Origin of the sequence: Kitasatospora sp. NPDC004614, from assembly GCF_042873675.1 — a bacterium.
Classification (GTDB): Bacteria; Actinomycetota; Actinomycetes; order Streptomycetales; family Streptomycetaceae; genus Kitasatospora.
In genome coordinates, this window is record NZ_JBIALR010000017.1 from 110,897 (window position 1) to 166,009 (window position 55,113).

At 71.6% G+C, this 55,113-nt stretch carries 55 protein-coding genes and 4 pseudogenes (1 of these 59 running past the window's edge); 36 read left to right on the forward strand and 23 right to left on the reverse strand.

Features of this window, described 5'->3' with window-relative positions; genetic code table 11:
* On the forward strand, nucleotides 1-79 hold the end of the coding sequence (locus tag ACFYST_RS28560; RefSeq protein WP_387866463.1) for an aminoglycoside phosphotransferase family protein. The gene continues 830 nt to the left of window position 1, outside the view; 79 of the gene's 909 nt are visible here — the last part of the coding sequence; the start codon falls outside the window, past its left edge; its stop codon occupies nucleotides 77-79.
* A gap of 15 nt (nucleotides 80-94) precedes the next feature.
* Here the strand turns inward: ACFYST_RS28560 and ACFYST_RS28565 are convergent, their stop codons facing one another.
* Entirely contained in the window at nucleotides 95-988 is an 894-nt protein-coding gene (locus ACFYST_RS28565; protein WP_387866465.1) for a class I SAM-dependent methyltransferase, read from the reverse strand.
* A gap of 127 nt (nucleotides 989-1,115) precedes the next feature.
* Here ACFYST_RS28565 and ACFYST_RS28570 point away from each other — a divergent pair, with 127 nt between their 5' ends.
* Nucleotides 1,116-1,871 (forward strand): maleylpyruvate isomerase N-terminal domain-containing protein, encoded by a 756-nt coding sequence (locus tag ACFYST_RS28570; protein ID WP_387866467.1) that lies wholly within the window; start codon nucleotides 1,116-1,118, stop codon nucleotides 1,869-1,871.
* A 236-nt stretch (nucleotides 1,872-2,107) separates the two neighbouring features.
* Here ACFYST_RS28570 and ACFYST_RS28575 read toward each other — a convergent pair whose 3' ends face one another.
* The 6 genes and pseudogenes from ACFYST_RS28575 to ACFYST_RS28600 all read right to left on the reverse strand — a co-directional run bounded on the left by ACFYST_RS28575 (nucleotide 2,108) and on the right by ACFYST_RS28600 (nucleotide 6,212).
* A complete protein-coding gene (locus ACFYST_RS28575; RefSeq protein ID WP_387866470.1) occupies nucleotides 2,108-2,905 on the reverse strand; it encodes an ABC transporter permease in 798 nt (265 codons plus the stop codon).
* A 27-nt stretch (nucleotides 2,906-2,932) separates the two neighbouring features.
* Nucleotides 2,933-3,889: pseudogene (locus tag ACFYST_RS28580) on the reverse strand (ABC transporter ATP-binding protein); the annotation flags it as partial.
* A gap of 84 nt (nucleotides 3,890-3,973) precedes the next feature.
* Nucleotides 3,974-4,525 (reverse strand): hypothetical protein, encoded by a 552-nt coding sequence (locus ACFYST_RS28585; protein WP_387866473.1) that lies wholly within the window; start codon nucleotides 4,523-4,525, stop codon nucleotides 3,974-3,976.
* On the reverse strand, nucleotides 4,522-5,064 hold the full coding sequence (locus ACFYST_RS28590; protein ID WP_387641003.1) for an RNA polymerase sigma factor: 543 nt from the start codon (nucleotides 5,062-5,064) through the stop codon (nucleotides 4,522-4,524). The genes ACFYST_RS28585 and ACFYST_RS28590 overlap by 4 nt, the downstream gene beginning before the upstream one ends.
* A 61-nt stretch (nucleotides 5,065-5,125) precedes the next feature.
* A pseudogene (locus ACFYST_RS28595) lies at nucleotides 5,126-5,290 on the reverse strand (Tn3 family transposase); the annotation flags it as partial.
* 340 nt (nucleotides 5,291-5,630) lie between these two features.
* Entirely contained in the window at nucleotides 5,631-6,212 is a 582-nt protein-coding gene (locus ACFYST_RS28600) for a hypothetical protein (RefSeq protein ID WP_387866475.1), read from the reverse strand.
* An 88-nt stretch (nucleotides 6,213-6,300) separates the two neighbouring features.
* On the opposite strand from ACFYST_RS28600, the gene ACFYST_RS28605 reads away from it, so the two are divergent.
* Nucleotides 6,301-6,684, forward strand: a complete 384-nt coding sequence (locus ACFYST_RS28605; RefSeq protein ID WP_387640999.1) for a VOC family protein — start codon at nucleotides 6,301-6,303, stop codon at nucleotides 6,682-6,684.
* Nucleotides 6,685-6,689: 5 nt separating this feature from the next.
* Here ACFYST_RS28605 and ACFYST_RS28610 read toward each other — a convergent pair whose 3' ends face one another.
* Nucleotides 6,690-7,280, reverse strand: a complete 591-nt coding sequence (locus ACFYST_RS28610; RefSeq protein ID WP_387640996.1) for a GrpB family protein — start codon at nucleotides 7,278-7,280, stop codon at nucleotides 6,690-6,692.
* 201 nt (nucleotides 7,281-7,481) lie between these two features.
* Between ACFYST_RS28610 and ACFYST_RS28615 the strand changes: the two genes are divergently transcribed.
* From ACFYST_RS28615 to ACFYST_RS28650, 8 genes are all read left to right on the forward strand, one after another.
* Nucleotides 7,482-9,890 carry a penicillin acylase family protein gene (locus ACFYST_RS28615; protein WP_387866566.1) on the forward strand — a complete coding sequence of 803 codons (2,409 nt, stop codon included), beginning with the start codon at nucleotides 7,482-7,484 and terminating at the stop codon, nucleotides 9,888-9,890.
* Nucleotides 9,891-10,036: 146 nt separating this feature from the next.
* Nucleotides 10,037-11,821, forward strand: coding sequence for an acyl-CoA dehydrogenase (locus tag ACFYST_RS28620; RefSeq protein ID WP_387866569.1), 1,785 nt, complete (start codon nucleotides 10,037-10,039; stop codon nucleotides 11,819-11,821).
* 68 nt (nucleotides 11,822-11,889) lie between these two features.
* Nucleotides 11,890-12,078 (forward strand): CopG family transcriptional regulator, encoded by a 189-nt coding sequence (locus ACFYST_RS28625; protein ID WP_387640990.1) that lies wholly within the window; start codon nucleotides 11,890-11,892, stop codon nucleotides 12,076-12,078.
* A gap of 1 nt (nucleotide 12,079) precedes the next feature.
* Nucleotides 12,080-12,424 carry a VOC family protein gene (locus tag ACFYST_RS28630; protein WP_387640988.1) on the forward strand — a complete coding sequence of 115 codons (345 nt, stop codon included), beginning with the start codon at nucleotides 12,080-12,082 and terminating at the stop codon, nucleotides 12,422-12,424.
* A 91-nt stretch (nucleotides 12,425-12,515) separates the two neighbouring features.
* The gene (locus tag ACFYST_RS28635) at nucleotides 12,516-14,129 is read left to right on the forward strand and encodes a DHA2 family efflux MFS transporter permease subunit (RefSeq protein WP_387866477.1); all 1,614 of its coding nucleotides are present in this window, start codon (nucleotides 12,516-12,518) and stop codon (nucleotides 14,127-14,129) included.
* Nucleotides 14,130-14,294: 165 nt separating this feature from the next.
* Nucleotides 14,295-18,149: a hypothetical protein gene (locus ACFYST_RS28640; protein ID WP_387866479.1), complete on the forward strand. Its 3,855-nt coding sequence runs from the start codon at nucleotides 14,295-14,297 to the stop codon at nucleotides 18,147-18,149.
* A gap of 62 nt (nucleotides 18,150-18,211) precedes the next feature.
* A complete protein-coding gene (locus ACFYST_RS28645; RefSeq protein ID WP_387866481.1) occupies nucleotides 18,212-18,700 on the forward strand; it encodes an RrF2 family transcriptional regulator in 489 nt (162 codons plus the stop codon).
* Nucleotides 18,701-18,789: 89 nt separating this feature from the next.
* Entirely contained in the window at nucleotides 18,790-19,998 is a 1,209-nt protein-coding gene (locus ACFYST_RS28650; protein WP_387866483.1) for an MFS transporter, read from the forward strand.
* Here ACFYST_RS28650 and ACFYST_RS28655 read toward each other — a convergent pair.
* The 4 genes from ACFYST_RS28655 to ACFYST_RS28670 form a co-directional block, all read right to left on the reverse strand.
* A complete protein-coding gene (locus ACFYST_RS28655; protein ID WP_387866485.1) occupies nucleotides 19,985-20,722 on the reverse strand; it encodes a hypothetical protein in 738 nt (245 codons plus the stop codon). The genes ACFYST_RS28650 and ACFYST_RS28655 overlap by 14 nt on opposite strands.
* A gap of 156 nt (nucleotides 20,723-20,878) precedes the next feature.
* Nucleotides 20,879-21,139, reverse strand: coding sequence for a hypothetical protein (locus ACFYST_RS28660; protein WP_387866486.1), 261 nt, complete (start codon nucleotides 21,137-21,139; stop codon nucleotides 20,879-20,881).
* Between the two features lie 156 nt (nucleotides 21,140-21,295).
* A complete protein-coding gene (locus ACFYST_RS28665) occupies nucleotides 21,296-21,556 on the reverse strand; it encodes a hypothetical protein (protein WP_387640970.1) in 261 nt (86 codons plus the stop codon).
* Nucleotides 21,553-21,816 (reverse strand): hypothetical protein, encoded by a 264-nt coding sequence (locus ACFYST_RS28670; RefSeq protein ID WP_387640969.1) that lies wholly within the window; start codon nucleotides 21,814-21,816, stop codon nucleotides 21,553-21,555. Before ACFYST_RS28670 ends, ACFYST_RS28665 begins: the two co-directional genes overlap by 4 nt.
* Nucleotides 21,817-22,019: 203 nt before the next feature.
* On the opposite strand from ACFYST_RS28670, the gene ACFYST_RS28675 reads away from it, so the two are divergent.
* From ACFYST_RS28675 to bioD, 6 genes are all read left to right on the forward strand, one after another.
* Nucleotides 22,020-22,841 (forward strand): SAM-dependent methyltransferase, encoded by an 822-nt coding sequence (locus ACFYST_RS28675; RefSeq protein ID WP_387866488.1) that lies wholly within the window; start codon nucleotides 22,020-22,022, stop codon nucleotides 22,839-22,841.
* Nucleotides 22,842-22,910: 69 nt separating this feature from the next.
* Nucleotides 22,911-23,708 (forward strand): DUF1963 domain-containing protein, encoded by a 798-nt coding sequence (locus ACFYST_RS28680; protein ID WP_387866490.1) that lies wholly within the window; start codon nucleotides 22,911-22,913, stop codon nucleotides 23,706-23,708.
* Nucleotides 23,709-23,809: 101 nt separating this feature from the next.
* Entirely contained in the window at nucleotides 23,810-24,415 is a 606-nt protein-coding gene (locus ACFYST_RS28685; RefSeq protein WP_387866493.1) for a DUF4328 domain-containing protein, read from the forward strand.
* A 156-nt stretch (nucleotides 24,416-24,571) separates the two neighbouring features.
* Nucleotides 24,572-25,795: a biotin synthase BioB gene (bioB, locus tag ACFYST_RS28690; protein ID WP_387866495.1), complete on the forward strand. Its 1,224-nt coding sequence runs from the start codon at nucleotides 24,572-24,574 to the stop codon at nucleotides 25,793-25,795.
* Between the two features lie 59 nt (nucleotides 25,796-25,854).
* Nucleotides 25,855-27,105 (forward strand): adenosylmethionine--8-amino-7-oxononanoate transaminase, encoded by a 1,251-nt coding sequence (locus ACFYST_RS28695; protein ID WP_387866571.1) that lies wholly within the window; start codon nucleotides 25,855-25,857, stop codon nucleotides 27,103-27,105.
* Between the two features lie 22 nt (nucleotides 27,106-27,127).
* Nucleotides 27,128-27,862 (forward strand): dethiobiotin synthase, encoded by a 735-nt coding sequence (gene bioD, locus ACFYST_RS28700; protein WP_387866498.1) that lies wholly within the window; start codon nucleotides 27,128-27,130, stop codon nucleotides 27,860-27,862.
* A 59-nt stretch (nucleotides 27,863-27,921) separates the two neighbouring features.
* On the opposite strand, the gene ACFYST_RS28705 is transcribed toward bioD, so the two are convergent.
* Together ACFYST_RS28705 and ACFYST_RS28710 are read right to left on the reverse strand one after the other, a co-directional pair.
* Nucleotides 27,922-30,402, reverse strand: a complete 2,481-nt coding sequence (locus tag ACFYST_RS28705; protein WP_387866500.1) for an RICIN domain-containing protein — start codon at nucleotides 30,400-30,402, stop codon at nucleotides 27,922-27,924.
* 458 nt (nucleotides 30,403-30,860) lie between these two features.
* The gene (locus ACFYST_RS28710) at nucleotides 30,861-31,445 is read right to left on the reverse strand and encodes a TetR/AcrR family transcriptional regulator (RefSeq protein WP_387866502.1); all 585 of its coding nucleotides are present in this window, start codon (nucleotides 31,443-31,445) and stop codon (nucleotides 30,861-30,863) included.
* Between the two features lie 93 nt (nucleotides 31,446-31,538).
* Between ACFYST_RS28710 and ACFYST_RS28715 the strand changes: the two genes are divergently transcribed.
* The 8 genes from ACFYST_RS28715 to ACFYST_RS28750 all read left to right on the forward strand — a co-directional run bounded on the left by ACFYST_RS28715 (nucleotide 31,539) and on the right by ACFYST_RS28750 (nucleotide 36,433).
* Nucleotides 31,539-32,117, forward strand: coding sequence for a dihydrofolate reductase family protein (locus ACFYST_RS28715; protein WP_387866505.1), 579 nt, complete (start codon nucleotides 31,539-31,541; stop codon nucleotides 32,115-32,117).
* A gap of 157 nt (nucleotides 32,118-32,274) precedes the next feature.
* Entirely contained in the window at nucleotides 32,275-33,036 is a 762-nt protein-coding gene (locus ACFYST_RS28720) for a dienelactone hydrolase family protein (protein WP_387866508.1), read from the forward strand.
* A 158-nt stretch (nucleotides 33,037-33,194) separates the two neighbouring features.
* Nucleotides 33,195-33,488 (forward strand): DUF1330 domain-containing protein, encoded by a 294-nt coding sequence (locus ACFYST_RS28725; RefSeq protein ID WP_387640942.1) that lies wholly within the window; start codon nucleotides 33,195-33,197, stop codon nucleotides 33,486-33,488.
* Between the two features lie 131 nt (nucleotides 33,489-33,619).
* Nucleotides 33,620-34,252, forward strand: a complete 633-nt coding sequence (locus ACFYST_RS28730) for a M15 family metallopeptidase (RefSeq protein ID WP_387866510.1) — start codon at nucleotides 33,620-33,622, stop codon at nucleotides 34,250-34,252.
* Nucleotides 34,253-34,331: 79 nt separating this feature from the next.
* On the forward strand, nucleotides 34,332-34,529 hold the full coding sequence (locus ACFYST_RS28735; protein WP_387866513.1) for a hypothetical protein: 198 nt from the start codon (nucleotides 34,332-34,334) through the stop codon (nucleotides 34,527-34,529).
* Entirely contained in the window at nucleotides 34,526-35,044 is a 519-nt protein-coding gene (locus tag ACFYST_RS28740) for a LysR substrate-binding domain-containing protein (protein ID WP_387866515.1), read from the forward strand. Before ACFYST_RS28735 ends, ACFYST_RS28740 begins: the two co-directional genes overlap by 4 nt.
* A gap of 116 nt (nucleotides 35,045-35,160) precedes the next feature.
* Nucleotides 35,161-35,340 carry a hypothetical protein gene (locus ACFYST_RS28745; protein ID WP_387866518.1) on the forward strand — a complete coding sequence of 60 codons (180 nt, stop codon included), beginning with the start codon at nucleotides 35,161-35,163 and terminating at the stop codon, nucleotides 35,338-35,340.
* 142 nt (nucleotides 35,341-35,482) lie between these two features.
* On the forward strand, nucleotides 35,483-36,433 hold the full coding sequence (locus ACFYST_RS28750; protein ID WP_387866520.1) for a GDSL-type esterase/lipase family protein: 951 nt from the start codon (nucleotides 35,483-35,485) through the stop codon (nucleotides 36,431-36,433).
* A 40-nt stretch (nucleotides 36,434-36,473) separates the two neighbouring features.
* On the opposite strand, the gene ACFYST_RS28755 is transcribed toward ACFYST_RS28750, so the two are convergent.
* Nucleotides 36,474-36,851, reverse strand: a complete 378-nt coding sequence (locus ACFYST_RS28755; protein ID WP_387640928.1) for a nuclear transport factor 2 family protein — start codon at nucleotides 36,849-36,851, stop codon at nucleotides 36,474-36,476.
* A 157-nt stretch (nucleotides 36,852-37,008) separates the two neighbouring features.
* Between ACFYST_RS28755 and ACFYST_RS28760 the strand changes: the two genes are divergently transcribed.
* Nucleotides 37,009-37,593 (forward strand): TetR/AcrR family transcriptional regulator, encoded by a 585-nt coding sequence (locus ACFYST_RS28760; protein ID WP_387866522.1) that lies wholly within the window; start codon nucleotides 37,009-37,011, stop codon nucleotides 37,591-37,593.
* A gap of 115 nt (nucleotides 37,594-37,708) precedes the next feature.
* Nucleotides 37,709-38,494 (forward strand): SDR family oxidoreductase, encoded by a 786-nt coding sequence (locus ACFYST_RS28765; RefSeq protein ID WP_387866525.1) that lies wholly within the window; start codon nucleotides 37,709-37,711, stop codon nucleotides 38,492-38,494.
* A gap of 22 nt (nucleotides 38,495-38,516) precedes the next feature.
* Here ACFYST_RS28765 and ACFYST_RS28770 read toward each other — a convergent pair whose 3' ends face one another.
* Nucleotides 38,517-38,939, reverse strand: coding sequence for a GNAT family N-acetyltransferase (locus ACFYST_RS28770; RefSeq protein ID WP_387866527.1), 423 nt, complete (start codon nucleotides 38,937-38,939; stop codon nucleotides 38,517-38,519).
* A 143-nt stretch (nucleotides 38,940-39,082) separates the two neighbouring features.
* On the opposite strand from ACFYST_RS28770, the gene ACFYST_RS28775 reads away from it, so the two are divergent.
* The gene (locus tag ACFYST_RS28775) at nucleotides 39,083-39,730 is read left to right on the forward strand and encodes a hypothetical protein (RefSeq protein ID WP_387866528.1); all 648 of its coding nucleotides are present in this window, start codon (nucleotides 39,083-39,085) and stop codon (nucleotides 39,728-39,730) included.
* 172 nt (nucleotides 39,731-39,902) lie between these two features.
* Here ACFYST_RS28775 and ACFYST_RS28780 read toward each other — a convergent pair whose 3' ends face one another.
* Nucleotides 39,903-40,598, reverse strand: a complete 696-nt coding sequence (locus ACFYST_RS28780) for a class I SAM-dependent methyltransferase (protein ID WP_387866530.1) — start codon at nucleotides 40,596-40,598, stop codon at nucleotides 39,903-39,905.
* A 355-nt stretch (nucleotides 40,599-40,953) separates the two neighbouring features.
* On the opposite strand from ACFYST_RS28780, the gene ACFYST_RS28785 reads away from it, so the two are divergent.
* Nucleotides 40,954-42,105, forward strand: a complete 1,152-nt coding sequence (locus ACFYST_RS28785) for an ROK family protein (RefSeq protein ID WP_387866533.1) — start codon at nucleotides 40,954-40,956, stop codon at nucleotides 42,103-42,105.
* 167 nt (nucleotides 42,106-42,272) lie between these two features.
* Here ACFYST_RS28785 and ACFYST_RS28790 read toward each other — a convergent pair whose 3' ends face one another.
* The gene (locus ACFYST_RS28790) at nucleotides 42,273-43,049 is read right to left on the reverse strand and encodes a GntR family transcriptional regulator (RefSeq protein ID WP_387640914.1); all 777 of its coding nucleotides are present in this window, start codon (nucleotides 43,047-43,049) and stop codon (nucleotides 42,273-42,275) included.
* A 210-nt stretch (nucleotides 43,050-43,259) separates the two neighbouring features.
* On the opposite strand from ACFYST_RS28790, the gene ACFYST_RS28795 reads away from it, so the two are divergent.
* Both ACFYST_RS28795 and ACFYST_RS28800 read left to right on the forward strand, forming a co-directional pair.
* A complete protein-coding gene (locus tag ACFYST_RS28795; protein ID WP_387866536.1) occupies nucleotides 43,260-44,063 on the forward strand; it encodes an exodeoxyribonuclease III in 804 nt (267 codons plus the stop codon).
* 637 nt (nucleotides 44,064-44,700) lie between these two features.
* A complete protein-coding gene (locus ACFYST_RS28800; RefSeq protein WP_387866539.1) occupies nucleotides 44,701-44,844 on the forward strand; it encodes a hypothetical protein in 144 nt (47 codons plus the stop codon).
* Nucleotides 44,845-45,722: 878 nt separating this feature from the next.
* Here the strand turns inward: ACFYST_RS28800 and ACFYST_RS28805 are convergent.
* Nucleotides 45,723-46,688, reverse strand: coding sequence for a hypothetical protein (locus ACFYST_RS28805; protein ID WP_387866542.1), 966 nt, complete (start codon nucleotides 46,686-46,688; stop codon nucleotides 45,723-45,725).
* Between the two features lie 37 nt (nucleotides 46,689-46,725).
* Here ACFYST_RS28805 and ACFYST_RS28810 point away from each other — a divergent pair, with 37 nt between their 5' ends.
* Nucleotides 46,726-47,109 carry a DddA-like double-stranded DNA deaminase toxin gene (locus tag ACFYST_RS28810; RefSeq protein ID WP_387866574.1) on the forward strand — a complete coding sequence of 128 codons (384 nt, stop codon included), beginning with the start codon at nucleotides 46,726-46,728 and terminating at the stop codon, nucleotides 47,107-47,109.
* A 282-nt stretch (nucleotides 47,110-47,391) separates the two neighbouring features.
* Here ACFYST_RS28810 and ACFYST_RS28815 read toward each other — a convergent pair whose 3' ends face one another.
* Nucleotides 47,392-48,354 (reverse strand): HEAT repeat domain-containing protein, encoded by a 963-nt coding sequence (locus ACFYST_RS28815; RefSeq protein ID WP_387866545.1) that lies wholly within the window; start codon nucleotides 48,352-48,354, stop codon nucleotides 47,392-47,394.
* 310 nt (nucleotides 48,355-48,664) lie between these two features.
* Between ACFYST_RS28815 and ACFYST_RS28820 the strand changes: the two are divergent.
* Both ACFYST_RS28820 and ACFYST_RS28825 read left to right on the forward strand, forming a co-directional pair.
* Nucleotides 48,665-48,998, forward strand: a pseudogene (locus ACFYST_RS28820) (transposase); the annotation flags it as partial.
* Nucleotides 48,999-49,143: 145 nt separating this feature from the next.
* The gene (locus ACFYST_RS28825) at nucleotides 49,144-49,992 is read left to right on the forward strand and encodes an IS5 family transposase (protein WP_387866547.1); all 849 of its coding nucleotides are present in this window, start codon (nucleotides 49,144-49,146) and stop codon (nucleotides 49,990-49,992) included.
* Nucleotides 49,993-50,383: 391 nt separating this feature from the next.
* Here the strand turns inward: ACFYST_RS28825 and ACFYST_RS28830 are convergent, their stop codons facing one another.
* Together ACFYST_RS28830 and ACFYST_RS28835 are read right to left on the reverse strand one after the other, a co-directional pair.
* On the reverse strand, nucleotides 50,384-51,745 hold the full coding sequence (locus ACFYST_RS28830) for a hypothetical protein (RefSeq protein ID WP_387866550.1): 1,362 nt from the start codon (nucleotides 51,743-51,745) through the stop codon (nucleotides 50,384-50,386).
* A 364-nt stretch (nucleotides 51,746-52,109) separates the two neighbouring features.
* Nucleotides 52,110-52,529 carry a hypothetical protein gene (locus ACFYST_RS28835; protein WP_387866552.1) on the reverse strand — a complete coding sequence of 140 codons (420 nt, stop codon included), beginning with the start codon at nucleotides 52,527-52,529 and terminating at the stop codon, nucleotides 52,110-52,112.
* 121 nt (nucleotides 52,530-52,650) lie between these two features.
* Here ACFYST_RS28835 and ACFYST_RS28840 point away from each other — a divergent pair, with 121 nt between their 5' ends.
* Nucleotides 52,651-53,958, forward strand: a complete 1,308-nt coding sequence (locus tag ACFYST_RS28840) for a hypothetical protein (protein ID WP_387866554.1) — start codon at nucleotides 52,651-52,653, stop codon at nucleotides 53,956-53,958.
* A 9-nt stretch (nucleotides 53,959-53,967) separates the two neighbouring features.
* Here ACFYST_RS28840 and ACFYST_RS28845 read toward each other — a convergent pair whose 3' ends face one another.
* Complete coding sequence (locus tag ACFYST_RS28845) at nucleotides 53,968-54,765, reverse strand: GNAT family N-acetyltransferase (protein WP_387866556.1); 798 nt, start codon at nucleotides 54,763-54,765, stop codon at nucleotides 53,968-53,970.
* A 131-nt stretch (nucleotides 54,766-54,896) separates the two neighbouring features.
* On the opposite strand from ACFYST_RS28845, the pseudogene ACFYST_RS28850 reads away from it, so the two are divergent.
* A pseudogene (locus ACFYST_RS28850) lies at nucleotides 54,897-55,010 on the forward strand (exodeoxyribonuclease III); the annotation flags it as partial.
* Nucleotides 55,011-55,113 lie beyond the last annotated feature (103 nt).

Sequence of the window (55,113 nt, forward strand, 5' to 3'; positions counted from 1 at the left end):
CTGGACGAGCAACCCGGCCTTCGTCGCCGAGTGCGTCGCCCGCCTGCGCGCCGTCCTGGACGACCCGGCCGGGCTCTGACCGCCCCGCCGACGGTCAGCGCTCCGGCACCACCGCATGGGCCAGCACGGAGAGTTCGAACGGGCGCAGTGCGTCGGTCCGCTTCTCCCACACTTGGGCGTCCACGGTGTCGCGCTGCCGCAGGTGGGCGAGCGGACGCAGGCCGTGGGCGCCCAGCAGGGCGTCCATTTCCTCGACGGTGAGGAACGTTCGCCACGGCTCGCCGCCCTCGGCGGCCGCGGCCTGCACCTGCTCGGCGTAGGTCTGCCCGGCCGGGTCGCGGTGTTCGGCGGGGAGCAGGTATTCGGCGATCAGTTCGGTGCCAGGCGCGAACTCACCGATGGTGGACAGTACTTGGCCGATCGCCTCGACACTCAGGTACATGGTGACGCCCAGCCAGCTCACCACGGCCGGCCGCTGCGGGTCGAAGCCGGCGGCCGTCAGCGCGGCGGTCAGGGCGCAGGCGCCGCCCTGTTCGAGGTCGAGCGGGACGAAGGACACCGCCGGCGGGACGGTGATCCCGGAGACGGCCAGGCGGTTCCGCTTCCATTCCTGGGTGTGGGGGTGGTCCACCTCGAACACCCGGATGTCGCGGGCGAGTTCACTGCGGCAGGCGAAGGAGTCCAGGCCGGCGCCGAGCAGGACGTACTGGTCGATGCCGCGCCGGGCCACGGCCTCGGCGAGGCGGTCCTCGGCGCAGCGGCTGCGGGTGACGGCGGTGGTGCGGGCGCCGGCCAGGATCGGGTGGGTGCCGAACTGGCGGTGGTAGCCGATCAGTTGCTCGGCGCTCTCGCCGAGGAGGGTGACCGCGAGGGTGTCGGCGAAGATCGGCGGCTGCTGGTCGACGAGCAGGTGGGCGGCTCGGGCGGCGGCCGACATCAGGGCGGTCCGGCTGGGCTGGTGGGCGTTCGGCTGTGCATGGCTTTCCATGCCCGGAAACACTAATAGCACTTTCTGACAGCATATCATATTCAACCATTTTTCGATAGTGCCATTCAGTGTGCTTTCCGCAACAATTCCCGCGCGGGGCGCCGGTCTTGCGTGATAGGCAGGTGCAATGGCTTTCACTCCCGCCTTTCCGGCGCTGCTGAACCAGATCGACGAACACTCCGCGATGCTCCGCCACACCATCGCCACCGCGCCCGACCCGCACGCCACCGTCCCCAGCTGCCCGGACTGGCAGCTGCCCGACCTGCTCGCGCACCTCACCGTCGTCCAACGCTTCTGGACGGCCGCCGTCACCGCCGGCCCCGGCTTCGTCCCGATCAGGATCAGGCCGGACACCGACCTCTCCCCCGAACAGGCGCTGGCCGCCTCGGCAGAGGCAACTTCCGCCCTCCTCAAGGCACTTCGCGAAGCAGGGCCGCAACGGCCCTGCTGGACGTGGTGGCAGGAAGCCGACGCCCCGCAGGACACCGGGGCGGCCGCCCGGCACCAGGTGCAGGAGGCCGCCGTACACGCCTACGACGCCCAACTTGCCGTCGGCACACCGCAACCGGTCGCACCGGCCGTGGCCATCGACGGCATCGACGAGTTCCTCGCCCTCTCCTGGGGCACCGCCACCGATTGGCAACACGGCCCGGCCCGCATCCGCCTGCGCACCGACGAGGGCCCGAGCTGGCTGGCGGAAATCACCGCGTCCGGCCCGAAGCACCTCGCCCCGGACGAGGACCCCGTCGCCCTCGAACTCACCGCACCCGCCAGCGAATTGCTACTCACCCTGCACCGCCGCCACCCACCCACGGCGGTCCGCGTCACCGGCGACGACCCGACCCTGCTCCCCCACCTGCTCATCTGGCCCCGCCTGGGCTGAGTCCGCAACGAGGCCGCGACGAATCCGCGCCGGACGGAGCGACACCGTTCACTCCCTCCGGCGCGCCTCCCGATGACATCAAGGCCATGTTCCACACCACCTGCCGACCCAGGCGCGTTCCTCCACCCAGCGAAACCGGAGAACCTGCGCCGCTCCTTCAAGCCCTCCCCGGAGACCATTGCCGACCTCACCAGTCCGCTCGCCAGGGGTAGTACCGGCCGGTGACCGTTTGGCCGTTAGACGTCTCGCCTGAGGACGGCGGCGTATGCGCCGGCGAGCAGCACCGCGATGGCGCCGGCCATCCAGCCCAGCAGGGCCCACCACGGCTGGTCAGCGAAACCCCTGCCGAACAGGGATGCGGAGATGGAGATCGAGGAGTGTGTGAACAGGAACTCGCCCATGCCGCTGTCGATGAAGAAGACTCCGGCGATGGTGGGGAGCAGGAGCAGGCCGAGCATGACGCCGAGTGCGCCGGCGCTGTGCTTGAGCAGTGTGCCGACGGAGAGCGAGAGCAGTCCGAGGAGGGCCAGGTACAGGCCGCCGCCGAGGACGGTGCGGACCAGTTCGCCGCCGGTCGGTGGGCGGCCCTGGCCGTCGAGGAGGGTGGTCGCGAGCCACGCGTTGAGACCGACCGCGGCTGTGCCGGGGCCGAGGGCGGCGCCGCTCAGGACGAGTGCTTTGGCGGTGAGGATCCGGGCCCGCCGGGGGACTGTGGTGAAGGTGGTGCGGAGCATGCCGGTGCCGTACTCCGGGGCGATCGCCAGTACGCCCAGGGCCACGATGGCGAGCTGGCCCACAAGAAAGCCGCCCAGGCCGGTGCTCAGCTCGGAGACGGTGCCGCTGTCCGCGCCGAGGACCCCCAGGCCGCCGCCGGCCAGGATGAGGACGACCATCAGCAGCCACGTCCACACGGTGGAGCGCACGCTGGTCAGCTTGGTCCATTCCGCCGCGACGGCGTGCCGCAGGGCAGGCCCGCCGGTGGCGCGGGTGGCAGCGGAGTCGGCCGGGGGCGCCGTCAGGGGATCGAGGGCCATGACTCAGGCCTCCCACTCATGGTCGGGGCCGGAAGCGTCGCTTGACGGCGGGGCCTTGGCTGCCGGCAGGGAGGAGCGGTACTCCACCGCGGTGTTGGTCAGTTGCAGGTACGCCTCTTCCAGGGACGCCCGGTGCGGTGACAGTTCGTGCAGTCGGATGCCGTAGGCGAGTGCCAGGTCGCTGATGTCCGCGAGTGGCAGGCCGATGGCTCTCAGCGCCCCGTCCGGCTCGTCCTCGACGTGGACCCCGACGTTGCCGAGCGCCCACCGCAGGCGCTGCCGCTCCTCGGGGGCATGGGCGGGGGTTCGCAGGCGGGCGAAGCCGGTCGAATGCCGGTCGATGAAGTCCCGGAGGCTCATGTCGGCCAGCAGCCGGCCCTGTCCGATCACGATCAGGTGGTCGGCGGTCTGCGCCATCTCGCTCATCAGATGGGAGGAGACCAGGACGGTACGGCCTTCCGCGGCCAGCCGGCGGATCAGCTCGCGGATCCAGTGGATGCCTTCGGGGTCCAAGCCGTTGACCGGTTCGTCGAAGAGCAGCACCTCGGGGTCGCCGAGCAGGGCCGCGGCGATGCCCAGGCGTTGCCCCATGCCGAGCGAGAAGCCTCCGGCACGTTGGTGCGCTGCGTCCTGCAGGCCGACGGTGTTCAGGACCTCGTCCACCCGCCGGCGTGGGACGTTTCCCATCCGGGCCAGGCACAGCAGATGCTTGTACGCGGTGCGGCCGCCGTGCACGGCCCTGGCGTCCAGAAGCGCGCCCACCGTGCGTGCGGCATCCGGCAGCCTGCGGTACGGCACGCCGCCGATGGTGGCGGTGCCCGCGGTGGGGGTGTCCAGCCCGAGGATCATGCGCATCGTGGTCGACTTCCCGGACCCGTTGGGCCCCAGGAAGCCGGTGACGACACCGGGCCGCACCCGGAAGCTGAGCCGGTCAACGACCGTCCTGGCACCGTGGCGTTTGGTCAGGCCCTGTAATTCGATCAAGGAATCGTCCTTAGTAGAGCAGGCAGCGTGAGCGCGGCCCGGGCCGGTGCGACGCCATTGTCGTCGTCCCCGCGCCGGAAAGAGTTACGGGCCGACCGGGATGGGCTTGGCCCCGATGCGGGCGCACGCCTGCTCCGGGCTCAGGCCATCAGCGGGGTAGATGACCGGCCCGCCGGGGGCATGCGGGTCACGGTGGTAGCCGCCGTCGGGGTCCGTGACGTCGGCACCTGGGTGGAAGCATGCGGTGAAGGACGTCGGCACGGGCTCGGAGGGACCCCACATCTGCGTCCACTGCCGGGCGCAGGACGCACCCGGATTCCGGGAATCGAAGCCCTTCGTGGTGGACACCTCGGCGAGGTCCGCGTCCGGGGAGAGCGTCCGCGCGCACATCGCGGTTTGCCCCGGTTCACTCCACGGCAGCCCGCCTGCGGCAGCCATGGCGCCACCGCCTGCCACCATGGCCAGTAGCGCGCCGCCGACCACCACCGTCCGCGACGGCCGCCTCCGCTCGGCCGGGGCCTGTGCCTGGCTCAGCACCGAATCGAGGACCTGCTGCCCCTGAGGTGACTGCGCCCAGCCCTCAGCGTCCTGCGGGCGTAGCTGCTGGATGGTGTTCAGCACCGGGTCGTTCCTCACGCGGGTACCTCCGAGTTGATGGTGGTGAGAGACGCTTGCTGTTCCAGAGCCGTGCGGAACCGCTTTCGGGCGCGGTGGAGGCGGAGCGTGTAGGCCGCCCTGCTGCAGCCCAGCGCCGTGGCGGCCTGCTGCGCGGTCAGGTCGTACCAGCCGGCGAGTAGCAGGACTTCTCGGTCGGTCTCGGTCAGGAGCATCAGCACCCGGAAGACGTGTTCGCGGTCCGCGACGCGGTCCTCAAAGGCCGTCGAAGGAGCGTCGTTCAGCACCGCTTGCATGCGTTCCGCGAGCGCCTGGCGCCGCAGGTCCGAGCGCACCCGGTTGGCCAGCAGCCGGCGTGCCGCCGCAAGCAGCCACGGCAGCGCATCGTCCGGCACCGACTTCTGCTTGCGCCAGGCCAGCAGGAACGTCTCCGACACGATCTCCTGCGCGGTATCACGATCCGTGCGGTGCACCAGGTAGCCCATCACCCGGTCGGCATGGGCCCCGTACAGTGCCTCCAGCCACCGATGCCGCTCCCGCGGATCCTCCTGACCTGGCATGTGCGCCCTTCCTCTGAAACAGCTGTCACCAGGAAATGTCCGGCACAGCGCCAACCATTACAGAGGCGGTGTCGGTGACGATCATCTCCGGGCGCCGCCCGCCGTCGCGGTCGTAGAGGACGTCCAGCACGTACAGCGAGTCGCGCGGGGTGCTGGCCACTACCTTCCCGCCCAGCCCGGCGGCCTGGTCGTTGATCATGTTGAGCCAGCTCGCGCCGCCCCGGCGGGTCGTCAGGTGCACCCGCACCGGCCCGTGCCGCAGCCGGTCCAGCTCCGAGACCCGCGCTCCGGCCGGCACCGCCAGCAGCTCGTCCGGCATTGCCCGCTGGCCCGGTGTCAGCATGCCGTGCAGGGTCTCCCACAGTCGCTGGTTCGCCGCCTCCCGCATGCCGGCGACCAGCCGGGCCAGCGTTGTCACCCCGGCAGCAGCACCGGCCCGCGCCGCAGCCAGGCCACCGCCGCGTCGAACAGCGCCTTCGGCCCCCGCTGGACAACTGTCCATGCGGAAACCTCGGCTCCTGTCCTGTAGAGGATGTCCTGTTCGGCTACCAGTCGCCCCGAGCGCACTACCGCCGTCGTCGCGGTCGGCCGCTCTCCCGGGGGGCGTCCGCGGCGTCGGCGGCTCCGTGCGCGGTCTGCGCGGCGGTCAGGACGAGGAAGCTGCCGATCACAGCGAACGCCGCAGGGACTCCGGTGAAGATCCGGATCTCGGCTCCGCGCCGCCGCGCGTACTCGTTCGCGTCGATCCGGACCGGCACCAACTTCTGTCCGTGCGAACCGGGTTCACGCTTCGTCCAGTAGTGGCCGGACTCGTCGTTGCGGACCTCCGCCGCGTCGCCGGCGGTGGCCAGCCCGATGGCGATCAGGCAGACCGCGACGGCGTAGCAGAGCCGCACGCCGCGCGGCAGCAGCCACAGGTACTTGAGGAGGCCGAAGCCGCTGCCCCGGCGCAGGAACCGCACCGACCAGGAACGCACCAGCGCCGTACCGAAGACCAGCACGATCGCGCCGAGCGTCGGGGCCCACAGCCACGCCGGGGCCGCCCAGCGCAGCGGGGGCGCGGTGGCGGCCAGGCAGAGGAGTTCGACGGCGCAGAGGACCCACGCCGCGACGAAGTGCACCCGGTGACTGCCCCGCAGAACGTCCACGCCCCACCCCCGTTCACCCGAACCGCCCGCGCAGCCTATCCCCGGCGCCCACCCGCCCGGCACCCCCTCCGGCCCTAGACTGCCCCACATGTCATGCCGCATCAGCGAGTTGATCCTGGACTGCGCCGACCCCGAACTGCTCGCCGCGTTCTGGTGCGAGGTGCTCGGCTACGTCGAACTGGGCCGCGAGCCCGACGGCGGCATCGAGATCGGGCCGCCCGGCACCGGCTTCGGCGGCCCGCAGCCCACCCTGATCCTCAGCCCCACCACCGACCCGCGCCCGGCCAGGCTGCCCCTGCACCTCGACGTCAGCCCCACCGACCGTGACCAGGACGCCGAACTCGCCCGCCTGCTCGCCCTCGGCGCCAAACCCGCCGACGTCGGCCAGACCGGCGAGGAGAGCTGGCACGTCCTCGCCGACCCCGAGGGCAACGTCTTCTGCCTCCTGCGCGCCCGCATCCCTGCGGTCTGAACGCGCTACGCCAGGCTGCTGTGCGGGGCCCAACCCGTGGCAGCAGCCCAGGAGTTGGCGACGGCTATGACGAGGTCGACGACCGGGTCCTTGACGTCGGAGTAGGTGTCGATGTCACCGACCGCGCCCGCCAGCACGGTCTTGAACTGTGCGTAGGCGGGCACCGCCTCGGGGTGCGCGCGGAACCAGTCGCGGAAGAGCAGCGCCAGGCGCTCGTTGGGAGAGCCGAGCAGCCGGACGTGCAGGTTGCAGTCGGCGCCGGCCTGTCCGCGGCGCAGCCACAGCCGCTTGGCCCACCGGCCGGGGGCGTCGTCCAGCCCGGCCGGGACGTGGTCGCGCTGGTACGGGGAGCACCGGAATCCCATCGCGGCCAAAGGCCCGTCAAAGGCGCGTTCGGCTTCGGCGAGATCGGTGACGCTGATCTGGAGGTCGAAGACCGGCTTCGCGGCCATGCCGGGGATCGCGGTGCTGCCGATGTGCTCGACGTGCAGGGGCAGCGGCGCGAGTTCCGCGCGCAACTCGGCGGCGAGGGCGAGTCCTTGCGCCTGCCAGGCTGGGTCGTAGGGGGAGACCACGATGGGTTGAAGGTCGGCCATTCGCCCCACTCTAGTTCGTGCGGCCCGGATCGCCCGTGGGCCCAGGGATGTAAGGGATGCCCCTACCCCGGAGGCGCCCGGGTACGTCTCGCGGGCGAGGGCCGCCTCGTCCCGTGGAGCGATGACCGGCCCACGCCGTAACGGCAGCGTGGGGCCATGACGGAGAACACGAAACTGACGGATCGTCAGTCTCGCGCGAAAATGCGCCGGTTGGCCTCGGGGGCGCTCGCCCTCGGGCTGGCGGCCGGGCTGTTGACCGCGCTCACGCCCGCCTCGGCACAAGCCGCCGCCGACACCGAACTGACAGCAGGCCAGGGGGCCGGCTGGACCGCCAAGATCCGGCGGACCGAGTACGGCGTCCCGCACGTGCTCGCGCAGGACTTCGGTGGCCTCGGGTACGGCTACGGCTACGCCTTCGCGCAGGACAACCTCTGCGAACTCGCCGACCAGGTGGTCACGTTGCGCGGCGAGCGCTCGCGCTGGTTCGGGGCCGACGGCCGGTCCTCGGACCGGACCGGCAACCTGGACAGCGACACCTACCAGCGGGGCCTGCTGCAGGCCGGAACGGTGCGGCGGCTGATGGCCGAACCCGCGCCGCTCGGCCCGACCGGTGAGGCGCGGCAGCTGGTCGACGGGTACGTCGCGGGGTACAACCGCTACCTGCACGACACCGGCGTCGACCACCTTCCGGACCCGTCCTGCCGGGGGAAGGGCTGGGTCGGGCCGATCACCGCCGAGGACATCTGGAGCGTCCTCTACAACGTCAACACCATGTCGGGCGTGGCCAAGACCCAGTTCGCCGAGGCCGTCCCGGGCGCCGGAGCCACCGCCGCGCAAGCCCCCACCGTTGCCGCACCCGCCGGAGCCACCGCCGCCGAAGCCCCCACCCTTGCGCCCTGGTCGCACAGCGCGGACGACACCCCCGACACCGGCAGCAACGCCTGGGCGATCGGACGGGACGCCGACCGCGACGGCCACGGTCTGCTGCTGGCCAACCCGCACCTCCAGTGGACCGGCCCGGAGCGTTTCTACCAGGCGCAGTTGACCATCCCCGGCGTCGTGGACGTCGCCGGCGCCGGCCTGTACGGCCTCCCGTTCATCCAGATCGGCCACACCAAGGGCCTCGCCTGGACGCACACCACCAGCTACGCCGACCACGCGACCCTGTACCGCCTGTCGCTGGTGCCGGGCGACCCGACCGCGTACCTGGTGGACGGCAAGGCCGAGCGGATGACCACGGAGACCGTGAAGGTCACCGTCCGGGCCTCCGACGGGACGCTCTCCACCGTCGACCGCAGCCTCTACCGGTCCCGGCAGGGCTACGTGCTGGCCGACGGCTGGACCGGCGAGCAGGCCTACACCCTGCGCGACTCCAACGCCGGCAACCTCCGCTCGCTCAACGAGTGGCTGGCGGTCAGCCGTTCGCAGAACCTCGACCAGCTTCGGCAGGCCCAGCGCACCTACCAGGGCAACCCGTGGGCGTACACCACGGCCGTGGACTCCACCGGCACCGCCTACTTCACCGACTCCTCCGCCGTCCCGCACCTGCCCGACGCGCAGCTGACGCGCTGCCTGGTGCCCGGCCCCTGGTCCACCGGCGTGCTGGACGGTTCGACCACCGCCTGCGACCCGGGCAGCGACCCGGACGCACTGGTGCCCGGCATCTTCGGCCCGGCCAACCACCCCGCGCTGACCCGCACCGACTACGTGGCCAACTCCAACAACGGGCCCTACCTGACCAACGCGGACGCGCCGATGGCCGGCCTGCCCACCGTCTACAACGCCGCTCAACGGATCGCCACGAGGCCGCAGTTGGGCCTGCGGATGATCGCCGACCGGCGGGCCGGCACCGACGGCCTCGGCGCGCCCGGCTTCACCCTCGACACGCTCCGGGCCACCATGTTCGGCAACCGCGTGCAGAGCGCCGAGCTGGACCGCGACGACGCCGTCGCCCTGTGCCGCGCCCACCCGGCGCTCACGGCGTCCGACGGCACCCGGGTCGACGTGCGCGCCGCGTGCGACGTGCTCGCCGCCTGGGACACCCGGGCCGACGCCGACAGCCGCGGCACCGTCCTGTGGCAGGCGTACCGCGACGCGCTGGCGGGCACCCGCACCACGGCCTGGCAGACCGTCCCGTACGACCCGGCCCGGCCGCTGACCACCCCGCGCGGGATCGCCGCCGACAACGCCGACGCGCAGCGCGCGTTCGCCGACGCCGTCCGCCGCCTGGCGGCCGCCGGGCTGCCGGTGGACGCCCCGATCGGCGCCGTCCAGCGCTGGGCGGGCATCCCGCTGCACGGCTGCGCCGGTCAGCTCGGCTGCTTCAACGTGCTGACGGCCCAGCCGAGTTCGGGTTCGGGTGGCGGCACCTATCCGGCGGCCGGTGCGGGCGTTCCGCACGGCTCCAGCTTCCTGATGGCCACCGAGCTGACCCGGCAGGGCCCGCGCACCCGGACGCTGCTCGCCTACGGGCAGTCGGCCGACCCGACCTCCCCGCACTTCACCGACCAGACCCGCCGCTACGCCGCCAAGCAGTGGGTGACCGAGCGCTTCACCGAGGCCGAGATCCGTTCCGCCCCCGGCCTCACCGTCACCACCCTGCACCGCTGACCGCACCGACCCCGGGCCGTCGCCGTTCCCCGAACGGCGGCGGCCCGTGCGTGTTCGGCGGCCGGTCCGGCCTATGATCTGCGGCCACTGGACGTCTCCTCAGGGCGTCCTGCGTCGCCGAATTGGGGTGTGCCGTGGCCGGGTTGGTGCTGTCGCGTCGGGATCTGGACTTCCTGCTGTTCGAGTGGCTGGGTGCGGAGGCGTTGACCGGGCGGGAGCGGTTCGCCGAGCACGACCGGGAGACGTTCGAGGCGGTGCTGGACCTCGCGGAGGATCTCGCCGTGCGGCACTTCGCCCCGCACAACCGCCGCAACGATCTGGAGGAGCCCCGGTTCGACGGGGAGCGGGTGGTGCTGCATCCGGAGGTGAAGCCGGCGCTGGAGGCGTTCGTCGCCTCGGGGTTGATGTCGGCGGCGATGGACCACGACCTGGGCGGTCAGCAGTTGCCGACGCTGGTGACGAACGCCTGCATGGCGTGGTTCCAGGCGGCGAACGTGGGGACGGCGGCGTACCCGTTCCTCACCGTCGCGAACGCCAATCTGCTGGCGGTGTACGGGACTTCGGAGCAGCGCGAGCGGCTGGTGCGGCCGCTCGCGGCGGGGCGGTTCTTCGGGACGATGTGCCTCTCGGAGCCGCAGGCGGGCTCCTCGCTGGCGGATGTCCGGACCAGGGCCGAGCCCCAACCGGACGGCAGCTACCGGCTGTTCGGCACCAAGATGTGGATCTCCGGCGGCGACCACGAGTTGAGCGAGAACATCGTGCACCTGGTGCTGGCCCGGACCCCGGGCGCGCCGGCGGGCGTGAAGGGCCTGTCGCTGTTCGCGGTGCCCAAGTACCTGGTGGAGGCGGACGGTTCGCTCGGCGAGCGGAACGACGTGGTGCTCGCGGGGCTGAACCACAAGATGGGGTACCGGGGCACCGTCAACACGGTGCTGAACTTCGGCGAGGGCCGCCACCTTCCGGGCCAAGCGCCAGGCGCAGTGGGCGAGTTGGTGGGTGAGCCGCACCGCGGGCTGGCGTGCATGTTCCACATGATGAACGAGGCGCGGACGGGCGTCGGACTCGGCGCGGCGGCCCTCGGCTGCACCGGCTACCTGCACGCACTCGAGTACGCCCGCACCCGCCCGCAGGGCCGCCCGCTGACGGCCCGCGACCCGTCCGCACCGCAGCTGCCGATCATCGGGCACCCGGACGTCCGGCGCCTGCTGCTCACCCAGAAGGCTTACGTGGAAGGGGCGTTGGCGCTCAGCCTGTACTGCAGCCGGTTGATCGACGAGCAGCGCACGGCGCCGGACCCGGCCGCGCGGGCGGCGGCGGGGCGCCTGCTGGAGGTGCTGACGCCGGTGGCGAAGAGCTGGCCCGCGCAGTGGTGCCTGGCGGCGAACGACCTGGCGATCCAGGTGCACGGCGGGTACGGCTACACCCGGGACCACCCCGTGGAGCAGTTCTACCGGGACAACCGCCTGAACGCGATCCACGAGGGCACGCACGGCATCCAGGCCCTCGACCTGCTGGGCCGAAAGGTCGTCCTGGACGGCGGCGCGGGCCTGGCCGCGCTGCTCGGCGCGTTCGCCGCCACCACGGCACGGGCTGCTGAACTCAGCGGCGAAGCAGCCGAGTTCGCGTCCGCGCTGGACGCCGCCGCCGCACGGATCCGGCACACCACCGGCGCGTTGTGGTCGGCGGGAGACCCGGACGTCGCGCTGCCGAACGCCTCGGTGTACCTGGAGGCGGTCGGACACGTGGTGCTGGCCTGGATCTGGCTGGAGCAGTACCTCGCCCTGGGCACCGCCGACACCCCCTTCCACCACGGCAAGCGACAGGCCGCCCGCTACTTCCTCCGCGTCGAACTCCCCCGCACCGGCCCGCAGTTCGACCTGCTGGACGCGCTGGACCGGACGGCCGCCGACACGCCGCCGGAGTGGTTCTGAGCGATCTCCCGGCGGCCTCCGGAAATGCGGGCTAGCATGCTAGCAATCTAGCGAGCTAGCATGGGCTCGTGAGCGATGCGGACGTCAAGCAGTTCAACGTGTACCTCCCGCTGGGGCTGATCAGGCAGGTCAAGATCCACGCGATCGAAACGGGCATGTCACTGTCCGCTCTGGTCGCGGCGGCCTTGCGCGCCTACCTCGAAGACGCCGGCAAGCAGGCCGGCAAGCAGCAGCCCTCTTCCGAAAAGGAGTCCTGACATGGCAACCGAAGGCTTCGAGGCCGTCTTCGTGGAGACCCACAACTGGGGCAGGAGCGCCAAGTTCTTCCAGGAACTGGGCTACCGACTGGAGCCCACCAGCGGCGACGGCTCCGGCGTCTTCCGCAACGGCGACGGCCCCTACCTGGTCGTGGTCGAGATCCCCGAGGACCGGCAGCCCGGCGTGCAGCTCGCACTGAAGGTGCCCGACCCGGACGGGTTCCGGCCCGACCCGGTCGTCGAGGTCGTCACCCCGTTCCAGGACACCCACTACGGCACCCGCGAGATGACCGTCCGGGACCCTGACGGCCGGGTGTGGAGCCTCCAGGCCCCCGCCAAGAACTGACGCACCGCCCGCCCCCTCCTCCGAGCCGGAACGCTCCAAGCCGGAACGAGGGGGCGCTTTCCGTGGGGGACACGCGAGGAGGGAAAGCGAAATGAGTCGTTGGCGCGGCAATCCCTGGGCGGTGCTGGTCACGCTCAGCCTGGGGTTCTTCATGACCCTGCTGGACCTGACGGCCGTCAACGTGGCCATCCCCAGCATGATCGGCGACCTGCACGCCTCGCTGGACGAGATGCTGTGGGTCATCAACGTCTACATCCTGGTGCTCGCCGCACTGCTGATCACGTTCGGCCGGCTCGGCGACGTACGCGGGCCGCGCGCGATGTTCGTCGGCGGTGTCGCCCTGTTCACCGCGGCGTCCGTACTGTGCGCGCTGGCCCAGGACCCGGGCCAACTGATCGCCACCCGGGCCCTGCAGGGCCTCGGCGCGGCGGCGCTGATGCCGCAGACCATGACCATCATCATCGGCACCTTCCCCGCCGAACGCCGGGGCACCGCGCTGGGCGTGTGGGGCGGCGTCGCGGGCGTGGCCACCATCGCCGGGCCGACCCTCGGCGGGTTGCTGGTCAGCGCGGCCGGCTGGCGGTGGATCTTCCTGGTCAACGTGCCGATCGGGGCGCTGGTGCTGGCGATGGCCGTGGCGCTGGTGCCCGACCTCCGGCCCGGCAGCCGCCGACGAGTCGACGTGGTGGGGGTGGTCCTCGCCGCAGCGACGCTGGTGTGCCTGACCTTCGCACTCACCGAGGGCCAGCGGTATGCCTGGAACGCCGGAATCCGGTCGCTGTTGGGCGCGGCGGCCGTGCTGCTGGTGCTGTTCCTGCTCCACCAGCGCGCCCGGCAGAACGACGAACCGCTGCTCCCGTTCGCGCTCTTCCGGGACCGCGACTTCGCGGTGATGAGCTTCGTCGCCGCGACCGTCCAGGTCGGCATGCTCGGCCTGTTCCTCCCGGTGATGATCTACCTCCAGTCGGTGCTGGGCTTCAACGCCCTCGCCGCCGGGCTGGTGATGGCGCCGGCCATGCTGGTGTCGGCAGTGCTGTCGCCGGTCGCGGGACGGCTGGCGGACCGGGTCGGCGGCACGTACGTCCTGATGGCCGGGCTGACGCTGTTCGCGGCCGGAATGGCCTGGCTCGCCGCAGCCACCGATGTCGGCCGCGCCTGGTGGGAGTTCCAGCCCGCGCTGGTCACGACGGGAGTCGGGATCGGCTGCGTGTTCGGCCCGATGGTCACCGTCGCCATGTACCGCGTGCAGCCGTCGATGGCCGGGGCGGCGTCCGGCGTGCTGAACACGATCCGCCAGATCGGCACCGTCCTCGGCAGCGCGGCCGTCGGGGCCGTCCTGCAGAACCGCCTGGCCATCGCCCTGCACGACGAGGCGGTCCGGCGCGCGCCCGACCTCCCGGCCGAGGTCCGCGAACCGTTCCTCGCCGCCTTCCGCAACGACGCCGGCGCCGGCCAGGAGACCGGCCTCGGCATCACACCCGCCTTGCCCCCGGGCACCCCGGCGGACCTCGCCCGGCAGGTCGACCGGGCCGCGACGGCCGCGTTCGACCACGGGATCGTCCACGCCATGGGGCCGACCCTGGCCCTCCCCATCACGGTCGTCGCACTGGGCGCCGTGGCCTGCCTCCTCGTCCGCCGACACCGGTCCGCCACCACCGTGGTGGCCGCGGCCGCGCGGCCCGAGCCGCGGCCGACCCCGAAGTAGCCCGGGCCGGACCGCCGGTGACGGTTCGTGGCACCGTTCGCTGCTCGTCTAGGGTGATGGCGATTCGCAGCGTGAACAGGGGGCGTCGTGGAGCGGTCACGGCTGGTGGGGGTTGGTGGGCCGGGCGGTCCGGGTTCGGGGTGGGCGGTCGGTGGGCGGCTGGTGTTGACGTCCGCTCATGTGGTGGGCGGGGACGGGCCGTTGGAGGTGTTCCGGCCGGCGGGTGCGGGGCCGGTCGGCGCCGAGGTGCTGTGGTGCGGTACGCCGGGCGGGCGGGACGATGCGGCGCTGCTGCTGCTCGACGAGTCGCTGTGGGCGGATCCGCCCGGGCCGGTGCGGTGGGGGCGGTTGGTGACGGACCGTCCGGGGACGGCGTGCGAGACCTGGGGACTGCCGGACGTCGGCCAGCGCCCGGGGCGTCCGGCCGAAGCGGTGCAGTTGGTCGGGGAGTTGAACCCGGGCACCGGCTACGTCGACAACCGGCACGTGCTGGACCTGCGGCAGCACCCGCCGCAGTGGTCCACCGGCTCCCCGTGGGGCGGCCTGTCGGGGGCGGCGGTGCACTGCGAGGACCTGCTGGTGGGGGTGGTCGCCTCCGAACGGGCGCACTCGGGCGGCGCGCAGCTGAACCTGGTGCCCGCCTATGTTCTGCACCACGATCCGTCGTTCCGCGCGGTGTTGGCGACGCACGGGGTTCCGGCGGCGGCGCTGGAGCCGGTCGAGTTGCAGCACCTGGCCGATCCGGCCGTCGCCCCGGAGCGGGCGGCGGGTCCGGTCCGCTCCCCTGCGGCGCTGCTGCGGGCGGCCCGGCAGGTGGTGCCGTTCCACGGGCGGACGGAGCTGCTGGGCGAACTGGTCGAGTGGTGCGAACGCGGCGGCTTCGGCGCCTGGTTGCTGCACGGCCCGGGCGGTCAGGGCAAGACCCGGCTGGCGCACGAGTTGGCGGCCCGGCTGTCGGAGCGGCAGTGGGCGGTGCTGTGGCCGCGTCCGGACGCCGGGGCCGAGGAGTTGGCGGACTGTCGGCGGGCGGCGCGTCCGCTGCTGATCGTCCTGGACTACGCCGAGCACCGCACCGAGCAGTTGGCGGCCCTCGTCAAGGCGGCGGCCGCGCACCGCGGTCCGACGGCGTTCAAGCTCCTGCTGCTGGCCCGCACCGACGGCGACTGGTGGCAGCAGGCCGTCACCGCCGACGACGTCGCCCAGGACCACCTGGAGTTCGCCCCGACCCGGCGGCTGGACCCGCTGCTGGACGAGCCGGCCGCCCGCCCGGCCGCGTACCGGGCGGCGCTGGACGCGCTGGCCACCGCGCTGCCGTTCGTGGACGGCCAGTCGGGGCCGGACTGGACGGGCGTCGCGGCTGCGCTGCCGGTGCCCGCCGAACTCGGCCGGGCCGGGTACGACAATGCGCTGACCCTCCAAATGGCCGCGCTCGCCGACCTGCTCGACACCACCGGCTCGGCCGACTTCGCCGGTCGGCCGGGGGCCGCCGTGGTCGAGGACCGGCTGCTGGGCCACGAACGCCGCTACTGGCAACGGACGGCGGCCGCACTCGGCCTCTCCCCCGCGCTGTCGCTGCGCGCACTCGACACGGTGGTCGCCGCCGCGAACCTGGCCGGCGCCGCCGACCGCGAGCAGGCCGACCGGCTGTGGCGCCAACTCCCGGCGCTGGCCGACCAACCCCGCGACCGCCGCGACACGGTGACGGCCTGGCTCGGCGCGCTCTACCTCGCCCCCGCACCCCAGCCGTTCGGCCCGCTGCCGCCCGACCGGCTCGCCGAACGCCACATCGCCCGCGTCCTCGAATCCGACCCGACCCTGCCCGAGCAGCTGCTGCCCGCCCTCGACGCCGACGGCACCGCGCAGCTCCTGACGGTGTACACCCGCGCCGCCGCGCATCCCGCACTCGCGGGCCGGCTCGATCAGCACCTGACCGCCATATGCGTGCGTCACCACACCACGCTGGCACCGTACTTCGTCCCGCTGGCGACCCGCAGCCCCCGTCCGGGGCCGCTGCTGTCGGCGCTGGACGCGGTCACCGCCGACCCCGGAACGCCGCTGGACGCACTGGAGGAGCTCAACCTGCTTCTCCCGAACAGCAGTCAGGTCCTGGTCCAGCAAGCGGTGCGGCTCGCCCGGGCCCTAGCCGGCCGCCTGCGGGGGCCGGCCGCCGCCGACCCGGGCCGGTACGGGTTGCCGCTCGCCCTCGCGCTGCACGAACTCTCCATCCGGCTGGACCAACTCGGCCGCGGTGAGGAGAGCTTGGCGCCGCTCCAGGAGGCGATCGGGCTGTACCGGACGTTCTTCGCGGCCGACCCGGAGCGCCACACCGTCGGCCTGGCCACGATGCTCGGGAACCTCTCCCTGCGGCTCACCGAAGTCGGTCGTCCCCAGGAGGGGCTGGAACTCGCGCTGGAGAGCATCGAACTCCACCGCTCCCGCGCCGAGACGGACCTGTCGGGGCTGGCCGGCGCCCTCCTCAACCTGTCCACCGTTCTTGGCACCCTTGGGAACCACGGCGACGGGCTGGCCGCCGTTCACGAAGCCGTCGCGCTGCACCTGCGGTGCATCGAGAGCGGCGGGCAGGTGGAGCTCGGGCAGCTGGTGAGTGCCTCGACTGGCCTCACCATCCGGCTGGGCGACCTGGGCCACTTGACGGAGAGCCTGGCCGTCGCCCGCCAGACGGTGACCATGTGCCGGACGCTCGCCGAGTTCGACCCGGACGCCCACCTGCCGGACCTCGCCATGGCGCTCGCGAACGAATCCAAGATCTGCGGGCTGCTCTTCCGGTCGGAGCACGGGCTGGCCTCCGCCGAGGAGGCGGCCGAGCTGCTGCGCAGACTCGCCGACCGCAACCCGGACTCCTACCTGCCCAGACTCCTGACCGTCCTCACCACGCTCGCCGACCACCTGAGCGCTCTCGACCGGCAGTCCGAGGCGCTGGCCCTGGCCCGGGAACTGGTGGCCACCGCCCGCACGCTGAACGCCGCCCCCTCCGACGCCAACCGCTCCGCACTCGCCGCCGCGCTGCTCTGTCTCTCCCGTCACCTGGGCAGGCAGAACAGCGCCGAAGAGGGGTTGACGGTGGCTCAGGAGGCGATCGGGCTCTACCACTCACTCGACTCCGCCACCCCGTCCGCCCACACGGTCAAGCTCGGCATGGCACTTCAGCATCGCGCCAACCACCTCCACCAGCTGGGCCGGACGGAGGAGGAGATGGACGTCCGCTTCGAAGTGGTGCTTCTCCTCCGGAAGCTCGAACACACCGCCGGCCTCCCCTACCTGGCCGAGTCGCTGGACAGCATCGCCCGCCTGCTCGGCTCCCTGGGGCGGCACTTCGACGCGGTGCTGTACTGCGCGGACGCCGTGGAGGTCTGTACCGTCCTGGCCGAGTCCGCCCCGCGCACCCACCTGCCCCGGCTCGTCGGCGCCCTGATCCTGCTCAGCGAGGAACTCCGGCTCACCGGGAGCCCCGCCATCGCCGTCGCCCCTGCCCGCGAGGCGCTGAAGCACAGCCGCAAGCTGGCCGACACCGCCCCGGGCAGCCATCTCCCGCTGCTGGCCGACGCGTTGACCAGCCTCGCCGACTGCCTGGTCGAACCGGAGCAGCTCGCCGAGGGCCTGGCCCTGGCCGAGGAGTCGACCGCCCTCCGCCGCACCCTCGCCGCCACCGACCCGGACACCCATCGGCCGCTGCTGGCCCACGCGTTGATCGTTCTGGCCACCCATTCCGGCCTGGCCGGCCGGGCGCCGGACGCGCTCTCCCCGGCTCTGGAAGCCGTCCGCATCTGCCGCGAACTCCACCGCGCCGACCCGGCCCTGCACCTCTCGCCGCTGGCCGCCGCCCTGCGCATCCTCGCCGTCGTCCGGCTCAGCCTCGGCCACCGCGCACAGGCGCGGGACGCCGCGCTCGAAGCACTCGGCCTCTACCGGGGGCTGGCCGCCGAGCAGCCCGCCGAATTCGACCGGGTGGTGGCGCAGTTCGAACAGATCCTGGCCGATACCGACCAACTGCCCTACTGACGGCCCCCGTTGCGTGGCCACCTGCCGGCACGGGACCTTTCCGGACAGCTAGTATCCCGAATATGCGGACGAGCGAAGGCGTCGAGTGGGGCCTGCACTGCTGCCTCACCCTGGTATGGCTGAACGAACCCGACCCGGTGCCGTCGGCCCGGCTGGCCGCGATGTTCGAACTGTCGCCGACGTACCTCAACAAGGTGCTCCAACGACTTACCCGCGCAAACCTGTTGACCTCCACCCCCGGCCCGCGCGGCGGCGTCCGCCTGGCCCGCGACCCGGGCCGGATCACCATGATGGACGTGGTGACGGCCGTCGAGGGCGCCGACCCCCTGTTCGCCTGCGCCGAGATCCGCCAACGCGGCGCCTCCGCGGAGGGCGCCGCCACCCACGAGTTCGCCCGCCCCTGCGGCATCGCCGCCGCCATGCGCCGGGCCGAACTCGCCTGGCGCCGCGAACTCGCCGCCCGCACCATCGCCGACCTCGCGGGGGACGCCCCGGCGGCATCCGTGACCCGCGTCCGCCGCAACTACGCCCGCCTGGCCTCCGCCGCGTAAGCATTCAGGTGCCCCCACGCGCCCCTGACTTCGCACCCATCAGCAAATTCCGGACACCAAGTATCCCGAATCCCACCAGGAGCCCCGCCATGCCCAGCACCACCCCCAAGCCCGCCGCCGTACTCGCCCTCGGCACCTTCGCCGTCGGCACCGACGCTTTCATCACCGCCGGCTTCCTGCCCGCCATGGCCGGCACACTCCACCTGTCGACCGCCACCGCCGGTCAGTCCGTCAGCCTGTTCGCCGCCGTGTACGCACTGGCCTCGCCACTTCTGGCCGTCGCCACGGCCCGGTTACCCCGCCGCGCCCTGCTGGTCGGAGCGTTGGTGCTGCTCGCCGCCGCGAACGCGCTGTCCGCACTGGCGCCCACGTACGCCGTTCTGCTCGCGGGCCGCGTCCTCGCGGCTCTGGGGGCGGCCGCGTTCACCCCGACCGCGGGCGCGACGGCCGCGGCGCTGGCGCGAGCCGAATCGCGGGGGCGGGCGCTCGCGGTGGTGATCGGCGGGCTGACGGTGGCCACGGCGCTCGGCGTGCCGCTCGGACGGGTGGCCGCCGCCGGCCTGGGGTGGCGGGCGGCACTGGGCGCGGTCGCGGCCCTGTCCGCGCTGGGCGCTCTCGCGGTCGCCCTGACGCTTCCTCACCTCCCGGGTGCCGAGCCCGTTTCGCTGCGGAGTCGGCTCGCCGCGCTGCGCCACCCCGGAGTGCTCTCGGTGCTGCCGCTGACGGTGCTCGGAATGGCGGCCTGCTACGTGCCGTACTCGTACAGCGTGCCGGTGCTGGCTGCGGTCGGCGTCTCGGGGCGGATCGCCGTACCGGTCACGCTGGCGCTGTACGGCGCGGGCGCGGTGGCGGGCAACCTGCTGGCGGGTCGCTGGACGGACCGGGTCGGTCCGGTGCGGGTGCTGACGGCGGGTTACGCGGCGATGGCGGTGTCGTTCGCGGTGCTGGCCGCGCTCGCGGCTGGGCACCTGGGCGGCGGCGGCATCCCGGCCGGAGCGCTGGCGCTCCTGTGGGGCGCGAGCAGTTGGTGCCAGACCCCGGCGCAGCAGCACCGCTTGCTGGCGGCAGCCGCCGAACAGGCCCCGCTGGTGGTGTCGTTGAACTCGTCGGCGATCTACCTGGGCATCGGCGCGGGCACCGTGCTGGGCGGCTTGGCCCTGCCGTCGGGCGCAGCAACGGTCTTCGCGCTGGCGGCGGTGCTGGCGTGCGGCGCGGCGGGGTTCCTCGGGGTGACCACACTCGGGGTGACCACACGCGGGGTGACCACAAAAGAACGGTCCGGTGCTACATCCACATGAACGGCTGGCCGGCTATGGCGGCGGCGGTCCTGGCGCTGGCGGTCAGGACGTCGTCCGGGCCGTCGCCGGGCCGCTGGTCGGCATACCGCGAGACCGCGATGGTGATGTAGTGGCCGACCAGCTCCACCCGCGTCGCGGCCATCGGCTTGACGCCTGCGGCGGGGGCCACCAGCCCGTCGGGGAAGGTGAATTCGAACTCCGCCGCATGCTCGCGCACGGCCTGCACGGCCCGGGCGGCGGCGTCCGGGTCGTTGAATCGCAGGACGGTGAGGCTGCTGATCACGGGCTGGTCGTTGCGGGTGAGCGCGACGCCGAGCCAGCTCTGGCAGTCGAGCTTCTCCAGCAGATTGTGTGTCTTGTCGATCTGGACGTTCTGGCAGTCGGCGCCGTCCCGGGCGGCGGTCCGGCGAGCCTTGAACGCGTCGTAGTCGTACGTGCGCTGGGCGGGGAAGTACCGTTCCGCGCCGAATGCCTGAGACTCCGTCAGCGGCTTGGGCACCTGCCCGGGCGTGGCAGCGGCGGCAGCGGGCAGGGTGCTGGTCGGGCCGAGGCCGGGCAGGATGTCGCCGGGGTGCGGGGTGGACACCACCCAGACGCCGCCGGCGGCCAGTACCGCGACGACGCTCCACAGGACGGCCAGTCGTCTCCGCTCGCCGACGGCCCGATGTCCGGCCACCGGCAGGTCCTCGTCGGTGCTTGCTGGCGCGTCCCCCTGGATGGTCATGGCGCAGATTCTAAGCAGGTCATCCCACAATCCCACCTTCGGGTCGGGCGTACCGGAAGCACCCTTGCCATTGCAGGCCCGGAGCCACCAATCGACTTATCGGCAGATATGACGTTATGTCCAACTTGCGCGCGCCGACCGGACACTGGGCGACTGTCAGAAGATCACTCGCACCGCATCCGGCTTGGCGAACGGCATCATGTCCCAGCCCGCGGGCCAGCCCCGCTCCCCCGGTTCGGCCTCGATCAGGCGCGGAATCCGCCACATCCACCACCGGCCGTCGCCGTCGCCGTCGCCGTCGCCGTGCCCGGGCCAGGGGATCGTGGCGGCGCGGAATCGCTCGTCCAGCCCGCGGAGCTCCGGCTCCCAGGCCTCGCGGACCGCCGCGGCCACTCCTCCGCCGGCGTGGTGCGGCACCCGAGGTCGTTCATCAACTCGGGCGCGCACCACGAGTACCCCTCTTCGACCCCCTCCACCTCCTGCCGCCACTGCCTCATCAACACACTGACGGCGCCGGGCGACGCGCCGGCTCGCCGATCGGCGCCGGCCACCACCACCTCGGCACCCATCGAGTCACTCACCGAGCCCCGGCACCCACACCAGGCGCAGGACGTCGATGGTGCGTTCCTCGGGGTTGACGAACAGTTCGGCGGTGACCGACGGGGCGAGCACCGCGCTGCGCAGGTCGCCCCACTCGTCGAGGGCGGAGCCGGCCCGGCCGTCGAGTGTCACCAGGGCGGCGGTGACCAGGGCGAACAGCAGGTCGTCCGCCTTGGAGATCTCGATCATCGTCTGGGCGGGCTGGTCCTGGAGCCAGAACCGCCAACCCTTCACGCCACGGCCCCGATCTGTCGCGACCGGGCGGCGGCAAGTACGGGGCCCACGGCGGCCCGGAAGCCGGACCGGTCGCTGCCGTACGCCGCGGACATGGCGCGCAGCCACCAGGACGTGATCACGGCCTCCCGGTCAAGCGGATCCTCGACCGGCCCCAACTCGCCGTAAAACCGGGCCCGTTCGTCATAGGTGAGCGCATGCCCGATGCCATTGATGCTCCGCGGCACCCGCAGCGTGCCGGACTCCGCCATTGCCGTCATGCCTTGCCCTCCCGTCCCAATGCCTCCGACCGTACCCGGGCAGGCCCGATCCGTCTGCCACCTTTCCCCAACGAACTGTTCACCGCCCCGCCGTGGCCACGGCCGCCACCAGGTGCGCGGACCCGGCGATTCGCCGTCCCGGGCGGGCGGGTGCTCTCCTACAGTTGGGGCGCCGACAGTCCGAGTGACAGGAGTTGGTCCCGATGCCCAACGACACCGCGGGGATCGATCCGTCCAGGCCGAGCATCGCTCGCATCTACGACTATCTGCTCGGCGGCACGGAGAATTACGCCGTCGACCGCGAAATCGGCGACTTCTTCCTCGAGGAGCTGCCGGGTTCGGTGGCGGTCCCGATCGAAAACCGCCGCGCCCTGATCCGCGCCGTGGCGGCGATGACCCACGACGGCATCCGTCAATTCATCGACATGGGCAGCGGCCTGCCCACCGCCGACAACGTGCACCAGGTCGCCCAACGGCACCGCCCCGACGCACGCGTCGTCTACGTCGACAACGACCCGACCGTACTCGCCCACGGCCGCGCCCTGTTGGCCGCCGACGAACGCACCGCGGTGATCCGGGCGGACGTGCGCGAGCCGGAGAAAATCCACCAACACCCCGACGTGGCCCGCCTGATCGACTTCGACCAGCCGGTCGGCATCGTCTTCAGCGCCGTCCTGCACCACCTCAACGACGCCGAACAGCCCGGCGAGCTGGTGCACTGGTGGACAGACCGGGTGCCGCCGGACAGCCGGATCTACATCTCGCACTTCCGCACCGGCGACGGCGACAACGAACAGACCCGGATCGCGGAACAGAAACTGCAGGACGCGTTCGGCCGCGGCCGCTGGCGCACCGACGAAGAGATCACCGCCCTGTTCGGCGACCTCGAACTCCTCGAACCCGGCCTCGTCAACTGCTCACTCTGGCGCCCGGAATCCGCCCCGGCCCCCAACACCGGCACGCCCCCGCACGAACCGACGGTGTGGGAACGGATGATCTCCTGCGCCCTCGCACGCAAGCCGTAGGAGCCTCGACCAAGCCGTGTTCGCATCGGCGCAAAGCCGACTGTGGGCGGCAGTTGAGACGATGACGGCATGGAATTCCACGACACTGCCGAGATGCACCGAGTCTGCGTCGAACGGCTCGGACAGCGAGCCGGCCCGCAGTTCGCCGCGATGGCCCGCCGCGGCTTCCGGTTGGAGCCTGCGAGCGGTGGCGACCCGGCCACCGGCCGATGCCGGCTCGGCGGCCCGGCCCTCCTCGAACCGGAAACCCGGTGGCCCGAGCTCGACGGCGTTCCGCTGTCCCTGCTCGCCGTCCTCGACACCGATGCCCTCGCCGCCCCGCTCGGCAGTGAACTGCCCACCCGGCCGGGCCTGCTCAACTTCTTCTCCCTCGCTCCGGATCTGCCGTACGAGACTTACCGACAGCTGGACACCTCCGGCCCGCAGGCCCACCGGGTGATTCCGGCGGACCCCGCACGAGCAGTCGAAAGGACCGCGCACGAACCGGCGAGGAACTATCCGGCCCGCCCCGTCCGCGCCGTCGGGTCGACCATGCTCCCGGACGCCTGGGACGTCGAGGACCACGACGTCGAGTTCGACTCCGACAGGCACTGGGGCGCGGCGTCGCTCATCCTCGCCGCGTTCGGCGACCTCGACGGGAACACCGCCGGACAGCACTGCGCCTTCGGCTGGCCGGACGCCTCCTACGCCTATGCGGTGACCGGCCGCGACGCCGGCGGGCCCGCCGTCCATCTGCTCCAACTCGCCGAGGACACCGGTCTCGGCTGGGGCTGGGGTGACGCGGGGACGATGTACTTCACCATCCCGGCGAAGGCTTTCGCGGTGGGGGACTTCGGCAAGGTCGAGGCCGCGGTGCGTAGCTGTTGAGCCGGGGCAACTCGCTTTGAGAGTTCGAACGAGACCCCTATTCTTCACGCCATCACTGCGAGTGATCCACACCGCAGGCACCACTTCGGCGGGGGATCTCCGTGCATTCCGAGAACGTTCACCACATGCCGGGCCCGCAGGCCCTGCCCGACGACAGATCGGCCACCGGCGTCCGGCGGTTGGCGCTGGCCGCGCAGGTACTGATCGGCCTTGAGGCCGCCTCGCAGGCGGTGGTCGCCGCGGCCGGCGGCACCCGGTCGGCGGTGTTCCCGATGCTCGTGCCGCTCCTGGTCGTGCTGGCCGTCGGCAGCTGCGTCGCATTCGTTCTCTGGTTCCGGCGCTGTCGGCTCAACGTCGACCGTTTCGGTCCGGATATTCAGAAGTACTCGGCCGGATGGGCCGTCGGCGCCTGGTTCGTCCCCCTGGCGATGTGGTGGATTCCGCGCCGGATCGCGCTGGACATCTGGCGCGCGACCGAGCCCGCCGGCAAGACCTGGTTGATCAACGCCTGGTGGGCCGCCTGGCTCGCCCAGACGGTCGGTGCCACGGTCCTCGACGAGCTCGGCGCGGGCGACAACGGCTACTCGGCCTTCGACGTGGTGACCGGCCTGGCTGCGGCGGTGCTCGCGATTCTGGTGATCCGGCAGATCACGTCCGCTCAGGAAGCGAAGTTGCGCGGCAGAGCGCAAACCACCGCGACCGTGTGAGGAATGTCTCGCAGCGTCCGCCGGCTATCGGAATACCGTCAGATCGTGCGTAAAGCGGCAGGTCAAGGCCTGTTGTGACTACTCGCACACGCTCCGGGCGATCTTCTGGTGTGTTCCCTCTGGCGGACGGCGGGGCGGCCCGGGCAGGATCGGGCCATGGATCTCCTCGACACGCTGACCGACAAGGGCCTTCGCCGGGAACTGCCCACCCGCGAGGAGGCGCTGGCCGTACTGGCCACCACGGATGACGAGCTGCTGGATGTGGTTGCGGCCGCCGGGCGGGTGCGCCGGCAGTGGTTCGGGCGCCGGGTGAAGCTCAACTACCTGGTGAACCTGAAGAGCGGGCTGTGCCCGGAGGACTGCTCGTACTGTTCGCAGCGCCTGGGGTCGAAGGCGGAAATCCTCAAGTACACCTGGCTGAAGCCGGAGCAGGCCGCCGAGGCGGCGGCCGCGGGTGTCGCGGGCGGCGCGAAGCGCGTCTGCCTGGTGGCCAGCGGCCGCGGGCCGACGGACCGGGACATCGACCGGGTCGCGGACACCATCGCGGCGATCAAGGACGCGGACGAGCAGGTCGAGGTCTGCGCCTGCCTGGGGCTGCTGTCGGACAATCAGGCCGAGCGCCTGAAGGCGGCCGGCGCGGACGCGTACAACCACAACCTGAACACCTCCGAGAGCACGTACGGCGAGATCACCACCACCCACACCTACGCGGACCGGGTGGACACCGTGGCGAAGGCCCACGGCGCGGGCCTGTCGGCCTGTTCGGGGCTGATCGCGGGCATGGGCGAGAGCGACGAGGACCTGGTGGACGTGGTCTACGCGCTGCGCGAGCTGGACCCGGACTCGGTGCCGGTGAACTTCCTGATCCCGTTCGAGGGCACCCCGCTCGCCGAGGAGTGGAACCTGACGCCGCAGCGCTGCCTGCGGATCCTGGCGATGGTCCGGTTCGTCTGCCCGGACATCGAGGTACGGATCGCGGGCGGCCGCGAGGTGCACCTGCGGTCGATGCAGCCGCTGGGCCTGCACATCGCCAACTCGATCTTCCTGGGCGACTACCTGACCAGCGAGGGCCAGGCCGGACAGGCCGACCTCGACATGATCAAGGACGCCGGTTTCGAGGTGGAGGGCGCCGAGCAGACCACCCTGCCCCGCCACCGCGCGTCGGCCGGCGGCTGCGGCGGCGGCGCCTCGGCCTGCGGCGGCCACGAGGAGCAGACCGCCTGCGGGACGGGCGGCGGCTGCGGCCCGTGCGGCGGCCACCGGGCCGACGAGGCCGAGACGGCCACCACGGAAACCGAGGCCGCCGAGGACGAGGCGCGCACCGACCTGGTGCGGGTCCGCCGTCGTGGCGCGGGCACCGAACTGGCGCCCAACGCGTGACGGACAACGCGCAGTTGCTCGACCTGGACCGGGCGCACGTCTGGCACCCGTACGGTCCGATGCCGGGGACGGTCCGGCCGTTCGTGGTGGAGTCGGCCGCGGGCGTGCGCCTGCGGCTGGCCGAGCCGGTGGGCGGGCACGAGGAGCTGATCGACGGGATGTCGTCCTGGTGGGCGGCGATCCACGGCTACCGGCACCCGGAGCTGGACGCGGCCGTCCGCGACCAGCTGGAGCGGATGAGCCACGTCATGTTCGGCGGGCTGACCCACCGCCCGGCGGTCGAACTCGCCGTCAAGCTCGTGGAGTTGACGCCCGAGCCGCTGCAGCACGTGTTCCTCGCCGACTCCGGTTCGGTGGCGGTCGAGGTCGCGCTGAAGATGTGCCTCCAGTACTGGCAGTCGCTCGGACGGCCGGAGAAGCGGCGGGTGCTGACCTGGCGCGGCGGCTACCACGGCGACACCTTCCACCCCATGTCGGTGTGCGACCCCGAGGGCGGGATGCACCACCTGTGGGGCGGGGTGCTGCCCCAGCAGCTGTTCGCCGCCGAGCCGCCCGCCGGGTACGACGCCCCGGCCGACCCGGAGTACCTGGCGCACCTGGCCGAGCTGATCGAACGGCACGCCGGCGAGCTGGCCGCCGTGATCGTCGAACCGGTGGTGCAGGGCGCGGGCGGCATGCGCTTCCACTCCCCCGCCTACCTGAGGGCCCTGCGCGAGTTGTGCGACGCGCACGACGTCCTGCTGGTCTTCGACGAGATCGCCACCGGCTTCGGCCGCACCGGCGAACTGTTCGCCGCCGACCACGCGGGCGTCTCCCCGGACGTGATGTGCCTCGGCAAGGCGCTGACCGGCGGCTACCTGACGCTGGCCGCCACCCTGTGCACCAGCAGGGTCGCGGAGGGCATCTCGCGCGGCGAGGTCCCGGTGCTGGCGCACGGCCCGACGTTCATGGGCAACCCGCTGGCCACCGCCGCCGCCAACGCCTCGATCGACCTGCTGCTGCGCCAGGACTGGCGCACCGAGGTCAAGCGCATCGAGACCGCGCTGCGCGACGCCCTCGCACCGTGCGCCGGACAGCCCGGGGTACGGGACGTCCGGGTGCTGGGCGCGATCGGCGTGGTGCAGCTCGACGCACCGGTCGACATGGCGGCGGCCACCGCGGCCGCCGCCGAACAGGGCGTGTGGCTGCGCCCGTTCCGCGACCTGATCTACACCATGCCGCCGTTCGTCACCGACGACGCGGACGTGGCCGCGATCGGCCGAGCCGTCGCCGCGGCGGCGGCCGCGTCCCACGCGGCGCACAGCAACTGAACCACCCTCCTGAGGAAGCACCATGTCGCCCGTACTGTTCGTCACCGGCACCGGCACCGAGGTCGGCAAGACCGTCACCACCGCGGCCCTCGCGGCGCTCCGCACCGATCCGGTGGCAGTGCTCAAGCCCGGCCAGACCGGGCTGGCGCCGGGCGAGCCGGGCGACGTCGACGAGGTGGCCCGGCTGGCCGGGCCGCTGGTGCACGGCGTCGAACTGGCCCGCTACCCCGAGCCGTTGGCGCCCGACACGGCGGCCCGCCGGTCCGGTCTGCCGACCCTCGCGCCGGACGAGGTGGCGAAGACCGTGGCCGACCTGGCCGACCGTTTCGACTGCGTGCTGGTGGAGGGCGCGGGCGGGCTGCTGGTCCGCTACGACGAGCGGGGCCGGACCCTCGCCGACCTCGCCGCCGCCTGCGAACTCGCGGGCGTCCAGGCCGAGTTCCTGCTGGTCGCGGCGGCCGGCCTGGGCACCCTCAACGCGACGGCGCTGACCGCGGAGGCGCTGCGCCACCGGGGCCTGGCGCTGCGCGGCGTGGTGGTCGGCAGCTGGCCCGCCGACCCGGACCTCGCGGCCCGCTGCAACCTGGCCGACCTGCCGTCCGCCGCCGGCGCCCCGCTGCTGGGCGCCCTCCCGGAAGGCGCGGCAGCCGACCGGTCCCCGGCGGCTTTCCGGGAGTTGGCCGCGTCCTCGCTCGCCCCGTCGCTGGGCGGCCACTGGGACGCAGCGGCGTTCGCGGCGGCGCACCACCCCGGCTGAGCGGACACCCAGGAACGGCGCGACGGGATCCCCCGTCGCGCCGTTCCTTCGTTCACCCGTCAGCCGATCGTCCAGCGCTGGAGCGCCGAGCCGGTGTCCGGCTGCTGGGTGACCAGGGCGCCGTCACCGGTGGAGGCGGTGGCGACCAGCAGTCCGCTCTTCTGCGAGGCGACGGTGTAGCCGTTGCCGACGGCGCTGACGATCCAGCGCTGGTTGCTGCCGCCGGTGCAGGTGTACTGGATGATCGCCGCGCCCGCGCTGCCGGAGCCGCCGTTCACGTCCATGCACAGGGTCGATTCGGCGTTGCTGATCTGGTAGCTGCCGTCGGCCTGCGGGGTGAAGATCCAGCGCTGGTTCTGCCCGCTGTTGAGCGCCCAGGTGATCAGCTGGGTGCCGGCGGTGGTGGAGTGGTTGGGGTTGTCGAGGGCCTTTCCGGAGACGGTCAGGGTGTGGGTACCGGTGAGCGCCGGGTTCACCGCCCAGGTGAAGGTGGTCGAGCCGTTGGCCGTCCCGGAGGAGGCGGTGACCGTGACGGTGGCGGAGCCGGTGGTGGTCGGGGTGCCGGTGATCAGTCCGGCCGGGCTGATGGTCAGTCCGGCGGGCAGTCCGGTGGCGGTCCAGCTGAGTGCCTTGCCGGCCGAGTCGTTGCCGCCGAGCTGGAGCGAGACGGCGGTGTTGACCTTGGTGGCCTGGTTGCCGGGGTTGGTGACGGTGACGGTCTCGGGCGCGCTGCCGGCCACCGTGAGGGTGAGTGCCTGCTCGCTCGCGGTGCGGCCCGCGCCGACCGCGCTGCCGCTGGTGTCCGTCCAGGAGCGGGCGGGGACGGTCTCGGCGAGTCGGCCGGTGGCGGCGGAGAGGCCGAGCGCCAGGCCGCTGTAACGGTTCACCAGCTTGACCGTGCCGTCCGCGGCGCCGTTCGCGTCGGTGCCGCGCAGCACCCACCACTGCTGGCCGACGCTCGGCCCGCCGACGGGCGCGGCCGTCACGGTCGGCTGCGCGCCCCAGGCCCGGCCCGCCACCGCACCGGAGTTGACGCCGAGCAGCTGCCCGGTCGAGGAGTTGGCGATCCGGTAGGAGCCGTCGCCGTTGGCCGCGAAGGTCCACGACTCCAGCGCGGACCCGGTGGGCGCGGCCACCGAAGTGGCGGTGCGGGAGGCCTGGGCGAGCACCCGGCCGCCGCTGGTCGCGATCCGGTAGGCCTTCGTCAGGTCGACCGGCGCCGCGGCGGGCGCGGTGGAGTCGATGCTGACATTCACGTACTGCCCTGACGCACCGCCGGAGCAGCCGAACGCGCAGTACGAACGGAACGACTTGCCGACGATCGCCGAGCTGGTCCGGTTGGCGCCGTCCAGGAACCAGCGGTACCAGGACGCCGTGTGGTACCCGCCGGTGTCCCCGATCGGGTACCACTTCTGCGTGGCGAGGTTGTCGGTGGCGTAGAACTGCTGCGGCGCGTTGCCGCTCTGGTCGACGGCCTGCGGCTCGCCGATGTACAGCCCCAGGTAGGCGTTGTACGTGACGTCCATCACGAACAGCGGCGAGGTCGCGGGCATCTGACCGGCCGCTGTCTGCTGGGCGGAGGTGCCGGCGTTCGCCGGGTTGTACTCGCCGGAGACGGGCGTGTACCCGGTGCTGCTGGACGCCCCGACGGGCACCATGTTCGACTCCCGGCCACCCACGCCGGCCTCGCTCCAGGCGCCGTTGTACCACTTCTGCCAGGAGCTCGGCGCCATCTTGCCCGCGATCGGGGCGCGCGCGACGTGCTCGTAGAACGCCTTCCAGCCGCCGCTCTTGTCGACCACCCGGGAGCCGTAGAACACGTAGAAGTACCCGGACGCGGCGTCCACCAGCAGGCGCTGGTCGCCGTCGCCGTACGAGTACGTCTGGTTCGGGAACTGCGCGGTGTCGCCGCGGGTGGTGCTGTACGGCGAGGTGATCACGTGGTCGCGGATCGTCCAGGTCCTGCCCTGGTCCGTGGAGACCGCGTAGTCGATGGCGTCGAAGTGCAGCCCGTCACCGAAGGGTTGGGGCGTGAACTCGTTGTGCACCAGCCCGTACCAGTCACCGGTGTCGGGGTCGATCCAGACGCCCGACAGGTCGCAGTAGTTCTTCTGCGCGTAACCGCTGCCGCTCGGGGCGGCGGTGGCGGTCTTCCCGGTCGGGCTGTTGTTGCAGCGCCAGGTGGTGTCGTTGTTCTTGTCCTGCGCGTTGGCCGGGTTGACGGCGTTGGAGACGGCACCGGAACGGGTGGCGGTGTCGAAGTCCGTCCCCGTGAAGAAGTCCCAGTACCGCGGGTCGCTCGCGCCGTACAGCGCCGCGGACTGCTGGAACCAGAACGTGCCGTCCTTGTCCAGGTACGGCACCGCCGGGGTGTCGGTCGGGTGGCTGTACGTCACCGGCGCGCCGACGGTGACGCTGTACGTCGCGGCGTCCGGCTGCGTCGCCGAAGCCGCGGAAGCGGTCGGCGCGACACCGGCTGCGACGGCCAGCAGCACGGCGGCCAGAGCGCCGGCGGCCGGCCTGCGTGGGGGTGAGAACACGGGTACTCCTTCGGTGGCCCGTTCTGCAATGAGATGCAGTATCCGGGCTCCGATCGAGCACTTGTCAACAACTTCGCGCAGAATCCTGCACGCAAAGGCTTCCCGCCCCTGTTCGAAGCTGCTTGACTGACCGTCAATCGATCAGACCTCAACAGACGTTCACCACCCCGAACCCCGATCGGCTGCCGCGACTGCGGCCTGACACGTCGTCAACCTGCCGAAACCCGGACGCTGCCACGGGAGGAGCACCGCGCCGCCGCTCACCCTCTCCCTGGCGAGCCGACCGACTCGCGCCACCCCGTCGAACTGGCCGACGCCGACCGTCACTTGACGCCCGGCGAAGCACCGCGCGCACGACAGGCCGGCCGTCGACCACCTGCACACCCGCGCGACGGCCACCCGACACCACCGAGCGCCAGGCGCGCCACCGCCCCTCCCGCCCCGCGCAGCGGGTGGCGCTACTCCGCCGGCGCGCCGATCACCCGGGTCACCAACTCGTCCACCAGCTCGGCGCGTTGCTCGGCGGTGAACAGGTCGGGCAGGGCGAGGCGTTCCAGGATGAGCCAGTTCAGCGCCAGGTACAGCAGCCGGACCGCGGTGGCGTCGCCGGGCAGGCCCGCCGCCAGGTGGTAGTCGATGTTGAACTGGAGGTCCGCGCCGATCCGCCGGGTGACCGTCTCCCGCAGCTCGGGGCGGCGCAGCGCGGCCAGGCGGAGTTCCAGCAGGGCGAGGAAGCCGGTCGGGAAGTCGGCGATCCGGTCGACGAGTTGGTGCATCAGCTCGGCAACCCGCGCGGTGTCGCGCGGCCCGGTCAGGCCCTGGGCGAGGGCCTCGGGGTCGGCGCCGAGGCGTTCGTAGACGCGCTCGGCACACTGGGTGAGCAGGGCGTCGCGGTTGCTGAAGTAGTTGGAGGCGGTGCCGGTCGGGACGGCGGCGCGCTGGTCGACTGCCCGGAAGGTCAGCCCCCGGGCACCTTCCTCGGCGAGGACTTCGATCGCGGCGTCGAGCAGTGCCGCGCGTCGTTCGGGATTGCTTCGGGCCATCGCTTGTAACCACTCCACTCGTAGTGCTACATTCTTACCACTCCAAGCAGAGTACTACAGACCGAGTGGTCACCCTTCTTCGAAAGGCACCGAGTGCGAAAGCTCGTGTACTACGTCGCCGTCTCCATCGACGGCTTCATCGCCGGCCCGGCCGGCGAGTTCGACTTCTACCCCCAGTGCGACGACATGGTGGACTACCTCCGGGCCGAGTTCCCCGAGACCATGCCGACCCATGCCCGTCCCCACATCGGCCTCGACGGGGCGCCCAACAAGCGCTTCGACACCGTACTGATGGGCCTTGGCACCTACCGCCCCGCCCTGGACATCGGCGTCACCAGCCCCTACGCCCACCTGAAGCAGTACGTGGTCTCCTCCACCCTCCCCGAACCGACCGACCCTGCGGTCAACGTGGTCCGCACCGACCCGCTGGGCCTGGTACGGGAGTTGAAGCAGCAGCCCGGTGACGGCGACATCTGGCTGTGCGGCGGCGCCAAGCTCGCGGGCGAACTGCTCCCGGAGATCGACGAACTCATCTGGAAGCGCTACCCCGTGGTCGCCGGCACCGGCCTCCCCGCCTTCGCCGGCGAGTTCCGCCCGCGCCCGTTCGCCCCCGTCGAGACGCTGGAGTTCAGCAACGGCGGCACCGTCACCACCTACCGCCCGGCCTCGTAGCCGCGCGACGCCCGGACGCCCGCGGGCGCCGGGGCCCCTGCCCGCCGGACGTGCAGGACACCCAACTCCCGCGCGCCTTCAGCCCGGTGGCCCGCCCCGTCCGGGTAGCGTGGCCTCGACCGGCGCCGCGCCGGGCCGTACGAGGGGGACACGGACGATGAACTCGCCGGAGCCGAGGACGTATTGGACCCGGCCGGAGACCACCGGCCCGGAGGTGTTCGTCGCCGTGCCGGAGGGCGTCACGCCGCCGGCCACCGTGGCGGTCGGGATGGAGCTGTTCGGGGTGACGGCCTGGGTGCGCGGTGTCTGCGAGCGGCTGGCCGCCGCGGGCTACGCCGCCGTCGCGCCGGACTTCTTCGGCCGCACCGTCCCCCGGGCGGATCTGCCGTACGACGCGGCGGGCCGGGACGAGGGCTTCCGACTGCTGTCCGCCCTGACGGCCGACCAGGTCGCAACCGACACCGCCGCCGCACTCTCCGTCGGAGCGTCCCTCGGCGCCGGCCCGGGCCGGGCGTTCGCGGGCTTCTCCGTCGGCGGCCACCTCGCCTTCGTCGCGGGCACCCGCCTCCCGCTGGACCTGATCGTCGCCTGCTACCCGGGCTGGCTGTTGGACGCCGACACCACCCCGTTCACCGCCGCCCCCCAGCCCCCGCTCACCCCCACCGGCGCCGCCACCCTCGCCGCCCACGGCACCACCGTCCTCGGCCTGGTCGGCACCGAGGACCACCTCGTCCCACCCATCGACTGGTCCCGCATCGACGCCCGCCTCACCGAAGCGGAAGTCCCGCACGAGCTGGTCTCCTACCCCGACACCCCGCACGGCTTCCTCTGCCCCGACCGCCCGACCACCTTCCGCCCCACCGAATCCGCCGACGCCTGGTCCCGCATCCTCGCTGCCCTCGCCACCCTGAAGCCCTGACGCCCTGACGCCCTGACGCCCCGAACGCCGCCCGTCGGCGCCGAATCGGGGCCGACCGGCGAGGGCTCCGCAGCAGCCCGAATATCAGTCGCCGGGTGCGGTCGATCTGAAGTATGAAGTCGAAGTCGGAAGTGCTCTTTCAAACACTGGAGGGCTCCATGGCCAAGGGCTACTGGGTCAGTTCCTACCGCACGATTTCGGACCCCGAGAAGCTGGCTGCCTACAACGAGCTGGCCGGTCGGGCCGTCCGAGCCGGGGGCGGGCGGGTCCTCGCCCGTGACGGTCAGGTCGTCGCACACGACGCCGGAATCGCCGGGCGCACCATACTGATCGAGTTCAACAGCTTCGAACAGGCCGTTGCGGCCCGCGAGAGCGAGGCATACCAGGAGGCGCTGGTCGTCCTCGGCGACGCCGTCGAGCGTGACTTCCGCATCATCGAAGGCCTTGACTGACCGATGAGTTGGAGCTTGCCCGGTCGATCACGCGTGTTCGAGCCTGTTGACGACTCGTTCGACGGTGTTGCGTGCGGCGCAGCGCTGCCGGTCTGGGCCGGGCGGCCGGACAAGCTCTAGGCTCAGGGTCCATGATTCTGCTGAGCGATCCCCAGGTGGTCAACATCCCCGTGCAGGACTGCGGCGAGCCTCTCGCGGAGATCGCCTCGGTCCCGGCGATTGCGCTGGACTCCCGGGAACGGGACGAGGCGGGGGCCTACGGCCGGGTCAGGACCGGCGTGCTCGAACGTCTGCGCTCGGCGTCCGAACGGCTTCCCGACGGCGTCAGGTTCCTTGTCGTAGAGGGGCATCGCAGCAGCACCGAGCAGGCGCGGCGGTTCGCCCGCTACGAGGACCGCCTGCGCCGCTCGGGCATCACCGGCCCTGTCGACCTGCGGCGCCGGGCCAGCGCCTTCGTCTCCCCGGTCGAGGTGGCGCCGCACTGTGCCGGGGCGGCGCTCGATCTGACGCTCGTTGATGCCGAGGGCGTCGAGCTGGACATGGGTGGCGCCGTGAACGGCCACCGCACGGGGGACGAGAAGTACTGTCCGCTGGACGCCCCGGGACTGTCGGACCGGGCGCGCCGCAATCGCGACCTCCTGGCCCGGACCATGGGCGACGCCGGCTTCGTCAACTACCCCACCGAGTGGTGGCACTGGTCCTACGGCGACCGGTACTGGGCACTGGTCACCAAGGCCGGCAGCGCCATCTACGGACCGGCCTGACCACCTCGAACCAGCGAGACCCCGGTGCGCAAACATCGACGTCCCTTTGAGTCGATCACCTGGCCACGAGCGGGAAACGATGCACCAGAAACTCCGGCAGGACGACCCAGCACCGACCGGGCGATCAGCCGCACTCACGCCCGTCCAGCAGCGCCAGGCCGCCGCGCTGGCCCTGTGGCGGCTGCGGGCGCCGGTGCTCGCGTTCGGGTGGGACGCCGACTGGGGCATCGACCCCGCGCTCGTCGATTCCCTCCGGCGACCGGGGCCGGCCCGATGACGGCTCGTAGACGGTCAACGGCGACCCGCGGCACCTGCGACGCGCCGCCGAGGCCTCGGCGACCGCCCGCCCGCCCGGGCGACCGCTCCGGCCTGGACTGGACGCCGCTCGCCGAGGATGCGCTGCGCGTGGTCCTTCCCCGCCGCCACCCGCTGGCCCACCGCACCGACCTGCACCTCGCCGAACTCGCCGACCAGCGCTGGATCCTGGGCTGCGGCAAGTCCGCCGGGCAGCTCGTCCGGTTCGGCGCGCTGGCGGGGGTGGACCTGCGGATCTCCTGCACCGCGACGGACTACGAGTTCGCCCAGTCACTGGTCCGCGCGGGCATCGGCATCGCCGTGATCCGCCGGATCGGCCTCACCGACCACCCCGACCTGCTCTCCCTCCCCCTCGCCGAACCCGCCCCGCGCCGCCACCTCGGCCTCGCCCTCTCCCGCCGCCGCGGCCCCGCGGCCCGCCTCGCCAAGGAGCCGGCCACTCGCCTCACCACCGAAGCCGGCACCCTCCCGTCCTGACGCCCCCTCCCGTCCTGACGCACCCTCCTCTGCACCCGAACGGGCGGTCCCGCGTCACCCCTTCCCCTGCCCGCCCGTTGACCAAGCGTCAACCCCGGCCCCCAGAGGAGTCCACCGTGCGCACCGCCCTCACCGCCCTCGCCACCCTCCTCCTCGCCTCCACCCCGGCCGCTGCCGCCGCCACCCTCACCCCGGACCAGACCTACAGCATCCCCGTCGGCGCAATCACCGACCTGGGCGCGCTTCCGACGCTCGGCGGCCTCGGCTACGACTTCGCCCACCTGCTCGGCCAGTAGCGCGCACACATGGGGCCGCGAGCAGTCCGACCGGCAAGCATGCGCGGCCCGGGCGAAGTGCCCTCGTCAGCGGCACAGGGACGGGCTTCCACGGGCCGATAAGGTGACGTGATCGTTCCGAGTGAAAGGCCACGGCACCGCAGTGACCGAGTCCCGCCCCCACGCCCTGTTCTGCTTCGGCACGCTGCTGGACCCGCAGGTGCAAACCACCCTCTTCGGTCGCACGGTGCCGACGACCACGGCCTCCCTGGCCGGTCACACGACCAGGCCCCTCACGATCACCGACGAATCCGTGATCGCCACCAGCGGCCAGCACGAACACCTCACCCTGGTACGCGACTTCGGCGGCACGGTCGAGGGCGCCGTCCTGCACCTGACCGACCAGGAACTGGCCGCTGCCGACGCCTACGAGGTGGACGACTACGCCCGCCGACGAGTGGTCCTCACCTCGGGCCGGACGGCCTGGGCCTACCTGGACGCGAGGCCGCTGCGCCCTGCGGCGCGCATCGTGATCGTCGGCGACAGCATCGCCTACGGCCGCTGCGACCCCCAGGGCGGCTGGGCCGGACACCTGGCGGCGACGCACATCGCGTCGGACGAGAACGCCCACCGGGTCTTCAACCTGGCCATCCCCGGCAGCACCTTGGCGGACGTCGCCCGGCAGACACCCCCGCTACTGGTTCCCCGCCACCCGGACACGCTGGTCGTGGCCGCCGGGATCAACGACTCGGCCGTGCCGGTCGCCGCGCCGGACACCCAAATGCCCCACCTCGCCGACCATCTCGCCTCGCTCGCCGACCATCTCGCCTCGCTGGCCGCAACTGCCCAGCGCCACAACGCCCGCATGGTCGTCGTCGGACCGTCCTGGCTCGACGAAACACGGCTCGACGACTACGAGGGCCTCCGCTTCACCACGGCGCGAGCACTCACCCTGCGCGTCACCCTCCAGGCCTGGTGCGAGGACAACCACATCGACTTCATCGACATGTGGGAACCCCTCCGCGACCAGCCCCACCAGTTCGTCGACGGCGTGCACCCGACCCCGGACGGACACAAGGAGCTCTACCGGCAGCTGAGCAGCCACAGCTGCTGACCCCTGCCGTTCAGGAGAAGGACAGCGACAGGTGGACGACTCAGGAGGCGAACGGCTCGATCTCGCCCGCGAATACGATGACCTGGTCGATGAGGCTCCGTCGTAGATGGACGACGTCCGTTCCCGCCAGGCGGGGGCCTCCGTCCGGCATGGTGAACACCCACTGGTACCGGGCCCATTCGTCGGGCATGTCCACTGCTGAGCAGCGCGTCATCGTGCCGGTCCCCGCCGGGTGGCGTCGGATGTCCAGCACGAACCGCTCGACCGCCGCGATTCCTTCGCTGCGGCCCAACGGCCCCCAGAAGACCACGTCCGAGGTCAGGGCCTGGGAGAGCAGGGCAGTCACATAGCTGTCGTCCGAGGCGTTGAACGCGGAGATGAACGTGTCGATCGCGGAGCGTGCGGTTTCTTCCTGCATGTCCCAGTAATACCAGCCGGCCCGGTTCATGTCGGCACTCCGGCGGGGGACTTCGGAGCGATCGACGTGCAGGACGCCGACGGGTGGGTGGAACAAGCCGCGGCCGTGGCCCACAAAATTATTGACCCCTAGGTCAAATATGTCGTACCGTCAGGTCATGGGACGACCGAAGCAGTTCGACGAGGGCACCGCGATCGCGCAGGCGATGGAGGTGTTCTGGACGAACGGCTACGCCGGCTCCTCCCCGGCCGAACTCGCCGAGGCGGCGGGCATCGGAAAGGGCAGCCTCTACCACGCCTTCGGCTCCAAGCGGGAACTCTTCGGGCGGGCGCTGGACGCGTACGACCGGGGCGGCGCCGAGCTGGCCGAGGAGTTCCTGGCGGGGCCGGGCACCACGAAGGAGTGCATCCGCGCCTTCCTGGCGATGCTGGTGGACGCGGACTTCGACGGCCCGGTGCGTCGCGGCTGCCTCGCCGTCAACACCGCGCTGGAGCTCGGCGGACGGGACGCGGACGCCGCGCTCGCGGTGCGCCGAATGACCGACCGCAGCGCCGGCCTGCTGGCCGCGCGCATCGAGCGGGGCAAGCTGGAGGGCGACGTCCCGAGCTCGGTGGACGCGGGCGCGCAGGCCAGGTTCCTGATGACCGCACTCGCGGGACTGCGGGTGATGGCCCGGGCCTACGACCGCGAGGCGGTCCTCGAGGTCGTCGACACCACCGTCGCCACCGTCTTCGGACACTGAAACCCGGACACTGAAACCCGGACGCCGAAGAAGCATCGACCGCGCCGCCCGCGCGGTTTCGCATGCCCAAATATTTGACCTCAAGTTCAAGAATATCGACCGAAAACGAGGAACCATGGATCTCGGACTCAACGGCCGCACCGCCCTGGTCACCGGCGCGGGACGCGGCATCGGCCTCGCCGTCGCCCGCGCGCTCGCCGCCGAGGGAGTGAAGGTGGTGGGCGCAACCCGCACCGCCACAAAGGAGTTGGCGGAGGTCGCCACCGTCGCGACGGCCGACCTGAGCACCCGCCAGGGCGCGGAGAGCGCGGTCGAGCAGGCACTGGCGGCGCTCGGCGGCATCGATCTGCTGGTCAACAACGTGGGCGCGGGCGACGCCTCCGTGTTCGCCCTGGGCGGCGTGCTGGACGTCGCGGACGAGCAGTGGCAGTCGCTGTTCGACCTGAACGTGATGTCGGCGGTGCGCACCACCCGGGCCGCGCTGCCCAGCCTGCTGGAGCGGCGCGGCGCGATCGTCAACGTGTCCTCGATCAACTCCCGCATCCCCACCGGCTCCCCGGTGGGGTACGCGGAGGCCAAGGCGGCACTCACCCAGTTCGGCAAGCGCCTCAGCGAGGAACTCGCGCCGCGCGGGGTGCGCGTCAACACCGTTTCGCCCGGCCCGACTTCCACCGACCAGTGGACCTCCGCCGGCGGCTACGGCGGCCGGATGGCCGATGCCATGGGCGTCCCCCTCGATGCTCTGCTGGACGGACTGCCCACCCAGGCGGGCACCGCGTCCGGCCGGCTCTCCACTCCGGAGGAGGTCGCCGACCTGGTGGTCTTCGCCCTCTCCGACCGGGCCGGCAACATCCACGGCGCCGACCTGGTCGTCGACGGCGGCACCCTCAAGTCCGCCTGAAGCAAGCTGAGTTGACGACGGCTTAGCCCAGCGGCCGGGTCCACCGGCGCCACCGCTCCTCGCGCCCGTACCCGGCCGCCCGCCAGGCCGACTGCCCGAGTTCGTTGTGCTCCAGCACCATCGCGTCGGCCCGCCGCCCGCCCAGCGCCTCGAAGCGGGCGTGCGCGGCGTCCAGCAGCGCGCCGCCGATGCCGCGGCGGCGGGCCGACGGGTGGACGGCCAGCCGGTAGAGGTGGCAGCGCCAGCCGTCGAAGCCCGCGATCACCGTACCCAGGATCACGTCCTCCGCCACCGCCAGGATCAGCGCCTGCGGGTCGCGCTCCAACAGCCGTGCCACGCCCGCCCGGTCGTCGCTGATGCTGGTGCCCTCGGCGGCCTCGGCCCAGAAGGCCAGCACCGCGTCGACGTCGGCGGGCAGCGCGGCCCGCAGTTCGTACTCGCTCATGGCGCCTCTTCCTACCAGCGGCGATGCCCGCGCCACCAGCCATTTACGGTCCCGCTCTTGACGGCACCGGCCCCGCGCCAGCAAGGTGTGGGCCACTCCCTCGCACCGCTTCCCGTCCCGACCCTCCCCACCTCGGAGATGGCATGCGTGCGCAAAGAACCTCCCATCACTACCGCCGCGACGGCCTGCCGATCGGCCTCGCGGCCGCCGCCCTCGCGCTGGCCGGCGTCGGCCTGGGCCTCGGCCTCGACTCGCCCGCGTCGGCGGCGCTGCCGACCGTCGACGTCGTCGACAACGGGCACTTCGATCAGGGCAATCGGATGCTGGCGTGGAGCTGCGAGAGCGGCCTGGTGCTGCCGCCGTCCGACGCGTTCGGCACGCTGGAGGGGCATCCGACCGACAGCAGTTACGCGGGCTGCACCCAGCGCGTCACGGTCGAGCCGAACTCCACGTACCGGCTGAGCGCCCGGGTCACCGGGCCGTTCGTGTTCGCGGGCGTCACCGGTTCCGGCACCACGGACATCGCGCTGTGGTCGAACCAGAACGACTGGAACGAGCTGACGGGGACGGTCACCACCGGGCCGGACACCCGCACGCTGATGGTGTACTTCCACGGCTGGTACCAGCAGGGGCCGTACCGGATCAGCTCGTTGGAGCTGTGGGGTCCGGGGCAGCCGCGGAACACCTGCCTCCCGCTCCCGGCCGTCGACACCCCGGCCCCGTCGGCCAGTCCGTGCTACCTGACGCCGACCGCGACACCCAGCCGGACTCCCGCGCCGTCCACCAGCTGACGTCCGAACACCCCGTACGCACACTCCACGCCCACGCCGACTCCGACCTGGTCGGGCACGGACTGCTACCCGCCGCCCGTCCCGTCCTCGCCGCACACCACCCGTCCTCGCCGTACACCACCCATCCCCTCGGGCTCGCCCAACCTGCCGGCGGACAGGAATTGACGATGCGTCAGCCCCGCAGCGCCCAGACCGTGGTGGTCTTCACGGCCGCGTCCTCCAGGTCCGCGGCGACCGGGACGGCGTACTCGGCGAGCGCGGTGAAGCGTTCGCGCGGCAGGTAGGCGCGGCCCGGGTCGCCGACCACCACGGTCGCGCCCCGGGCGGCGGCGCGCTCCAGGAACGGCAGGAAGCGCGCCGCCATCGCCCGCTCGTAGAACACGTCACCGGCCAGCACCACCTGGCAGCCGTCACCGTCACCGTCCAGCACGTCCGCCAACTCGGCCGTCACCGTGACGCCGTTGTCCGCCGCGTTCACGGCGATCGCGGCCACCGCGTACGCGTCGATCTCCGCCGCCCGCACCTGCGCCGCGCCGCTCAGCGCCGCCGCGACGCCGACCAGGCCGGAGCCCGCCGCCAGGTCCAGCACGGTGCGCCCGGCGACCAGTTCGGGCCGGTCCAGCACGCGCCGGGCCACCGCGACGCCGCCCGCCCACGGGAACGCCCAGAACGGCGGCGGCAGTCCGATCTCGCCGCGCTCCCGCTCGGTGATCTCCCACAGCGCGATCGCGTCCTGCGCCATGTGCAGCCGCACCTCGGGCACGAACGGCACCGGCCCGGGCCGGGTGTGGGCGCGCACGAACTCCGTGTCGGCGGACGAGATATGACGGTCCGCGGCACTCCGCAGCGTGGTGGTGTCGTTCCCCATGGCGCACAGCCTAGGGGCAATGATCGCCACCACCGCGCAACCCGGATCCGCCACCACACGATCACCGGGACGCCACCACACAACCACCGGGATGCCGCCGCACGATCACCGACTGATCACAGACCACGTACCGTTTCGATACCGAAGCCATGATGAGCTGCGGAAACGCTCGCTCCGCGGAGGGTGCCCGAGTACGATCCGGGCAGACGCCCCGGCACTCACGGCACACGCGTTGTGCCTGGCCATGGGCGGCGGCTTGCGCGGGGGCGCGCCCGGCACCACACGCCGGTGCGCCGCGATCGGCGTTCACGGCACCGCGCGCCAGGGCAGTCGCGCGAAGCGGAAGGGCAGCGACTTGACGGATCGGCTCACCGGCGGCGACTCCTCACTGCTGCGGCGGATCAACGCCGCGGTCACCCTGCGGTCGTTGCGCGACGGACAGGCCGTCACGCTCACCCAACTCGTGGGCGACACCGGCCTGTCCAGGCCCACCGTCGAGGGCGTCATCGAAGGACTGCTGGAGTCCGGACTCGTCGCCGAGGTCGACCACGTCCAGGAATCCGGCCGCCAACGCGGCCGCCCGGCCCGCTGGTTCCGGTTCCGCGCCGAGGCCGGGCACGTCCTCGGCATCGAGATCGGCGTCCACGACCTGCGGGTGGTCCTCGCCGACCTGGCCGGCGAGGTGATCACCAGCTTCGCCAAGCCGCTGGACGAGTCGATGGAGGCCGAGGAGCGGCTCAGCCAGCTCCGCACCACGGTCGCCGAGGTCCTGAAGAAGGCCGGTGTCTCCCGGGACAGCCTGTGGGAGGTCGTCGTCGGCACCCCCGGCATCGTCGACCGCGAAGGCGTCATCCGGCTCGGCACCGCGATGCCCGGCTGGACCGGCCTCGACCTCGGCGCCCGGCTGCGCCGCTCGTTCCGCTGCCCCGTGGTGATCGAGAACGACGCCAACCTCGCCGCCATCGCCGAACACTGGAAGGGCGCCGCCGTCGGCAAGGGCGACGTGGTGTTCGTGATGGCCGGCCTCAGCCCCGGCGCCGGCTCACTGATCGGCGGCCGGCTGCACCGCGGTTTCGGCGGCGCGGCCGGCGAGATCGGCGCGCTCCACCTGCTCGGCCGGCAGGCCACCCCCGAACGCCTGCTCTCCACCACCGGCCAGCCCCTCGACCCGCTGGACGAGGCCGCGGTGGCCCGCGTCCTCCGACTGGCCCGGGAGGGCGACCAGGTCGCCCAGGTCGCCATGGACCGCTTCCTCGGCCGCCTGGTGCACGACGTCACCGCACTCGTCCTCGCCCTCGACCCCGAACTCGTGGTGGTCGGCGGCTGGGCGGCCGGCCTCGACGGCGTCCTGGAACCGCTGCGCGAACAGCTCTCCCGCTACACCCTGCGCGCGCCCGAAGTCGCCCTCGCCGCACTCGGCTCCGAGGTGGTGGCGATGGGCGCACTGCGAATCGCCCTCGACCACGTCGAGGAACAGCTGTTCGCGGTCGATCCGCCGTCCCGGTAAGGCCGTCCCACGGCAGGCGGCGCAGCTCCCGGCCGCCGCCGAACCGGTCGCGGGCTCAGGTGCGCACCGGTTCTCGATCGGCCCAACTCATGGCTGTGCCACCCCTGTTCACCGGTCCGATGCGGCAAACAGGGGTGGCACGGTCAAACTTTTGCCCAAGCGGCTCGTCAGGACGCGGCGGTGGCCGCGACGTTGGCGGCGGCCGGGGTGGCGACCTGGACGGCCGCGCCGGATTCGCCGAAGGTCAGCTTGCAGGTGTCGGCCCGGTAGGTGGAGACACCGACGGCCGCCAGCCGGCCCGCCGCCGCGTACTGGGTGGTGACCACCAGCACCGGGGTGCCCGGGGGGCGCTCCAGCAGCGCGGCCTCTGCGGTCTCCGCCACGCCCAGTTCCACCGAGCGGGACTCGTTGTCGACGCCCAGGCGCTCCAGCTGGCGCAGCACGCCGCGGGCACGGTCGCTCGCGTCCACCACCACGGCCAGCCGCGGCAGCCCGGCGGCCGGCACGTGCAGCGCCTCGGCGGCGACCGTCACGCCCTGCACGATCCGCAGCCGGCGCACCGTGTGCACCTGCTCGCCCTCGGCGATGCCGAGCGTGCGGGCCAGCGCGGCGGGGGCGGCGGCGGTGGTGCAGTCGACGACCTTCCACTCCTGGCCGCGCGCGGACCCGGCCCGGCCGGACTCGCGGTCGCCGACCGGGATGCCGATGCGCGGGGCGGCGACGAGCGTGCCGATGCCGCGACGGCGCACCAGCCGGCCCTCCAGCTCCAGCTGGTCGAGCGCCTGTCGCAGGGTGGCGCGGGCCACACCGAAACGGGCCGAGAGCTCACGCTCGTTGGGCATGACCTGGCCGGTGGAGAACTCGGCGTCCATGGTGCGCAGCAGCACCGAGCGCAGGTGCCAGTACTTCGGCTCCGCAACCGCCGGAAGCGTTCCTTGCCCCACCGTGTCCTCCACCCTGAAGGCCGTCGGGGCCCGCCACTGCTCCCCGGTTTCGGCAGGTGGGGAGGGCGGGCTTTATCCGTCCTTCTTTATTAAAGGTCTTTGCAGTAAGTGACAGTAGGGGGTGCCCGTGGACATGGTCAAGACCAATGGGAAGGGTTCCTGCCGGGCACGGCGAACCGGTGCGCAACCGCAACCCGGTACCCTCGCCGGGTGAAGAGTGTTTCCACGGTCAACGTCAACGGGATCCGGGCAGCCGCCAAGAAGGGCTTCCTGGAGTGGATCGACGACACCAAGTCCGAGGTGGTCTGCCTGCAGGAGGTCCGCGCCGAGACCGAGCAGTTCGGCGAGGTGCTGGCCCGGCTCGACGGCTGGCACGCGGTCTGGGCGCCGGCCGCGGCGAAGGGCCGCGCCGGAGTCGCCGTCCTGTCCCGCCGCGAACCCGACGCCACCCGCATCGGCTTCGGCTCCGCCGAGTTCGACACCTCCGGCCGCTACGCCGAACTCGACCTCCCCGGCCTGACCGTCGCCTCCCTCTACCTCCCCTCCGGCGAGGTCGGCACCGAGCGGCAGGACGAGAAGGAACGCTTCATGGCCGAGTTCCTCGTCCACCTCGGCGCCCTCCGCGAGCGCGCCGCCGCCGAGGGCCGCGAGGTCCTGGTCTGCGGCGACTGGAACATCGCCCACCGCGAGGCCGACCTCCGCAACTGGAAGGCCAACCAGAAGAAGGCCGGCTTCCTCCCCGAGGAACGCGCCTGGCTCTCCCGCGTCCTCGACGACCACGGCTACGTCGACGTCCTGCGCCGCCACCACCCCGACCAGGAGGGCCCCTACTCCTGGTGGTCCTACCGGGGCCGTGCCTTCGACAACGACACCGGCTGGCGCATCGATTACTTGATGGCCAGTCAGGGACTCGCTGCCACCTGCACCGAGGCGTACGTCGAGCGCGCCGCCTCCCACGCCGAACGCTGGTCCGACCACGCCCCCGTCACAGCGGTCTTCGACCACACGCTCTAGCCAGGGAATCCGAACCGCTGCTGCCGTCGGCGCGCGGCAGCAAGGGGTGTCACGGCAATCGAATGCATACCGCCCATCAGGGCGGGAGTAGGTGGCTGGGGCGATGCGGCCATCCCGGCTTCGGCTGGTGGCGGGGTCGCTCGCGCGTCCCGGCGCCGGGCCGGACGCGTGACAGCGCCCCTCGCGCCCGAAAGGCCCCAGGGGCAACCGGCCGGCTCCGCGCTTCTCCTCTCATCTGGCGAGGGAGGGCAAGCGCTGCCCCGCCACTCGGTCCCACTACGGGCCCGCACCAGCAGTACGTCGCCCACCGTCAGCAGTCCGCCACCGGCCAGGCCGGCCCACGTCAGCGCCCCGGGCGCGCCCGTGTCCGGCAGGCCCGCACCGCCGTGCGGGCCGCACCGAGGGGCCGCTGCGGCCGGGCACCTTCGCGCAAACGCTCGCCGCGCCTGCCCTTCGGCGAGCATGCCTGCACCGCCACACAGACCTGCGCCTGGCCGCTGTGCACCGCCTCCCCCTGCGCGTCCCGCGCCGAGGCCGATGCGGCGTTGGCCGCCTGGCCCGCCCGTCGGCGTCTGGTTCTGCCTCACTACGCCGTGCACGGGGTCGGCGCGAAACGGGAAAGACGAGTTGGGCGGGTGTGGTCCGGGTCTGCGACGAGTACATCGTCACCGAGGGCGGCCTCAAGGGGCAGCTCGGCTACTTCTCCCGCGACCCCGGCGGCGCAGTCACAGGTGTCGACCTCGCCGGCCGCCTCTTCCAGCGGGTCACGGAAGCATCCTGATCCGGCGCGGGAAGTGCGGTCCCGAACGACCGCCCTTCCCGGCACCCCCGACCAGCGGCAGCCAGCTCACGGACACGACTTGTCTCCATCGCAATGGTGGTGCACCTGCACCCGTACGCGGTGGCGCACTTCCACCTGTGCACCGACAGTGTGGCGACGGGCGAAGTCCCATGGTGCGGGTGCGTTCTCGGCCTCGTACTCCGAGGCGACACCGAAGACGCTTCCGCAAGCCCGGCCGCCGGCAGGTCGGTGTGCACGCAGCCGGGCACGGCCGCGGGCAGCAACTCCCCGTCGTGGTGCAGGTTTCAGCCCTGCTCGAGCGGGGTGGCGTCCTCCCTCGGCGCAGTTCCTCGGTGCGGGTGCGCGAAACCCCAAGGGCTGCCCGACCGGCCTGTCCACGAACGGGCTGCGGCGGCTGCCACCCCTGCGATCCGGCCGGGCGGCACTTCTCCGGGCCGTCCCGACGTTCCGTGCGGTGTCCGGGAGTTGAGTGCCCATCAGGAATGGACGGCGCGGGCCCGCCGGACAGTTGGGGGATTCCCCCGTTGAACGCCCGCTTGTCGGCGAGACGGCCGGGGAGATCACCCCACACCTGGGCGCGGCGACCACGGTCGAGCCGTGCGCCTCCCGTTAGGAACACCTGCGGCCGCTGACCACCGCGGGCATCACCGCGCTGCCCGGCTGTGCAGCAGTGTCCGCCGCCCAAGGGGCTTGGTCGCTCGCCGAAGGCAGACCGGACCCGCGCAGCCGGGCACAGGGCTCTTCACGGCCGGGCCGCCTACCCGTGGCGGAACAACACCAGGTGGCGGCAGGGCAGTTGGCCCGGTGAAGCGGTCGACGAGGACGTACAGGCCGAGGAGTCGCTCCCCCCACATTGGCTACGGCCGACCAGCTCCGACCGCCGAACCCGGGATTCGCCCCGCAGTCGAAGCGCGGACGAGCACCAGCGCCATGACCGCCCCCGCCACCACTGCGGCGGCGTGCAGGACGGCCGCGACCGCGAGACTCTCCGGCGGCAACACGTCGGCACGCCCTGCCAGCGCCACGTACGACGTGAGCGGCAGCTTCCACGCGCTCCACGCGAACAGCGAACCCGTTCCCAGCCAGCCGAACGTCAGGGGCACCCAACGGGGCAGCCGTCCAAAGTGGCCTCGACCGACCGCCCAGGTGGCAGCGGAAGCGGTGAGCGCCCACAGTCCGCACACGCCGTTCAGCAAGTGCCAGTTGGCGTCTCGGGCCGACGGGTGCGCGACACCGGCCGGACCGCCGACCGCCCAGTAGAGCCAGACCGTTCCGACCGCCGCCCCGACGCCGACCGCCCACAGCACACGGCGCGGGCCGACCTCGCCGTTCCCGCCGGCCCGGCCGGCGAACACGTCCGGCCAACGCCGCCGAAGGTACGCGGGGAGGGCGACCGCGAGGCCCAGCCCCATCCCCACGAAGCTGATCTCGATCAGCACGGCTTCCCAGCCCGGTATCGACCGATCATCGCTGTCACTCGATTGCTCACCGTCCGACCCGCCCAGCAGCGAGGCCAGGGCGGCATACGGCAGCATGGCCACGAGGAATCCCGAACCCACCCAGGCCGCGAACGCCACCAGCGGCCCCGGTATCCGCATTCCCCAGGGCCGCACGAGGGCGAGGGCCATGACGATCCCGGTGCCTGCCATGCCGATGGTCACGGTGTTGAGCACCACCCAGCCGGCCAGGTCGAATCCCTCGCCGATCGGCAGGAGTCCGGCGATCGCGCCGACCACCCACGAGACCTTGATCAACAGATAGGGCGCCATCACCAGCGCCGCCCCGTACGCAGCCGGCCGACCCACCCGGTCCAATCGATCCACCGCGGGTTCCCTCCTCAGTCGTGGGAACCACACCTTCATCCACCGCCCCGCCCCGTCACATCGTGCGCGGGTCGTACGGGCATCCTCCGCCAGGACGAGACGAGACATGCGGGTCCCGCGTTCCGGTGGCGATGGGCACCGCAACGCTCGCGGAATCGTCTCCATAACGGCCGATGTTGAAACGAAGCTCGCATGGGAAATGAGGAACGAGGGGATCCGAGAAATGGAGATCGTCATCAACGGGTCGGTCTGCGAGGGGACCGATGCGACTAAATTTCTTCAGGTAGGCTGCCTGAATGTGGCGCCCCTCCCCCTCCCCGAAGGCTATCAGCTCACCGTCTGGCATCTGGATGAAAAGGGAGACGGAAGCTTGGTGAAGACTCCTACAGTGCTCAAGGGGCGCGGAAAGCCGAAAAAATGAAACCGGACAGACGGCCTGCCGCGAACCCCAGAATCGCCAATGACCGCCGAATAGAAACAGACCGAAGCACGACAGGACGAATCGAATTTTCAACCTCGGCCTGAAGTGATTCCATGGGATCTTCATGGGCGGTGCCCGGATTAATTCCGGGCACCGCCCTTTTCCTGCGGGCAGCGATCGCCGGCCGACTGGCCGCATATCCAAATGGTCAGATTAAGTTATCGCCAACAAAGACCTTGATAGACGGTGCGGATCAAATAGAATAGGAGGGTGCGGTATTTGCTAATCAAGGCAGCTAGTAAAGTGGGGGTATTTCTCTGGATAGAACATCTGATCAAGACAGCGACGCAACCCGCCGTCGACGATGTGGTCCAACCACGGGATCGATTCGAGAAGAGCGGCGAGATCGTCCGTGACGGACAGCTCCAGGAAGGCTCGAAGGTTGTCGGGGACAGGGCCGTCGGTGAGGCACAGCCATGTCAGGGCCGCGCATACCCTGACTTCTGCAGGCTGATTGCAGTCCTGCCACCAAGCGCACATTTGATCGATGGTATCCGGGTGCCGTTCTTCCCACGCAAGCTGGCCGATTGCCAGCACCAGGCAGGCACGTACCGCGGGATCCTCTTCATCCTGAAACCGAGCGCTCAGGCAGTCTGCGACCGACGCGGGCCTGTTCGGAACGGCGGCCAAGGCGTAGGCAGAAGCCTGGCGCACTTCCGGATCAGGATCGCCAAGCAATGGCAGCAGCAAGCCAGCGTCGGCCGCCAAGGCCTCGCGAGCGGCCTGTACCGACCAGTTTGCAAGGTAGCCGGAGGGTTCAAATACTATCTGGTCATCGGCACGAGCGGCTCGCAGTAGACCGGTGCGGCTACCGTCCCCGAAATACTGGCGTCGAACCAAGCCCGCAATGACCCGCAGGATACCGGCACGATGAAAGGGGAGGGCAACGACAATGCGGACCAAGAAGGGAATCGCCAAAGCACCAGCCGCCGAACTGGTACCCTGCTGAAGCAGTCTCCCCGAAAGTTTGCTGAGCGCTTCATTAGAGCTACGTTCATCGCCGGTGCGAGCCTGCTCCAGAAGATCAGGCACATCACTACCGGGCCCGTATGCATGGCTGAAATTACTCCATGGAACGGCGCCGTAGACGAACCCATTTTTTACTTCCACCGGCATGTGGGCAACGACAAAACGCACGTCTTCTACTGTGCCGGCATGGAATTCCATCCCTTCCTCGCTCCACACCGAAGGAGCATCCGACCCACCCCGCCAACTCATCAAGAACCTCTTTCATTGCGCATACCAGAGTCAGTGTTGGAGCGTTGCCGTCGCAACGCTAACCGGGAAAAGCATATTCGTTCGAAGTAGCCGCCAGCCCCATCCATTAGGCGCCCGCATGAGCGGGCACCGCCGAACCGGTCGTCCATGCAGAGCGACAAGCGAATAGGGGGCGAGACACGAAACGATCGTATTTTAGCCAAGCACAGCGGCTCTACAACTGATGGGCCTACCTCGCTCCATAGGAACTCATAACACGATCTTGGTGATCGTTGCTGTGGGGAGCGACCGATGTGACGATTCGTCCGTTCGCGATGGCGTGAGTAACAAACCGTGGATCGTGGACGACGAGCTGTGGGCCGGGTCGAGCTGCTGCTGTCAGCCTGGCCGGAGCGGTCGCCGGGCCGCGTCCGCTGGACGACCGGCTGTGCCTGCAGGGCATCCTATTCGTGCTGTACACCGGTATCACCTGGCAGCAGTTGCTGCCCGAACTGGGCTTGGGCTCCGGGAAGACCTGCTGGCGCTGGCTCGGCCGCTGGCAGGAGGCCGGGGTGCTCGCGGCCCTGCACCGCATACTCCTGGCCGAATTGAATGCGGCCGGACTGATCGACTGAACGCGCGTCTGCGTGGACGCCTCCCACGTGCGCGAGAAAAGTAGTTCTCAGCAAGCCGGGCCGTAGCGCCCCGTATCACCTGATGGTGTGGGGAGGGGCGGAGTCCGCCCGTCCGGGGGCGGTGCTCTGTTGGGGTGGTGGTGTGAGTGAACGCAAGCCCTACCCAAGCGACTTGACGAACGAGCAGTGGTCGTTGATCGAGCCGGTGCTGACTGCATGGAAGGGCCGGCACCGGTCGGTGAGCGGCCATCAGGGCGTCTACTCGATGCGGGAGATCGTGAACGCGATCCTCTACCAGGGCCGGACCGGCTGCCAGTGGGCCTACCTCCCGCACGACCTGCCGCCGAAGAGTGCGACCTACTACTACTTCGCAGCGTGGCGGGACGACGGGACCGACCGGGTCGTCCATGAACTCCCGCGCTGCCAGGCCCGTGAGCGGGCCCGCCGATTAGAGGACCCGACCCTGGTGGTGCTGGACACGCAGAGTGTCCACGCGGCCGCCGGGGTCCCCGCCTCCACGACCGGCCGGGACCCGGCGAAACGAGTGCCGGGCCGCAAGCGGGCCCTGGCCGTGGACGTCCTGGGACTGGTCATCGCCGTCATCGTCCTGGCCGCGAACACGCACGACAACGCCGCGGGCATCGCCCTGCTGGACCACGTCGTGGAGAACACCGGCGGCAGCGTCCGCAAGGCCCTGGTCGACCAGGGCTTCAAGAAGCAGGTCACCACGCACGGCGGCCTTGTCGGCATCGACGTCGAGACCGTCGAACGCAACCCGCACCAGGCGGGGTTCGTCCCGCAGCCGAAACGCTGGAGGGTCGAACAGACCTACGGGATCCTGATACTGCACCGGCGCCTGGTCCGCGACTACGAGCACCGCCCGGCCTCCGCCGCCTCCCGCATCTACTGGGCGATGACCCAGGTCATGGCCCGCCGCCTCACCGGCACGAACACACCCACCTGGCGCGACCCGAAAGCGGTGACGGCGTGAACATCCAACCCCTGCTCGACGCACTCGACCTCCAGGAGAACGCCGCCCACTACGTGGCCGACGGCATCGACGAGCGGGCCCTGAACCAACGCGGCGGCGAGAAGGACTGACCACAACGGCGGTGTCGCGGAGCACGCTGCCCCCGCGACACCGCCGTTCTCGGCCACCGCACTTCCCGCTGTCAAGCGTGGCAGACGATGCCGATCACCGTTACCGCGACGGACTCAGCCAAGCACACCGCGGCGAGGCCGATCTTCAGGGCGATCCGACTACCCTGCCGTCCCGCTCGGCCAGGATGACGCCCTGGCCGATACACATCCGGAAACCGCTGGGAACGCTGCTTCCTCAGCGGAGCGTCGCCCTGTATCGCGAGATCGCGCCCGGGCAACCTCTACCGGTAGTTCCACTCCTCGCTCGGCAGTGAGTGCCAGAGGTCGAGCCAGTTGTGCAGTAGGAAGAGCGGTCGGGTCAGGTTGATGTCGCCCGCGCGTTGGGAACGGATCGCAAGGCCGAGGTCGGGGAAGACCGGGTCGCCGGCGACGCTGTACATCAGAGGGCCGTGCAGTGGCCGGTGAATGAGCCAGTCCTCCAGTTGGGACGGTACGCAGCCGGTCAGCGGAACACCGTCCAGCCGTACCTGGGGACCGGTGAGGGCGTTCACGGCCACGCACTGCAGGCGGTTCATCCGGAAGAGCGCCCTGACTCCAGCGGTGCGGAAGTCGACGTAGATGAGCCTGCGCTCGTAAGTGTCGGGAGCGTGGTAGCCCGAGACAGCCCCCTCTTCGCCGAGGGCGGCGGTGATCTCCTCCAGGGTCATTCCGAAGTGCAGCGGCCCCACCCCGATGTGCGGCGTGAACGTCCACTCGTCGCGCTCCTCGCTTCGGGCGATCCTCCACAGGCCCCGATGCTCCGGCGCGCCTCCCTGGACGGCTGTTGGCGCATCGGGTGCCGGCTCGTGTGGGGCCGTTCGCTCCGGTGCCGCCCGGTCCGGGTGCCATCGGCCCGGGGGCTCCAAGGCGGCGGTGTCCTCCGGCTGCTCGGCCAGCCATCGGATCGCCTGCCCCTGGCCCTCGTCGAACGGGTTGTTCGCCAGCTTGTGCGCCCGGTCCACAGCCGCGCGGTGTTCCTCTTCCGCGGTGGTGAGGTCTGCGATGTCTTCGCCCCAGGTCTCCAACCGCTCCCGCGCGATCCACCGGTAGTACGAGTCCGCGCTCCGGGCCAGCACATCGCGGACGACGGGTGCGTAGCGGAGGATCGACGCGGCGGGGGCGGGATCTGCCAGCAGAAGGGCGGTGGCCGCGACAGCAGCCTCCCTCACCTGCGGATCGTCGTCCTCGCAAAAGGCCGCGACGCGGGTGTGGAGCGTCGGCCGTACAGCGCGAGCGGCGGCAAGATCCTGCGGTGCGCCGGCACCGTCCTCCGGGTCCAGACGAGCGACATCGGCGAACGAGGCCAACCAGTTCAACAGCTCCGCGCGCAGCGGTCGCGTGCCGGCTCTCCGCTCCCACTGTCCGCTGGTGAGCATGCGCGGATCGTCGAGGAGGGCGGAGACGACCAGAGCCGCCGGGGCGGTCGCCGGGAACACCCGCTCCTGGTTGAGGAGCAGCCGGTACAGGTCCCAGACCGCTCGCGCCCGGCGGGTGTGATCGTTGTCGAGTAGTCCTATGAGGATGTCCGGTGTGTCGGGCACGTTGTGCAGACCGGTACAGACGTGCGGCAACTCACTCCACGCGGTGCCGGTGAGCTCGGCCAAGGCGGGAGACGGTACGGACGCTGCGAGAGCGCTTGAAGGACTGGCGGCTGTTTTGTCGATCACGGCCGCAGTGTTCCAGCCAGCTCCGACACCTGTGGGATGTCAACGCGGATGGGAGATACCCCCTACGTAGGAGCCGTTCGGGAAACGATCTCCAGTGAATCGGGACGCGATCTTCAGTGGCCGATATCGTCCCTGGTCAGCACCGCTCGTGAACGACCCGACATGCGAGCCCACCAATCCCGGAGACCATGTAGAGGGTTCAGGAGTGGGGTCACCCGATCAGGGAATGGCACCACACCTGTAGCACGGCTCAGCCTGGATCAGACCGGCACTGAGCTGGCCAAACCCGCCCTTTCTCACCTCACGCTGCACTCCAGCCCCAGAGAACGCAGGTGGCGAACAGCCTCCATCCGTCCGTGAAGTCGATGGTGGCTCCGTACCGGAACCCGGGCGGGGCGGGGCGGGTGCTGTAGCGCACGGCGCGGACGACGGCGCCCTTCTGCTCGCTGGCGGCGAGCGCGGTCAGCAGGGCCTGCTCGATCTCGGCGACCTGGGCCTTCCCGCCGCCGGGCAGGTCGGGCATCGGCTGCTCGGCCAGCTGCTCGCCGTCGGCGGCGGCCGGGGCAGTGTTGGACGCGCCGGTGATGGTCCACTCGCGCCACTGTGTCGCCGGGGCGACATGCGGTCGGAGGAAGCCGCGGGCGATCGCCCGTTCCCACACGGCCAGTTCCTCGCCGACGATCGGCCGGATCTCGATGCCTTGCTGTGCGTCGTTGCACATCCGCCCACGGTACGGCGGCCCCGGAAGCCGGTCATCCGGTTTCCTGCCGCCCGCCCGGGAGCCGCGCCCGCGCCCGACGGTGCGTCAGGAGCTGTCGGCGGCATCCGAAAGAATGTCCGGCATGACACTGCTTCCCGTCACCGCGCCCGCCTCGCTGGTCCGACGCCACGGCCTCGACCCGGAGGCCCACGACTGGGGCATGAAAGCGGAGCACGCGGTGGCAACCCCCGCCGGGGACACCTACGTGCTGAGCATCCTGTGGCGGCACGACCGGTACCCCCGCGATCCGGCGGTGCCCCGCTTCAGCGAGCGGATGATCACCCGTTACGACGCCGACGGGACGCCCGTCGCCACCGCCGTGCTGGAGCAGCACTCGGACAGCCGGGTGGCGGCCGTCGGCTGGGGCAGCGACGCGAACCTGGCGGTGCTCCCGGACGGCTCGCTGGCGGTCAGCACCAGGCCGGGCAGCACCCACCTGGTCTCCCCCGGGCTGGACGAGGTGCGGGCCGGCTGGCCGATGCCCACGGCGGGCGTGCTCGCGGACGGGCCGGCGGGCGACCCGTTCGCCGCGTCGGTCGCGGTCACGCCCGGCGGGCGGCTGCTGTGCACGACCTCCGAGTACAAGGTGGACAACTGGGCGGGCGCGATCCTCAACCTGGTCGCCGTCACCGAGCCCGGCGACGTGCTCGCCCCCGGGCACAAGCCGCAGCTGCGCGCGATCGCCACGCTGACCTCCCGGACGCCCCGTCAGACCGGTGCCGACGCCCAGCCGCACGTCGTGTTCGGGGACGCGCCGGTGCTGGGGGCCAACCGCCCGTCGCCGTCGCTGGCCGAGGCCCTCACCGAGCTCACCGGGACGCACCGCAGCCTCTACGGCTACGACCGGTCGTTCATGACCCGGCCGTCCGCGCTCGGCGACGACCTGTTCGTCGTCCCGGTGTACGGCCACACCTTCCGCTCCGGCAGCCGCGGCCAGGAATTCAGCTTCGCGCTGCTCGACGACCGGGGCACGGTCCGCGGCCGGCTGGGCGGCCTGCACCTGTACCAGGACAGCCCGTTCACCGGTTTCGACTTCACCGTCGCCGCCGACCCGTACCGCGCCCGCGCCTTCCACCTCAACCGCTACGGCCTGTACGCCTGGACCGCCGACGGGGCGCTGCGGGCCCGGGTGTCCACCGCCGACAAGCCGTTCAAGCCGCTGGTGCACTTCACCCTGCTCGACTGCACCCCTGCCGGCGAACTCCTCCTCGCCCACCGCAAGCAGCACTTCGTGCTGCGCATCCCCGTCCCCGCCGACCTCGCCGACCTCCCCACCGCCGTCGAGGCCACGCTGTCCGGCATCGCCAAGGCCCGCAACGCCGCCAAGAAGCGCTACCAGCCGGTGAATTGGCTCTGGGCGGAGGACGCGTCCACCGTCCACCGCCTGTGACCCGGTCGTTCAGGCCGGCTTCCCGGCCGGCCCCGCCGCCGTGGTCTCGACCCAGTTCATCGTCCGGGCCGTCTCGTAGCCGAGCGCGTGGTTGATGCCGATCACGTGGGTGCTGGTGGTGGCGGTGCAGATCAGCTCCAGGTCCGACCGTTCGCCGGCGATCGTCCACGTCTGACGGGCCTTCATCGCCCGACCGAGCCCGCGCCCGCGGTGCGCGGCGAGCACCGAGGTGTCGTGGATGTAGCCGATCTCCCGGCGGTGCGGGTAGCTGTGGACGACGTGCACGCCGACCACCTGCCGGGTGCTGTCGTCGACGGCGACGACCACCCGCTGTTCGGCGCCGGCCTGGGCGAGTTCCCGGTCGGCGGCCCGGACCAGTTCGGGCGTCCAGGCGGGCTCCCGGTGGCTCGACCGGCCGGACGGGGCGTCCTCGATCGCCCGCCGGGCCGCGGCGTAGGAGTTGACGAGTTCCTCGGGACAGGCGCCGGTCCACTGCGTCAGCCGGTAGCCGGCCGGGACGGGAACGTCCCACAGCCGTGCGGGAGTCGCCGCGAGGCGCAGGACCTGCATCACCATGCTGTGCGTCACCTCGAACCCGAGGCCCACCGCCCAGGCCGACCCTGCGAAGTCGGGCTTCACCGGCTGGCCGAGGACGATGCCGCGCCCGGACTCCACGACCGCGGGCATCGCGGCCCGCAGCAGCGCCGTCCCGACGCCGAGCCGCCGCAGCTCCTCGGGCGTGGGACTTCCTGCCGTCGCAGTGTGCCCCGATCCGCCGCCGGCCGAGCGGTTTTGACCCGTCGTCACTGCGGGGCGGGCGGCGTCAGGGGCGGGCGTAGAAGTCGGGGCGGCCCGTGATCCAGAGGCTGGCCTGTTTGATGTCGGTGCCCGGGCGGAGGCCTCGATCATCTGGTCGTCGCCGGTGTAGAGGGCGACGTGCCACCCCCACCCTCGCCGCCCGCTCCGTCGAGGCCCGCGTCGAACGCGCCGCCGCCCACGCGGAACGCTGGTCGGACCACGCGCCCGTCACGGCCGTCTTCGACATCGCCTGACTCCCGTACCACTAGATGCAATACCGGTGACTTTGTGTGGTTTTGGTCGTTGGGCTGGTTGTGCCAAGGCCTGGACAGGTGAAGTCGTCGGCGGGTGAGCGGT

Excerpts from the sequence above, each read along its gene's own strand:
- ACFYST_RS28655 (WP_387866485.1), bottom strand. The coding sequence starts at position 20,722 with ATGACCATCCAGGGGGACGCGCCAGCAAGCACCGACGAGGACCTGCCG.
- ACFYST_RS28770 (WP_387866527.1), bottom strand. The coding sequence starts at position 38,939 with ATGAGCGAGTACGAACTGCGGGCCGCGCTGCCCGCCGACGTCGACGCG.
- ACFYST_RS28615 (WP_387866566.1), top strand. The coding sequence starts at position 7,482 with ATGCGCCGGTTGGCCTCGGGGGCGCTCGCCCTCGGGCTGGCGGCCGGG.
- ACFYST_RS28675 (WP_387866488.1), top strand. The coding sequence starts at position 22,020 with ATGCCCAACGACACCGCGGGGATCGATCCGTCCAGGCCGAGCATCGCT.
- ACFYST_RS28565 (WP_387866465.1), bottom strand. The coding sequence starts at position 988 with ATGGAAAGCCATGCACAGCCGAACGCCCACCAGCCCAGCCGGACCGCC.
- ACFYST_RS28840 (WP_387866554.1), top strand. The coding sequence starts at position 52,651 with ATGACACTGCTTCCCGTCACCGCGCCCGCCTCGCTGGTCCGACGCCAC.
- bioD (WP_387866498.1), top strand. The coding sequence starts at position 27,128 with ATGTCGCCCGTACTGTTCGTCACCGGCACCGGCACCGAGGTCGGCAAG.
- ACFYST_RS28695 (WP_387866571.1), top strand. The coding sequence starts at position 25,855 with ATGCCGGGGACGGTCCGGCCGTTCGTGGTGGAGTCGGCCGCGGGCGTG.
- ACFYST_RS28650 (WP_387866483.1), top strand. The coding sequence starts at position 18,790 with ATGCCCAGCACCACCCCCAAGCCCGCCGCCGTACTCGCCCTCGGCACC.
- ACFYST_RS28720 (WP_387866508.1), top strand. The coding sequence starts at position 32,275 with ATGAACTCGCCGGAGCCGAGGACGTATTGGACCCGGCCGGAGACCACC.
- ACFYST_RS28570 (WP_387866467.1), top strand. The coding sequence starts at position 1,116 with ATGGCTTTCACTCCCGCCTTTCCGGCGCTGCTGAACCAGATCGACGAA.
- ACFYST_RS28725 (WP_387640942.1), top strand. The coding sequence starts at position 33,195 with ATGGCCAAGGGCTACTGGGTCAGTTCCTACCGCACGATTTCGGACCCC.
- ACFYST_RS28730 (WP_387866510.1), top strand. The coding sequence starts at position 33,620 with ATGATTCTGCTGAGCGATCCCCAGGTGGTCAACATCCCCGTGCAGGAC.
- ACFYST_RS28610 (WP_387640996.1), bottom strand. The coding sequence starts at position 7,280 with ATGGCCGACCTTCAACCCATCGTGGTCTCCCCCTACGACCCAGCCTGG.
- ACFYST_RS28775 (WP_387866528.1), top strand. The coding sequence starts at position 39,083 with ATGCGTGCGCAAAGAACCTCCCATCACTACCGCCGCGACGGCCTGCCG.
- ACFYST_RS28645 (WP_387866481.1), top strand. The coding sequence starts at position 18,212 with ATGCGGACGAGCGAAGGCGTCGAGTGGGGCCTGCACTGCTGCCTCACC.
- ACFYST_RS28575 (WP_387866470.1), bottom strand. The coding sequence starts at position 2,905 with ATGGCCCTCGATCCCCTGACGGCGCCCCCGGCCGACTCCGCTGCCACC.
- ACFYST_RS28605 (WP_387640999.1), top strand. The coding sequence starts at position 6,301 with ATGTCATGCCGCATCAGCGAGTTGATCCTGGACTGCGCCGACCCCGAA.
- ACFYST_RS28710 (WP_387866502.1), bottom strand. The coding sequence starts at position 31,445 with ATGGCCCGAAGCAATCCCGAACGACGCGCGGCACTGCTCGACGCCGCG.
- bioB (WP_387866495.1), top strand. The coding sequence starts at position 24,572 with ATGGATCTCCTCGACACGCTGACCGACAAGGGCCTTCGCCGGGAACTG.
- ACFYST_RS28680 (WP_387866490.1), top strand. The coding sequence starts at position 22,911 with ATGGAATTCCACGACACTGCCGAGATGCACCGAGTCTGCGTCGAACGG.
- ACFYST_RS28590 (WP_387641003.1), bottom strand. The coding sequence starts at position 5,064 with ATGCCAGGTCAGGAGGATCCGCGGGAGCGGCATCGGTGGCTGGAGGCA.
- ACFYST_RS28735 (WP_387866513.1), top strand. The coding sequence starts at position 34,332 with ATGCACCAGAAACTCCGGCAGGACGACCCAGCACCGACCGGGCGATCA.
- ACFYST_RS28835 (WP_387866552.1), bottom strand. The coding sequence starts at position 52,529 with ATGTGCAACGACGCACAGCAAGGCATCGAGATCCGGCCGATCGTCGGC.
- ACFYST_RS28765 (WP_387866525.1), top strand. The coding sequence starts at position 37,709 with ATGGATCTCGGACTCAACGGCCGCACCGCCCTGGTCACCGGCGCGGGA.
- ACFYST_RS28630 (WP_387640988.1), top strand. The coding sequence starts at position 12,080 with ATGGCAACCGAAGGCTTCGAGGCCGTCTTCGTGGAGACCCACAACTGG.
- ACFYST_RS28760 (WP_387866522.1), top strand. The coding sequence starts at position 37,009 with ATGGGACGACCGAAGCAGTTCGACGAGGGCACCGCGATCGCGCAGGCG.
- ACFYST_RS28635 (WP_387866477.1), top strand. The coding sequence starts at position 12,516 with ATGAGTCGTTGGCGCGGCAATCCCTGGGCGGTGCTGGTCACGCTCAGC.
- ACFYST_RS28740 (WP_387866515.1), top strand. The coding sequence starts at position 34,526 with ATGACGGCTCGTAGACGGTCAACGGCGACCCGCGGCACCTGCGACGCG.
- ACFYST_RS28670 (WP_387640969.1), bottom strand. The coding sequence starts at position 21,816 with ATGACGGCAATGGCGGAGTCCGGCACGCTGCGGGTGCCGCGGAGCATC.
- ACFYST_RS28780 (WP_387866530.1), bottom strand. The coding sequence starts at position 40,598 with ATGGGGAACGACACCACCACGCTGCGGAGTGCCGCGGACCGTCATATC.
- ACFYST_RS28755 (WP_387640928.1), bottom strand. The coding sequence starts at position 36,851 with ATGCAGGAAGAAACCGCACGCTCCGCGATCGACACGTTCATCTCCGCG.